At 51.4% G+C, this 55,573-nt stretch carries 61 protein-coding genes; 37 read left to right on the forward strand and 24 right to left on the reverse strand.

Features of this window, described 5'->3' with window-relative positions; genetic code table 11:
• The 13 genes from JRI46_00945 to JRI46_01005 all read right to left on the reverse strand — a co-directional run.
• Positions 1-168: 3-phosphoshikimate 1-carboxyvinyltransferase (locus JRI46_00945; protein ID MBW2038156.1), on the reverse strand; the 168-nt coding region annotated here is incomplete at its 3' end.
• A gap of 16 nt (positions 169-184) precedes the next feature.
• Positions 185-964 carry an IclR family transcriptional regulator gene (locus JRI46_00950; GenBank protein MBW2038157.1) on the reverse strand — a complete coding sequence of 260 codons (780 nt, stop codon included), beginning with the start codon at positions 962-964 and terminating at the stop codon, positions 185-187.
• Between the two features lie 470 nt (positions 965-1,434).
• Entirely contained in the window at positions 1,435-1,611 is a 177-nt protein-coding gene (locus JRI46_00955; protein ID MBW2038158.1) for a hypothetical protein, read from the reverse strand.
• 1 nt (position 1,612) lies between these two features.
• Positions 1,613-2,956 (reverse strand): phenylacetate--CoA ligase family protein, encoded by a 1,344-nt coding sequence (locus JRI46_00960; GenBank protein ID MBW2038159.1) that lies wholly within the window; start codon positions 2,954-2,956, stop codon positions 1,613-1,615.
• A 1-nt stretch (position 2,957) separates the two neighbouring features.
• Positions 2,958-3,542, reverse strand: a complete 585-nt coding sequence (locus JRI46_00965; protein MBW2038160.1) for a UbiX family flavin prenyltransferase — start codon at positions 3,540-3,542, stop codon at positions 2,958-2,960.
• Positions 3,539-3,919, reverse strand: a complete 381-nt coding sequence (locus JRI46_00970) for a hypothetical protein (protein MBW2038161.1) — start codon at positions 3,917-3,919, stop codon at positions 3,539-3,541. The genes JRI46_00965 and JRI46_00970 overlap by 4 nt, the downstream gene beginning before the upstream one ends.
• Positions 3,919-4,473 (reverse strand): NUDIX hydrolase, encoded by a 555-nt coding sequence (locus tag JRI46_00975; GenBank protein MBW2038162.1) that lies wholly within the window; start codon positions 4,471-4,473, stop codon positions 3,919-3,921. Before JRI46_00975 ends, JRI46_00970 begins: the two co-directional genes overlap by 1 nt.
• Positions 4,474-4,621: 148 nt before the next feature.
• Positions 4,622-5,839 (reverse strand): Tm-1-like ATP-binding domain-containing protein, encoded by a 1,218-nt coding sequence (locus JRI46_00980; protein ID MBW2038163.1) that lies wholly within the window; start codon positions 5,837-5,839, stop codon positions 4,622-4,624.
• Between the two features lie 13 nt (positions 5,840-5,852).
• A complete protein-coding gene (locus JRI46_00985; GenBank protein ID MBW2038164.1) occupies positions 5,853-7,124 on the reverse strand; it encodes a Tm-1-like ATP-binding domain-containing protein in 1,272 nt (423 codons plus the stop codon).
• Positions 7,125-7,248: 124 nt separating this feature from the next.
• On the reverse strand, positions 7,249-8,652 hold the full coding sequence (ppcB, locus tag JRI46_00990) for a phenylphosphate carboxylase subunit beta (GenBank protein ID MBW2038165.1): 1,404 nt from the start codon (positions 8,650-8,652) through the stop codon (positions 7,249-7,251).
• Positions 8,653-8,772: 120 nt separating this feature from the next.
• A complete protein-coding gene (locus tag JRI46_00995; protein MBW2038166.1) occupies positions 8,773-9,849 on the reverse strand; it encodes a PEP/pyruvate-binding domain-containing protein in 1,077 nt (358 codons plus the stop codon).
• Between the two features lie 58 nt (positions 9,850-9,907).
• Entirely contained in the window at positions 9,908-11,767 is a 1,860-nt protein-coding gene (locus JRI46_01000; protein MBW2038167.1) for a PEP-utilizing enzyme, mobile region, read from the reverse strand.
• Between the two features lie 129 nt (positions 11,768-11,896).
• The gene (locus JRI46_01005; protein MBW2038168.1) at positions 11,897-13,000 is read right to left on the reverse strand and encodes a hypothetical protein; all 1,104 of its coding nucleotides are present in this window, start codon (positions 12,998-13,000) and stop codon (positions 11,897-11,899) included.
• 197 nt (positions 13,001-13,197) lie between these two features.
• Here JRI46_01005 and JRI46_01010 point away from each other — a divergent pair, with 197 nt between their 5' ends.
• Complete coding sequence (locus JRI46_01010) at positions 13,198-14,085, forward strand: LysR family transcriptional regulator (protein MBW2038169.1); 888 nt, start codon at positions 13,198-13,200, stop codon at positions 14,083-14,085.
• Positions 14,086-14,176: 91 nt separating this feature from the next.
• Here JRI46_01010 and JRI46_01015 read toward each other — a convergent pair whose 3' ends face one another.
• Positions 14,177-15,760: an AMP-binding protein gene (locus JRI46_01015; protein ID MBW2038170.1), complete on the reverse strand. Its 1,584-nt coding sequence runs from the start codon at positions 15,758-15,760 to the stop codon at positions 14,177-14,179.
• A 64-nt stretch (positions 15,761-15,824) separates the two neighbouring features.
• Entirely contained in the window at positions 15,825-17,213 is a 1,389-nt protein-coding gene (locus tag JRI46_01020; protein ID MBW2038171.1) for an FAD-binding protein, read from the reverse strand.
• A gap of 233 nt (positions 17,214-17,446) precedes the next feature.
• Between JRI46_01020 and trxB the strand changes: the two genes are divergently transcribed.
• From trxB to JRI46_01140, 24 genes are all read left to right on the forward strand, one after another.
• Complete coding sequence (gene trxB, locus JRI46_01025) at positions 17,447-18,373, forward strand: thioredoxin-disulfide reductase (GenBank protein ID MBW2038172.1); 927 nt, start codon at positions 17,447-17,449, stop codon at positions 18,371-18,373.
• A 13-nt stretch (positions 18,374-18,386) separates the two neighbouring features.
• Positions 18,387-19,700: a sigma 54-interacting transcriptional regulator gene (locus JRI46_01030; GenBank protein ID MBW2038173.1), complete on the forward strand. Its 1,314-nt coding sequence runs from the start codon at positions 18,387-18,389 to the stop codon at positions 19,698-19,700.
• Between the two features lie 189 nt (positions 19,701-19,889).
• Positions 19,890-20,255 (forward strand): hypothetical protein, encoded by a 366-nt coding sequence (locus JRI46_01035; GenBank protein ID MBW2038174.1) that lies wholly within the window; start codon positions 19,890-19,892, stop codon positions 20,253-20,255.
• Between the two features lie 18 nt (positions 20,256-20,273).
• A complete protein-coding gene (locus JRI46_01040; GenBank protein MBW2038175.1) occupies positions 20,274-20,540 on the forward strand; it encodes a DUF5320 domain-containing protein in 267 nt (88 codons plus the stop codon).
• 98 nt (positions 20,541-20,638) lie between these two features.
• Positions 20,639-20,830, forward strand: coding sequence for a DUF5320 domain-containing protein (locus tag JRI46_01045; protein ID MBW2038176.1), 192 nt, complete (start codon positions 20,639-20,641; stop codon positions 20,828-20,830).
• Between the two features lie 40 nt (positions 20,831-20,870).
• The gene (locus JRI46_01050; protein ID MBW2038177.1) at positions 20,871-21,233 is read left to right on the forward strand and encodes a DUF5320 domain-containing protein; all 363 of its coding nucleotides are present in this window, start codon (positions 20,871-20,873) and stop codon (positions 21,231-21,233) included.
• 68 nt (positions 21,234-21,301) lie between these two features.
• Entirely contained in the window at positions 21,302-21,592 is a 291-nt protein-coding gene (locus JRI46_01055) for a DUF5320 domain-containing protein (protein MBW2038178.1), read from the forward strand.
• A 40-nt stretch (positions 21,593-21,632) separates the two neighbouring features.
• A complete protein-coding gene (locus JRI46_01060; GenBank protein ID MBW2038179.1) occupies positions 21,633-22,253 on the forward strand; it encodes a DUF5320 family protein in 621 nt (206 codons plus the stop codon).
• Positions 22,254-22,388: 135 nt separating this feature from the next.
• Positions 22,389-22,784 (forward strand): iron-sulfur cluster assembly scaffold protein, encoded by a 396-nt coding sequence (locus JRI46_01065; GenBank protein MBW2038180.1) that lies wholly within the window; start codon positions 22,389-22,391, stop codon positions 22,782-22,784.
• A gap of 82 nt (positions 22,785-22,866) precedes the next feature.
• On the forward strand, positions 22,867-23,289 hold the full coding sequence (locus JRI46_01070) for a J domain-containing protein (GenBank protein MBW2038181.1): 423 nt from the start codon (positions 22,867-22,869) through the stop codon (positions 23,287-23,289).
• 50 nt (positions 23,290-23,339) lie between these two features.
• Positions 23,340-23,711: a DUF5320 domain-containing protein gene (locus tag JRI46_01075; GenBank protein ID MBW2038182.1), complete on the forward strand. Its 372-nt coding sequence runs from the start codon at positions 23,340-23,342 to the stop codon at positions 23,709-23,711.
• A gap of 89 nt (positions 23,712-23,800) precedes the next feature.
• Positions 23,801-24,688, forward strand: a complete 888-nt coding sequence (locus JRI46_01080) for an Mrp/NBP35 family ATP-binding protein (GenBank protein MBW2038183.1) — start codon at positions 23,801-23,803, stop codon at positions 24,686-24,688.
• 46 nt (positions 24,689-24,734) lie between these two features.
• On the forward strand, positions 24,735-25,100 hold the full coding sequence (locus tag JRI46_01085; protein MBW2038184.1) for a NifB/NifX family molybdenum-iron cluster-binding protein: 366 nt from the start codon (positions 24,735-24,737) through the stop codon (positions 25,098-25,100).
• Between the two features lie 22 nt (positions 25,101-25,122).
• Positions 25,123-25,533, forward strand: a complete 411-nt coding sequence (locus tag JRI46_01090; GenBank protein MBW2038185.1) for a NifB/NifX family molybdenum-iron cluster-binding protein — start codon at positions 25,123-25,125, stop codon at positions 25,531-25,533.
• A 194-nt stretch (positions 25,534-25,727) separates the two neighbouring features.
• Positions 25,728-25,961: a zinc ribbon domain-containing protein gene (locus JRI46_01095; protein MBW2038186.1), complete on the forward strand. Its 234-nt coding sequence runs from the start codon at positions 25,728-25,730 to the stop codon at positions 25,959-25,961.
• Positions 25,962-25,995: 34 nt separating this feature from the next.
• Complete coding sequence (locus JRI46_01100; GenBank protein MBW2038187.1) at positions 25,996-26,175, forward strand: hypothetical protein; 180 nt, start codon at positions 25,996-25,998, stop codon at positions 26,173-26,175.
• A 97-nt stretch (positions 26,176-26,272) separates the two neighbouring features.
• Positions 26,273-26,887: a DUF169 domain-containing protein gene (locus JRI46_01105; GenBank protein MBW2038188.1), complete on the forward strand. Its 615-nt coding sequence runs from the start codon at positions 26,273-26,275 to the stop codon at positions 26,885-26,887.
• Positions 26,884-27,732, forward strand: coding sequence for an ATP-binding protein (locus JRI46_01110; GenBank protein ID MBW2038189.1), 849 nt, complete (start codon positions 26,884-26,886; stop codon positions 27,730-27,732). The genes JRI46_01105 and JRI46_01110 overlap by 4 nt, the downstream gene beginning before the upstream one ends.
• 2 nt (positions 27,733-27,734) lie before the next feature.
• Positions 27,735-28,175, forward strand: coding sequence for an iron-sulfur cluster assembly scaffold protein (locus JRI46_01115; GenBank protein MBW2038190.1), 441 nt, complete (start codon positions 27,735-27,737; stop codon positions 28,173-28,175).
• Complete coding sequence (locus JRI46_01120; protein MBW2038191.1) at positions 28,172-29,071, forward strand: ATP-binding protein; 900 nt, start codon at positions 28,172-28,174, stop codon at positions 29,069-29,071. The genes JRI46_01115 and JRI46_01120 overlap by 4 nt, the downstream gene beginning before the upstream one ends.
• Entirely contained in the window at positions 29,043-29,303 is a 261-nt protein-coding gene (locus tag JRI46_01125) for a hypothetical protein (protein MBW2038192.1), read from the forward strand. Before JRI46_01120 ends, JRI46_01125 begins: the two co-directional genes overlap by 29 nt.
• Complete coding sequence (locus JRI46_01130) at positions 29,300-30,025, forward strand: hypothetical protein (protein ID MBW2038193.1); 726 nt, start codon at positions 29,300-29,302, stop codon at positions 30,023-30,025. Before JRI46_01125 ends, JRI46_01130 begins: the two co-directional genes overlap by 4 nt.
• A complete protein-coding gene (locus JRI46_01135; protein MBW2038194.1) occupies positions 30,022-31,206 on the forward strand; it encodes a cation diffusion facilitator family transporter in 1,185 nt (394 codons plus the stop codon). The genes JRI46_01130 and JRI46_01135 overlap by 4 nt, the downstream gene beginning before the upstream one ends.
• The gene (locus tag JRI46_01140; GenBank protein ID MBW2038195.1) at positions 31,178-32,071 is read left to right on the forward strand and encodes a phosphotransferase; all 894 of its coding nucleotides are present in this window, start codon (positions 31,178-31,180) and stop codon (positions 32,069-32,071) included. The genes JRI46_01135 and JRI46_01140 overlap by 29 nt, the downstream gene beginning before the upstream one ends.
• Positions 32,072-32,120: 49 nt before the next feature.
• Here JRI46_01140 and JRI46_01145 read toward each other — a convergent pair whose 3' ends face one another.
• The 4 genes from JRI46_01145 to JRI46_01160 all read right to left on the reverse strand — a co-directional run bounded on the left by JRI46_01145 (position 32,121) and on the right by JRI46_01160 (position 36,085).
• Positions 32,121-32,864, reverse strand: coding sequence for an HAD-IIIA family hydrolase (locus JRI46_01145; GenBank protein MBW2038196.1), 744 nt, complete (start codon positions 32,862-32,864; stop codon positions 32,121-32,123).
• Positions 32,855-33,817, reverse strand: a complete 963-nt coding sequence (locus JRI46_01150; GenBank protein ID MBW2038197.1) for an ADP-ribosylglycohydrolase family protein — start codon at positions 33,815-33,817, stop codon at positions 32,855-32,857. The genes JRI46_01145 and JRI46_01150 overlap by 10 nt, the downstream gene beginning before the upstream one ends.
• Before the next feature lie 340 nt (positions 33,818-34,157).
• Positions 34,158-34,763 (reverse strand): plasmid pRiA4b ORF-3 family protein, encoded by a 606-nt coding sequence (locus JRI46_01155; GenBank protein MBW2038198.1) that lies wholly within the window; start codon positions 34,761-34,763, stop codon positions 34,158-34,160.
• 275 nt (positions 34,764-35,038) lie between these two features.
• Entirely contained in the window at positions 35,039-36,085 is a 1,047-nt protein-coding gene (locus JRI46_01160) for a hypothetical protein (GenBank protein ID MBW2038199.1), read from the reverse strand.
• A gap of 318 nt (positions 36,086-36,403) precedes the next feature.
• Here JRI46_01160 and JRI46_01165 point away from each other — a divergent pair, with 318 nt between their 5' ends.
• Positions 36,404-36,754, forward strand: coding sequence for a peptide chain release factor-like protein (locus JRI46_01165; protein ID MBW2038200.1), 351 nt, complete (start codon positions 36,404-36,406; stop codon positions 36,752-36,754).
• A gap of 4 nt (positions 36,755-36,758) precedes the next feature.
• Here JRI46_01165 and JRI46_01170 read toward each other — a convergent pair whose 3' ends face one another.
• Both JRI46_01170 and larB read right to left on the reverse strand, forming a co-directional pair.
• On the reverse strand, positions 36,759-37,412 hold the full coding sequence (locus tag JRI46_01170; protein MBW2038201.1) for a hypothetical protein: 654 nt from the start codon (positions 37,410-37,412) through the stop codon (positions 36,759-36,761).
• Positions 37,413-37,434: 22 nt separating this feature from the next.
• Positions 37,435-38,181 carry a nickel pincer cofactor biosynthesis protein LarB gene (gene larB, locus JRI46_01175; GenBank protein ID MBW2038202.1) on the reverse strand — a complete coding sequence of 249 codons (747 nt, stop codon included), beginning with the start codon at positions 38,179-38,181 and terminating at the stop codon, positions 37,435-37,437.
• A gap of 129 nt (positions 38,182-38,310) precedes the next feature.
• On the opposite strand from larB, the gene JRI46_01180 reads away from it, so the two are divergent.
• The gene (locus tag JRI46_01180; GenBank protein MBW2038203.1) at positions 38,311-41,340 is read left to right on the forward strand and encodes a hypothetical protein; all 3,030 of its coding nucleotides are present in this window, start codon (positions 38,311-38,313) and stop codon (positions 41,338-41,340) included.
• A 4-nt stretch (positions 41,341-41,344) separates the two neighbouring features.
• Here JRI46_01180 and JRI46_01185 read toward each other — a convergent pair whose 3' ends face one another.
• From JRI46_01185 to JRI46_01195, 3 genes are all read right to left on the reverse strand, one after another.
• Positions 41,345-41,548: a DUF4177 domain-containing protein gene (locus JRI46_01185; GenBank protein ID MBW2038204.1), complete on the reverse strand. Its 204-nt coding sequence runs from the start codon at positions 41,546-41,548 to the stop codon at positions 41,345-41,347.
• A 134-nt stretch (positions 41,549-41,682) separates the two neighbouring features.
• Positions 41,683-42,144, reverse strand: coding sequence for a D-glycero-beta-D-manno-heptose 1-phosphate adenylyltransferase (gene rfaE2, locus JRI46_01190; protein MBW2038205.1), 462 nt, complete (start codon positions 42,142-42,144; stop codon positions 41,683-41,685).
• A 21-nt stretch (positions 42,145-42,165) separates the two neighbouring features.
• Positions 42,166-43,584 (reverse strand): aminopeptidase, encoded by a 1,419-nt coding sequence (locus tag JRI46_01195; protein ID MBW2038206.1) that lies wholly within the window; start codon positions 43,582-43,584, stop codon positions 42,166-42,168.
• A gap of 199 nt (positions 43,585-43,783) precedes the next feature.
• Here JRI46_01195 and JRI46_01200 point away from each other — a divergent pair, with 199 nt between their 5' ends.
• The 10 genes from JRI46_01200 (at position 43,784) to JRI46_01245 (ending at position 55,241) form a co-directional block, all read left to right on the forward strand.
• Entirely contained in the window at positions 43,784-44,509 is a 726-nt protein-coding gene (locus JRI46_01200; protein MBW2038207.1) for a DUF72 domain-containing protein, read from the forward strand.
• A gap of 220 nt (positions 44,510-44,729) precedes the next feature.
• On the forward strand, positions 44,730-45,620 hold the full coding sequence (locus JRI46_01205) for a hypothetical protein (protein MBW2038208.1): 891 nt from the start codon (positions 44,730-44,732) through the stop codon (positions 45,618-45,620).
• 193 nt (positions 45,621-45,813) lie between these two features.
• Positions 45,814-46,794, forward strand: coding sequence for a 50S ribosome-binding GTPase (locus tag JRI46_01210; GenBank protein ID MBW2038209.1), 981 nt, complete (start codon positions 45,814-45,816; stop codon positions 46,792-46,794).
• 329 nt (positions 46,795-47,123) lie between these two features.
• Entirely contained in the window at positions 47,124-48,191 is a 1,068-nt protein-coding gene (locus JRI46_01215) for a glycosyltransferase family 9 protein (GenBank protein ID MBW2038210.1), read from the forward strand.
• A gap of 56 nt (positions 48,192-48,247) precedes the next feature.
• A complete protein-coding gene (locus tag JRI46_01220) occupies positions 48,248-48,505 on the forward strand; it encodes a translation elongation factor-like protein (protein ID MBW2038211.1) in 258 nt (85 codons plus the stop codon).
• A gap of 3 nt (positions 48,506-48,508) precedes the next feature.
• Positions 48,509-49,609 carry a DUF763 domain-containing protein gene (locus JRI46_01225; protein ID MBW2038212.1) on the forward strand — a complete coding sequence of 367 codons (1,101 nt, stop codon included), beginning with the start codon at positions 48,509-48,511 and terminating at the stop codon, positions 49,607-49,609.
• Positions 49,593-50,918 (forward strand): replication-associated recombination protein A, encoded by a 1,326-nt coding sequence (locus tag JRI46_01230; GenBank protein ID MBW2038213.1) that lies wholly within the window; start codon positions 49,593-49,595, stop codon positions 50,916-50,918. The genes JRI46_01225 and JRI46_01230 overlap by 17 nt, the downstream gene beginning before the upstream one ends.
• Positions 50,915-51,391, forward strand: a complete 477-nt coding sequence (locus tag JRI46_01235) for a hypothetical protein (protein MBW2038214.1) — start codon at positions 50,915-50,917, stop codon at positions 51,389-51,391. Before JRI46_01230 ends, JRI46_01235 begins: the two co-directional genes overlap by 4 nt.
• A gap of 59 nt (positions 51,392-51,450) precedes the next feature.
• Complete coding sequence (locus tag JRI46_01240) at positions 51,451-52,644, forward strand: DNA helicase UvrD (GenBank protein ID MBW2038215.1); 1,194 nt, start codon at positions 51,451-51,453, stop codon at positions 52,642-52,644.
• A 1,310-nt stretch (positions 52,645-53,954) separates the two neighbouring features.
• Complete coding sequence (locus JRI46_01245) at positions 53,955-55,241, forward strand: IS110 family transposase (protein ID MBW2038216.1); 1,287 nt, start codon at positions 53,955-53,957, stop codon at positions 55,239-55,241.
• Positions 55,242-55,573: the final 332 nt, after the last annotated feature.

Below are 55,573 nucleotides of genomic sequence, written 5' to 3' on the forward strand. Positions count from 1 at the left end.
TCTACAGACTCTAACCGTAGAAAAACAATCTGCACTTGGCAATGGATTGCGAATTATTGTTTTTCCTTCGGCCAATGTAGCAATAAAGACAGCTCGTGTTGTGTTAGATTTAGATCCAGGGATGGTAATAGTTCCTTTTAAATTTGATGGTGAAACAATGAATTTCATATCCCTCCTCCTTTAATCATCGTGATGCACCTTGTTTGTTTAAGGCGCCTATATCGGTGCGATCTTTGCTGTACCCCCTGGCCATGGAAATATCTTCTGCTGTCTTGACAAGCAACGGAACGTATTTTTCAACCAGCTCTTTTCGAGTAATCATATTGCTAAAAACCGGCATATTGATTGCTGCCTCAGCCATCCCCTTTTTATTTAAGACCGGAGCAGCGGCTGCCCTCAGACCTCTAAAATACTCCTGGTCATTTATCGCGTATCCTTTGTGCCGAACATCTTCGATGATCTCCATCAAGCGCTCACCATTTTGCCCAATGTACTTTACGGCCTGGCCGTTCTTCAATATGTCATTTAATAGCACATTAAATTCTTCATGATCCATAAAGGCTAAAATTGCCCTGCCCATGGAGCTTAGATATATGTTTAATCGACTACCGATATGAAAATCTGAGCTAACTACCCGCCGTTTTTTAACACGTTCGATATAGACCACTTCGGTATTATCAAGGATGCCAAGGTTTACAGTTTGTTTAGTTATCCTTGACAATTCCTCAAGATAAGGACGGGCGATGTCCCTCAAGTCCAGACTCGATAAGACTGCAAACCCCAAGGACATAACTCTTGCGCCAGGAGAGTATGTTTTTGATTCCGGATCGAACCGAATATAATTAAGAGTAACCAGAGTACGGAGAAACCGAAAAACAGTGGCCTTTGGCAACCCAGTTTTTTGTGCGATCTCTTGAAATCTCAGCCTTGGGGACTCTGCGGTAAATATTTCGAGAATGGCCATGCCTCGTTGAAGGGAATTAACAAGCTTACGTCCCGCTTTGTTCCGCTTTGTGGAACTAAGTTCCATAATATAGATATTATACACGCCTCAGGAACATTGTCAAGTCAAAAAATTTTTCCAGGACTTTCCCCAAAAATTATTCTTAAGATTCCCAAAAATCTTTAATAACAACTAGATAACTGATTTAGGAACTGGAAAAGTGGGGTTCCCCCTTCTTCGGGGTAGCTAGGATTAAATTCTGGGGGAGCTTTATGCAATAAAATAGGCCTCCCTGTAACTATTAAGGTTGTTTGGAGGAATCAGCTAACTTAAGGAAAAAAGGCAGATCTAAAGATGAGGTTACATTAAGTTGCCCAGAGATTGCGAGTACTTTTTCACAGATTTTCGGAGAAACTTTTGGTGGGTGAGATCAAGCGAATCTACACAAAAAGTAGAATACTATCTTTCTTCTATGATTTATCCTTTCATTCTTAGACCAATTCTTTCACATCACTGATGTTGAGCTCCAGCATCTTTATATTGGCCAAGATGCGATCCAGGTTCCTCTCCACCGCCTGAATTCCCCCGGCCTTTCCTTTCAACTCCTCAGCTATTTTGTGCAATTGCTGAATCTTTTCATCCATCTCCTCAATCTTCCAGTCCTCCATATCAACCTCCCTTTTTTCTCAGGTCTTTGAACCTCTTGGCCTTCACCTCGTACCTGGGCAAGGAGCCGTAGGGATGGATCTCTATCCGGTAGCCCAGGTTGGTCTTCACCCGTAGTTGATCCTTCAGACGGGAGAGGACGGACTCCTGTTCTCCCTCTTTGCCAGGGAGGATCTCCACCTTTAAGAGGATGTCATCCACATCCCCCCTCTTGCTCACGATCACCTCGTACTCATCCCCCAGTTCGGGGACACTCCTGACCACCTCCTCAATGGCCGTGGGGGCTAGAAGGACCCCCTTCACCTTGGTGATGTCATCGGCGCGCCCTACCACCCCTCCATCAATGATTCGAAAGGTCCTGCCACAGTCGCACTGATGATCAGTCCAGCGGATCACGTCCTTGGAATCAAACCTGATGCAGGGTTTGGCGATTCGGTCCAGGGCGGTGATGACCATCTTACCCTCCTTGCCGGGCTCGGTGACGGGCTCCCCTGTCTCCACATCTTCTATCTCCACCAGGAAGAAGGCCTCATTTACGTGCAACCCCCCTGGTTGCTCTGTGCACTCATAGCTCCAGGCACCTATCTCAGTGGCACCGATGTGATCATATACCTTTGCCCCCCAGGCCTCTTCCATCCTTCTCTTGGTGGTGGGGATGCTACCCCCAGGCTCGCCAGCACAGGTGATCTTTTGGATATAGAGGTCCTTGGCCGGATCGATCCCTAACTTGTTCTTGGCCGCATCCGCCATCCCCAGGACATAGGTAGGGGTGGCCATGAATGCATTGCACCGCAGCTCCTGCATCTTGAGGATCCTGGCCTGGGTGTCCAGTACCCCCCCAGGAACAACCTCACAGCCGAGTTTCTCCGCTGCATAGTGCCCGGCCCAGAAGGCTACAAAGATGTTGTAGCCGAAGGGAATGAAGACCCTATCAGTATCTCGATAACCCTGGGCATGGAGGATATAACACCAAGACTCTGACCACCACTCCCAGTCCTGCCAGGTGTCGGCTTGATAGACTGGGGTGCCAGTAGTCCCGCTGGTCTGTCTGAAGGCAGTCACCTGCTCAATGGGGACAGTCAGCATATCCCCATAGGGGAAGGGCTCACGTTGCTGGACCTCTCTCATCATCCCCTTCTCGATCTTGGGCACCTTGCGGATATCCTCAAAACTCTTCACATCTCCTGGCTTAAGCCCCGCCTCCTGATAGAGTTTGCGGTAAAAAGGGGAATTGTTGTAGGCCCAGTCCACAATGCGCCTGAATTTCTTCAGCTGCAAAGCTTGAAGTTTCTCCTGGGGCAGAGTCTCAAGGATAGGGTTCCAATAGATACGGTGGTCTTTGGCCATCTCAGAAATCCTCCTTTTTCCTCTTGGCCACCCCCTCCCACCTCTTATAGAGGGAGTGATCTATTTCCATGAAGTCCAATATCTTACCTATCGTATGATCGATCAAGTCTTCGATCATGCGGGGAGAATAGTAAAAGGCAGGGATAGGGGGCAAGATAATCCCTCCCAGGTCAGCAACCTTATACATCAATTCAAGATGACCCTTATGCAGGGGGGTCTCCCTCACCATCAAGATCAATTTGCGCCTTTCTTTAAGGGTTACATCGGCGGCCCTGATCAGGAGGTTTTCTGTATATGAATGGGCCACCCCGGAAAGGGTCTTTATGGTACAAGGGGCGATCACCATCCCATCGGTCTTAAAGGAACCGCTGGACAGGGGGGCTGCCAACTCCTTTATATCATGGACATTATAAGCCAATTTCTCTACCTTTTCTACGGAAAAAGTGGTCTCTATGCCGATGTTCTCTTTGGCCGCCTCGGTGAGGACCAAATGGGTCTCCATCTTTAGGTCCCTCAACACCTCAAGTAACCGTATCCCATATATGACACCGGAGGCACCGGTAATCCCCACGATGATCCGCTTCATCTCTTCTTCATCTCCTCCAGTATCCTCTCCTTGAGTCTTTGGCAAATCTCTATAACCTCCCCTATCTCCTTACCTTTCAGCTCTTCCCAATGCATTCCGGCGACAACCACCACCTTTTTGTTCAACCTGCTTGCCAGCTCTTCGGACATCGCCTTGACCAGCACATCCTCTTTATGTCCCAAAAATGTGAAGACCGAACTGGTAGCACTTATCGTCTTGGGATCTTTTAGGCTAGGTCTGGGCTGGGCCACCCCGATGGCCCCGATATGCGGCCTCGTCCCCCCCCAGAGGATCACCAACAGGTCATCGCCAAGCACCTCCACTTGGGCAAAGACCTCAAGCTCACCTTTCTTCTCCGATACCTTCCAAGAGCGCACTAAAAGAATCCCCTTTCTTTTGCATGAAAAAAGAAGAGCTGGAAGGCCGCCAACACCAATGCATGCCCTATCTCCCCCCTCCTGATCATCCCCTTGATCTCCTGCAGGGGCACCAAGACTACCTCCAGGTCCTCCCCCTCATCCTGGCATGGTGGGGCCACCTTTTCTACATCCCTCCCCAGATAGACAAAAAAGCGGTTGTTGAAGAGGGCGGGTTGGGGAGAGAGTTCTCCCAACAATTCTACTTCCCGGGCCTTATATCCCGTTTCTTCCATAAGCTCACGCCGAGCAGATTCCAAGGGATCATCACCCTGATCCACCAACCCCCCGGGGGTCTCCAAGGTAACCCCCTTTATCCCATGCCTGAACTGCCTCACCATCACCACTTCTAAGGAAGGAGTCAAGGGTATAACGGTTACCCAATCGAGGGTCTCGATCACATAAAAGTCATGAGTCTTGCCAGTGCGAGGCGAAAGGACGGTGTCAATACGAACGCTGAACAGGGAATAATCGGACTCTTTAACACTTTTGATGAGCGGCCAATCTTTGACCATCAACTTCTCCTTTAAACGGGAGGAAATCCATTATCTCCCTCAAAGACACCAAGGTTATTTTTCTTCTCCGATACTCTCCATGATCCATGAGCGCACCTAATAATACCCTTTCGTTCCTCGTGAGGCGACCAGGGGCGTCTGACGTAAATCAAGCCTTTTGTGATCGTATCATGTTATCTAAAACCTCCACTGCCCGTTTGGCAAAGGCAGGTTCGCTTATATGGACATTCATCTCTTCGATGGGGATAGTATGCTTGATTATCTTTTTGAGCTCGTCTACAAAGATATGATCTGTCTGAGGATCAAAAAGCTCCATTCCTGGTTTATCAGCTTCAGACCATCCTTGTTTCGGAATAAGCATATAAGTTGGCCCTTTAGATTCGTTTAGTTTTTCTCCGATGATCCGGGCAAACGCCTTCATCTCTTCAGACTCCATACGAACACAAAACCGTATATCATGAGAATATATCTTTCTTCCTTTTAGTTGATCAGGCATGGGGTAAGAAGGGCTGAAGACCGCGTTATCAAGCCCACCAGGTGCCAGAAGGAGGGGGACTCCAGTCCTGCCTGCTGTCTCAAGCCGCATCGGACCTATGCCTTTGCAATAACCACCAAACATCTCATCAGCTATCTCATGAAGGGTAAAATCAAGCACGCCAGCCACAAGACCCTGTTCAATGAATTCCTCCATAGCCATCCCCCCGCACCCATTGGCGTGAAAGGCGACCATTTCGTATCCTTTTGCTTCCAAGAGGGGTTCAGCCTGAATGGCACAAGAAGAGTTAAGTCCATAAGCGGTCACGGCTATCATCGGTTTTCCCTTAAGAACTTCACTCCCTTTTTCTATCATTCCGCATACTGCATGCGCTGCCTGCCCAAGAATCAGTCGAATAAATTCGTTGAACCCCAAAATATCCGCCACAGAATGGAACATCACGATGTCTTTAGTACCTACATACTCCCGTACATCCCTGGAGGCCACTGTGGAAACCACCACCTTAGGGAGGCCAAAAGGAAGGGAACACATGATTGCGGTGACAATGGCAGTACCCGTGCCTCCCCCCATTCCAAATACTCCATGGAGTTTGCCTTCTTCAAGCAAACGGTTTGCCAGGATAGTGCCACCCTCCTGAACAGCTTTAACAGCACCAGAGCGGTCTTGGTCGTTGATGAATTGATTGAGATTGTACCCTGCAGCGGCTGCGACTTCTTCTCGCGTGATATCAGGTGTGGTTAACGGCCCCCCTAGGGTTCCGATGTCCATGAGAATTGGATTGATATCAAACTCTTGCACACAATCTTTAACGTATGCCGCTTCCCTTCCTTTAGTATCAAGGGTGGCTATAATAAGCACCTGTTTCTTCACTTTTTTATCTTTACTATGGAGTATCCTTCTTCAAGGTCTGCTCGAGGGCTTCTACAACTGTCCGGGCAAACTTTGGGGTATTAATGTGGGCGTCAACCTCTATGATTTCTATCTCCGGGTCCAGGTTCTTCTTCAGTTCATCCATGAAGGTTTGGTCTAAATTCGGGTCATAAAGTGCACCACCCTCGACGCTTAGCGAGGAGAAACCCTTGGTGGGGATCAAGAATTTTACTAACTTCTTGTCCTTGTGCTTATTCAGTTTTTCCGCCACTGCCCGGGTGATAATCTGCATCTCTTCAGCGCTTGTTCTCGCTTGAACTCTCATAGCATCTTGAACCAGGAGCTTCCTCTCAGCCAGCCTTCGGGAGACCCAGAGGGGATCAGCCTTATCTCTCCTCTCAATGGGGCCACAACTTATCATGTCAAACCCGCAAGGGGCAAGGATGTAGGGTATGCCTTGGTTACAGGCTGCCTCCAGCCTGTCCGGCCCAGCGGCGCGATTGCCCCCTAATAGATACTCGCTAAAGCCGGCCGGCACCAGATCGATAAAGGCCCCGAACAATCCCTGGTTGACCAGGTCTTCCGCAGCTCGGTCGCCCAATCCGGTAGCATGAAAGGAGACTATATTATAATTCTTCTCCAGAAGTTCCCTTACATAGTGGGCACCTTTATCGCAAAAACCAAGCTCCGTGAGTGCAATGGTGGGCCTTCCCTCCTTCTCAGGGGGCTCAAATCCTTCAACCATTCCGCATATAGCATTAGCGCCATTGACCATCAGACTTCTCACTAAGGGATTTAGGCCCACGGTGTCAACCACACTGTGCATCACCGTTATGTCCCTGACCCCAAAATATTCCGCAAGCCTCTTGGCATATGCCGGCATGGCTGCTACGCTTGATATCAAAACCTTGGGCACCCCAAAGGGCAAAGCCCTCATTGCGGTGAGGGACAGGGAGGTGCCCGTCATTCCACCAACCGCTATAACCCCCTGAAGTTCCCCAGATTCATATAGTTCAAGCACCTTTTTCTTCAATCCCTCGGCCATCATAGAGGTAGCCTTCTCCCTTTCTTTTGTCAACACCTCCTTGATCTTTTCTACGGTCGTTCCACCGGCATGGGCTATTTCTTCGCATGAAATCTCTGCCCTTAACGAGGGTATAATCCCTCCAGTACCTATGCTAACATCAATAAGTATGGTTTTATGCCCTCGCCGTTCTATATACTCTCTTAACAACCGAAGGCCCTCTTCCCTTTCATCCAGCATACCAATGACGACAATTGCCATCGCTCACCCCCAAGGTGTTAGGATAATTCCCAAACAATACAGCACTACACTCTCTTTGCCCAACCCTCACCCTTTAAAAGGGGAGGATTGGGTAACGATACGAAGAGGATACCCTAGAAGCCAACTATTCTAAACCTAACTCCGACCACCTACTCTCGACCTTCTTGACTACTTCTGAGTCGAGCTCTATCGGTATGGGTTTCTCCTTCCACTCATATGGAATGGTTGCATCCAGTAACAACCTGCCGGTTATCTCCCTTGCGTTTATGGGAAGGGAAGGGTCTAACGGCGTGGATCTACCCCGTTTAATGACCTGGGACCTGTTGGGCTGGAATCTGAAGCTCAACGCGTACATGACCCGGGAGATATCCCAGGGGTCAATATCTTCATCCACTACAATGACGGTTTTGAGGCCATAGGCCCCCATCTCCGTTGAGATGGCGGCAGTGAGTACCTGGTCGGCGTGCCCGGGATACATCTGCTTCACGGAGATTATGGCCAGAAATCTTCCCGACCCCTCGGGCGGGCAGTAGATAGCCTTTATACCGGGTATCTTCATGGCCACAAGCTGCTGCCACAGGGTAGAGCCATAGGTGAGGGCCATGGTCATGTGTGTGTCCGTAACGGCCCGGCCCACAGTTGTGGCCATAAAAACGGGGTTATTCCGGTGGGTGACGCAATTGACCTTTATATAGTTCCGGGGATTGGAGCCTACGCCTGAATAGTAGCCTGTGTATTCGCCAAAAGGACCTTCTTCCATAAACTTATCAGCATCCACTTCTCCTTCCACCACGATTTCTGATGTGGCCGGGACAATCAGGTCATTCGTCTCGCACCTAACAACTTCAATGGGCTCCCCACGGATAGAGCCTGCAAGATCATACTCGGATTCAAAGGCGGACAACCGGGCTGCGCCCATGAGGAACAGGAGAGGATCACACCCCACCACAACTGCTACGGGCATGGGTTTGCCCATGGCCTGGTATTTCTTGAGCATGATATCGGAGTGCTTCCCTTTTATAAACTGGGTTCCCAGTATGTTCTTATCGAGGAGTTGCAGTCTGTAAGTTCCCACATTGACCCAATCCGATTCCGGGTCCTTAGTGACCACAAAGTGGGCTGTTCCGAAAAACCGTCCACCATCCATGGGGAAGAACTTGGGCACGGGGAACTTGAAAAGATCGACCTCGTCGGCCATCATTTTGTTTTCCTTGCAAGGGCCAGTATCAACTAATTTAGGGGGAACCTTGATCTCTCCCTTTTCTACCCAATGCCTCATAAGGTCTACTAAGGTTGAATCCTTTGGCATACCCATGATCAGCGACAGTCTTTCCGTGGTGGTGCAGACACTGGTGAGCACTGGAGAATCATAATCCTTTACATTCTCAAAAAGAAGGGCCGGACCCTGTTTCTCCTCATTGAGCTTGGCAATGTGGGATAATTCGAGATCCCAATCCACCTCTGCCGTGATCTTCTTTAATTCCCCCATCTCTTCACACTCTTTGATGAAGTCTCTCAGGTCTTTCATGATATACCCCCTATGAATGAATAAAATTCCCAAAAGGTTACTATCCCTTTTGAGACGTTGACAAATTTGATTCTGAACCCTGTTGCCACCCCCCCCTTTCGTCCCAGCCCTGTCTGCCATTCATAGTTTAACCTTCGTCGGCGTTAATGCCTTTTCCATTAGCAGCTCGTAACCGCTCTTCTTGCCGAGGAGGGGCTCTTTCTTGCGCTGGCTCCACACTTGCTCTGGCCGGCATTGCAGCATAAATACATTCTCCGGGAAGGGGAGGTCATTATCTATAGCCCATTCCGTATCTTGGGCTATCCCATAGTGGTCCTCTATTTTCTTGCCTATCTTGGCTAGCTCCAATATCTCTTCTCTGCTTAGACAAGGCGCGTTTTGTCGATCAGGTGGGATATCAACAAACATGGTCCTGCCTGTCTTTGTGTCCAATACATATTCCTTGAGCTTTGGTGAAACTATGACCTTGGTAATTTCAAGTATAACCTTATCCACCATCCACTCATCGGGGGTAACCGAGCCGCTGACCACGCTCTCACCTAGGCCCCAGTTCCCGTCTATCACAATCTTAGATGGGTCACCAGTAACCGGGTTTAAGGTAAACATGACACCAGCTGCCCTGGCATTTACCATCTTAAGCACAGCCACACCAACAGGGTCATACTCCAGGGGGAGTCCCAGGCGAGCACGGGCAATAATGGACCGTTGGTTAAATGTGCTCGACCATACCTTGATTATGTTTTCCATTACCTCCGAACCGCCCCTGACATAGAGGTAGGTTTCGTATTGCCCAGGGTGGCTGGCTGGTCCCGCTGAGCGTGTGGCCACGGGAATATCACTAATGCCTGTCATTTGGCAAAGCCCATCGTAATACTGCCTGATAACATCCTCCATATCCTGAGGCATCTCTTTAGATTCCACAATACCTCGTATTACCTCGGACGCCTCCTCATATTTTGACATATCAGCGGGGTTATTGGGGTCGGCACTAAATGTAGTCAGGTACTGTCGAACCTCCTCAATAGCACCAGTCTCTTTCATAAACCTATCATAAGCTTCCAGTGCCAGGGCAAACCCAGGGGGGACTTGAAACCCAGCTCTGGTCATCTCCCCTAGACTGGCACACTTCTTCCCCACTATATCGTTGTGCTCCTTGCCTAACTCATCAAACCGATATATCCACTTGGTAGGGATCATCTTCCTCCTTCCAACGGGCTGGGGGTATGTGCCACAGCACATACCCCCTAGTCAGTTATTACGCCCTCTCTAGTATAGTTACAATTCCGCTATCGCCATCCACTCTTATCTTGTCCCCGGTTTTAATCACTGAGGTAGCGATACCAGTGCCGGTGACTGCTGGTACACCATACTCCCTACATACTATAGCAGCATGGCTTGTCAGCCCACCAATGTCAGTCACCGAAGCCTTAATCTTGGTAAATACGGGAGCCCAGGCAGGATTACTGCTTGGGCAGACCATAATCTCGCCCTCTTGAAGGTTTACGACGTCTTCAAGGGACTTAAGCACCCGGGCTGTCCCCTCAACGACCCCGAATGAAGAGGCAAAGCCTTTAATCTCGGTCACCTCCTCTGGGACTACAGCCATTCCTTTTAGCCACTCTGCTACTTTATCGGTGGTAACGCCCCAGAGCATTATTGTGAATGGCTCAGCCACCTCCTCAGGCGGAACCCCCAGCGCTGGGGTGGGCGACCATTTAGTAGCCGCTTGGAGTATCTCCCGGCGCCTCTGTGCCCTTTCCCCCCACTTCAACATAGGTACTCCTTCACCCAAGGCCCAGGTAGTAACAGCGTCCTCTATCACGGTGGGAACCTCCAACCTGTTAAACATAAATATGTCATCCTCTTCTTTCAGCGCTCCGCACTTGACCAGAACCCTTCCGATTTCTCTCATCTTGTCCCACCATATGGTATGGAACCAGTGCTCTACCCAGAAGAGGTGGTCCTCGGCATACCTATATATGACCCGGCAGTCTTTGTAAGCACTATCAAACGAGCTTCTGTCCTCGTCCGTTTTGATGAGCTTACGATACTCGCTAATCAACTTATCCCTGGCTTCAGCAATTTTAGAAAGCGACCTCTCGATTTTCTCCCCTTTAGCCAGACGCTCGAGATAGCCTTTCAAATAGCCAAACGGCACATCCAGCTTATTAACCCAGCTCCCCTCGTAATAGTACCATCCGCTACCACAGGAGATATAAAGCCAGGGTTCCCTAATCCCTTCAAGCTCGTCGAGCCAGGCCTGGCCTGCATCGAACTTCCTCAGCTCCTCTATCTTCCGCGCTGCTGGAGCCTCTTTCCTCAAAACCTCAGCCACCTTGGGCACTGCATGAGCTTCCCTGGCTAACCGGCAAAGCTCCTCCTCAGGGCGGAACATCGATACCTCAGCCCCAGCCACCATCTTGCCAATCGTGCTCTCACTTATCCCTGGGAAAAGCTTTCTGGCTACATCACCAAACGTCAGGTAATACAGGTAAGAGAGATTCAAGTAGTTGAAGTGGTATTGCCAGCCCTTGTACATACAATCGTTAGCTCTATCAAAGGCCTCTATCAGCTCATAACCAGGGCTATAGCCACGGTAAGGATTGGGGGCAACCTCTTCAGCCGGCATGTACTTGGGTAACTCCTGAGGTACCTTTATCCCCTCCATCTCCCTGCCTAGTGCCTGCATTCTGCCAAGCCACTCATCCCAAAGCTCATCATAGTGCTCAATAGGATAATGCGCCCGCACACCAAACAGCTCAGCCTTCTCCTTTATCACCTCCTCAGGAGGTGGTTCAATAGCACAGATATATTGATAGCAGCCAATCATACGATGTGCTATCCCCTGGGCTGGGGGAATGCAAAACACCCTGGTGGTATGCTGGGACAGTGATATTTGCCATGCCTGCTGGAATATCTGGTCAAGGGGAGGCATGGGTTCCGGGGCATGTATCTTATCCAGATACCAGAACTGCTTCTTTTCCCATTCCTCCCTTTCCTTGCCGAACAAAAAGTGTGGTGGGTACATCTCCTCCCAGCCCTCAAGTTCCGGCGGTACCTCCTTTTCCACGTATTCATGGGGGTCAGGAAACCTGGCTACTTTTTTCTCTGCCATCTTTCTCCCTCCTTCCAAAGAAGATTTTAGACTTTAAGAACAATTACCCCCTAAATCCCTCTATAGATTTTTATTTTTTTACTTTCACCTCCTCCGATCAAAATTTCAGCCCTCTTCTCACTCGCTTCATCATCCCCCCGCCTGATCAGGAGGGGGAGTCCCTGGCGGTGTTGGTAATGTCAGTGGCCATCTCAACCAGAAGGCGTTGTGGGCAATCAAGGCTGGCGCGACGATGCACAAATTGAGATATATGATGAAGATGTTTACATCAGCAGGAAGTTTGAGCTCCGCCGCTGTCCCGGCGATGGGGCCAAGGATCGCCCTGAGGATGAAGATCCAAACGGCGATGATAACGCATTGGAGAATGAAACCATAAATCCCCCTCTTGGGTTGGGTGTATTTGGCCACCCCCCAAAACCCGAGATGCCATGAATGGACCAGGGGCCAAAAGATGAGGGAAGACCCTATAGCGGCGAAAGAAAAAGTGAGGCTGAGACCAAGGGATAGACTCAACTTCCATGATAGATATCCTAAGATGTGTGCAAGGATCGTCTGACCAATGGCCGCTCCCGGATGACCCCATTTCCTGAAGGGGGAACCTTGAGTGGTGAAGACAGGGCTAAAGACAAAAAACCAACCGATGGACCATACCAAAAAGCCGGTCAGCCAATCGACATTAAGAGGCCCTTTATGATTCATAGGGGTATCGGCTAGGGGAGTCCCATCCAGGTTGGTAAGAAAATTCCAGATCAAGATTGATAGGCCAAAGACGATGATGAAACTGATAAACATCGTCACCCACGGGTGCAAACGCCCCTTAAAGGGCCACCCACCCCAGTTGATCCCATAAAGCAAGGTGAGCCAAAAGCCGACTACACCAAACCAGAGGTAAAGGGGACCTATCGGCCATTTGGGATAGATAAATATCATGAAGAGCAAGATGGCGAAGGTGAAAATGGCCCAAATAACGGTCATCCCCAGGCCGGCGACAAAACGGGACTTTTCTGGCCTCCAACTTCCAGCAGGAGGTGATAATGGCCAATTATCCCCCAATAATACCAGATGGCCAATGGCAATAAGCATGATGAGGGTTGCAGGAAGTATCTTCAGGATGATGAGATCTACAGGTAGAAAATAGACGAAAATAACGATCCCCACCACTATCCAAGCAATGACCTGGATGAGCCCACCTATCCTCCCTGAAGGACCTATACCTATCTTCTCCTCTTTCATAAAGACCTCCTTTCTCTTGTTGACTTAATTGTTCTAAGCCATAGTTATGCAAGTCAAAAATGGACCCTTTATTAAAGTATTTAAAAAGAGATCCTTTCCTTTTGCAAGGAAAATAAATTTATGCTACTATAAAACCATCTTATGAATATTCTTTTAATAATAAAATAAAGTTTTATTTTTTGGATGAGGAACCTCTCTTGAACCCCAAAAAGTTAGAGGTATTCTATCTCACCGCTAAATATGGGAGTTGCTCCCGTGCAGCCGACAAGCTATTGGTCACCCAGCCAGCGGTTAGCATGCAGATCAGAGAGCTGGAGAAATTTTACCACGTCAGACTCTTCGCAAGGGTGGGGAACCGACTACAACTGACAGATGCAGGAAGGACCCTTTATTCGTATGCCGAGAAGATATTTGAGCTGGCTGCCGAAGCGGAGGATCATCTCTTAGATCTGGGGAAGGTGAAAAAGGGGGTTTTGAGGGTTGGAACCACAAGGACCTATGCGAAATATGTCCTGCCCCCCTTTGTGTCCACTTTCCAAAAGGGAAATCCCCAAGTCAAAATGGTGATTGGGGAGGGGAGCTCCATCCAAATGACCGAGAGCGTGGTCAAGATGGAAAATGAGTTGGCCCTGGTGGCCGATACGAGATACGGGAAAAGTTTGCCATCGATCCCCTTTCACAAGGAGGAGGTCTTCCTGGTAGTCTCCAACAAACATAAGTGGTTTGATAAGAGAGACGAGGTAGATATCGAAGAGTTGAAAAAGGAGCGTATCATCCTGAGGGAAGAAGGCTCGGCCACAAGATACGCCATCTTTAAGCTATTCAAAAAATATCATTTTGACCCAGATATATTTTTGGAAGGAGGTAGTTTCGATTTTATCAAAGAAATAGTAAAGGAAGGGAAGGGAGTCTCTTTCTTCGTTCTCTTATCTATAAGAGACGAGATCGAAAAAGGGGTCTTTAGACCCTTGCGCCTCTCCTCAGGAAAGATATCTTTGGATGTTCGGGTCTTTTTTCTGGAAAAAGAATCGCTTTCTCCCCCGGCCAAAGAATTCCTTCAAATACTTAAAGAGGGAGCAATATAAATTAAGGGTAAAAATGGACCTCTGAGATGAAGGGACCCTGCCACAAGGGCAGGGCCCCTTCAAATTCCTTATTCTCTTTCTGTCCCTCTATCTACTGCTCATCACTCCACTTCCCATACTGCTCGCGCAGAATCCGGTGTAGGATCTTGCCGGTACCGGTGCGGGGCATCTCCTCATCTTTGATAAAGTCCACAGTCTTAGGTCGCTTATAGCCGGCGATCTTCCCCCTGCAGAAATCCATAATCTCCTTTGCCAACTCATCACTCGGCTCATACTTGTCGTGAAGGACCACCACTGCCTTGATCGCTTCACCCCATTTTGCGTCAGGCACACCAATGACCGCTACATCCTTGACAGCTTGATGGGCGCCCACTACGTTCTCCACCTCAGAGGGAAACACGTTCTCCCCACCAGTGATGATCATGTTCGCCTTTCTATCTACTAAATAGTAATATCCCTCCTCGTCTCTTTTGCACATATCACCAGCAGTAAACCACTCTCCCTGGAAGACCTCCTTGGTCTTCTCAGGATCTTTCCAGTATTCCTTGAAGACCTGTGGCGTCCTGGAATAGAGCTCACCAACCTCTCCCTCCGGTACTGGATTGCCCTCTTCGTCCAGAATCTTTATCCGATCTGTGCCAAAGACCTCTTTTCCTATGGAACCCAGTTTCTTAAATTGATCCTCTGGACGCAACAGCGTTACCAATCCTGCCTCTGTCGATCCATAGGCCTCCCAGAGCTCTGCGTTCTTGAAGTGGTCCATGATGGCCAATTTGAGGTCTTTCCTGGCCGGTGCCGAGGAGATCAACAACTGCCTGATGCAGCTTACATCATACTTGTTCTTCACCTCATCAGGCAAGGCCAACATCATGATGTAGTGGGTGGGCACCAGGGAGGTAAAGGTGATCTGATACTCGGACATGGTCCTCAACATATCCTCTGGATCAAAACTGACCATATTATAGACCATCACCGGTGCACTCACAAGGGTATAGGGGAAGGAATAGAAGATGGAATTGACGTGGCACATAGGCATTACCAGCATCACCTTATCCGTTGGCCTGACCCCTGTGTTGATGTTGTTAAGCATATATTGGGCGACGTAGCTCTCATGGGTCCTGACCACCCCTTTGGGTCTGCCCGTGGTCCCGGAGGTATACATAAAGGTCCAGGTATCCTCCCCATCCACCACTATATCGGGCTCCTCTGGAGAACCACCTGCCAAAAAATCCTCGTAGTTGACGTAGCCATCCGGGGTCTTCCCTTCACCCATATAGATGTAGTTCTCTTTGGGAATGGGGAGCTTATCACGGATGCTGTTGACCGCCTCAACAAAAGGTTCCTCCACGATGAATGCCTTGCTCTCGGAGTGATTAATGATGTACTCGAAATCAGGAGGTGCGAGACGGAACATAATGGGGACCATTATCTGCCCACCTTTGGCGCAGGATGCATAGATGTCCAACCACTCTACGCGGTTATAGGCCAGGATTGCAAAGCGATCCTGATACCCAACTCCGATCTTTGTCAGGGCATCAGACAACCTACAGGCCCTCTCGTTCCATTCCTTGAAGGTGAAGCTCTTATTTTTATCCTGACATCCGAGTTTGTCGGGATAATTGATAGCATTCATCTTCAAAATAGTCCCAGCGTGCATCCATTTACTTACCGTCATGATATACCTCCTTTTTCATATTTAGAATACTATCAGGCCCTTTGCACAAACGAGGCCGAAATACTTAGGCCTCAGCTTCCTCCCAAATCTTGCCCGGGTTGAGGATATTGTTGGGATCTACAAGCTTCTTGATGCCCTTCATCAGATCAATGGCCACCGGGTCCATAGCCTCCTTTAAAAAACGCTGCTTCTCCAAGCCAATGCCATGCTCTCCAGAAAGCACCCCACCTAACTCCATGGCCGCTCTAAATATCTCAGCCATGGTATCTTGAGCTCTGGCAAACTCCTCTTTATTCCTCATATCAGTGAATATAGATGGATGGAGATTCCCATCCCCGGCATGACCCAGGAATTGGATGAAGAAACCGGATTTCTCAGAAATCTCACCCAATCTTCGTATGAACTCAGCAAGCTTATCTCGGGGCACAGCTACATCCTCAGCCAGAACCGTGTGAGCAGCACCAAAAACAGCGGCAAAGCCGGCACTCCTCATCTTCCAGTACATAGCCGCTTCATTGGCATCCTTGGCTACTTTGACCTCTTTAGCTCCACTCTTTTTCAAGATGTCAACAATCTGCTCAGAGTCTGCCTCTACGGCAGCCGAGGAGCCATCAGCCTGCAACAGAAGCAGGGCATTCGCCTCTACAGGCAGACCCATAGGCGTCATTTCCTCAATCCGCCTGATAACAAAGTTATCAACAAACTCAATTTTCGCTGGTATCACCCCACTAGCCAGAATATCGGATACTGCCTGACCACCCACCGCCATATCATCAAAAACAGCCATCATAGTTTTATTTGCCGGCGGCAGAGGCAACAATCTCAGGGTCATTTTGGTTATTACCCCCAAGGTTCCCTCAGAGCCGGTGAACAGCATTATCAGCTCATAGCCTGTGCGATTCTTAACCGTCACCCCACCAAGCTTCATAATATAGCCATTGGCCAGAACCACCTCTAGCCCGAGAAGATACTGTTTAGTCACGCCATACTTCACACAGTAGGGACCACCAGCATTCTCAGCTACAGTACCACCCATAGTGCAGCCAAGAAAGCTTTGCGGGTCAGGAGGGTAGAACAGACCCTGTTTAGCCAAGGCCATGTTTAGGTCCTGGAGGACTACACCAGGCTCGACAGTAACTGTCAGGTTAGTCTTATTTATGTCCAGGATTTTATTCATCTTGGTGGTACACAGGACAATCCCTCCCTTTATCGGTATTGAGCCACCGCTTACATTGGTGCCTGCCCCGCGTGGGGTAACAGGGACCCGCTCCTTGTTGGCCAGCTTCAATACCTCCGATATCTCCTGAGCCGAGCTGGGAAAAACCACCACATCAGGCTCATGAGCCCAAGTGGCCGTCCCATCGAAAGCATAGGAGGCGAGGTCTTCCTTCTCTGTGAGGACATCGTCCTTTCCCACTATCTTTATTAACGCATCGACAACCCTTTTTTCAATCATTCCCTTCTCCCTCCCTTTTTGGAAACTTTACTAATAATAATCTTATACCATAAATCTCCTTTACCTGTCAAGATCAAACTGGGAGGCGAAACGGAGGAATAATAATTCCCCTTGAAGAGAAGGTGCAAAATGATTACATTCTCTTGAAGATATATATAATAACTTTGACAAGCCTTTGTTAAAATTCCATAATAGAGGGGTCTCAGAGGATTCGGGAGGTCTAAGTTGCCATGGAAGATTATGAAGTGATCATTATTGGTGGTGGCCCAGCAGGGTTGACCGCGGGTCTGTATACCTCCAGGGCACATCTACGGACCATCCTTCTGGAGGCCATGGTTCCCAGTGGTCAAGCCTTTAACTCAGAGAACATAGAAAATTACCCTGGTTTCCCCGACGGCATCTCCGGACAGAAACTTATTGACAGTTTCACCAAACAGGCAACAAAATTTGGCCTCGAGATCGTTCAGTTCACCAAGGTGAATAAGATAGTGTTGCAGGGAGAGGAAAGGATTGTCATTGCAGGGGACAAAAGGTTCTCAGCTTCAGCCATTATCATTGCCAGCGGGGCCCAATGGAATAAATTGGGGGTGGCCGGCGAGGATGAGTTTGCCGGCAAAGGGATCTCCTATTGTGCCACCTGTGACGGCGCATTCTTTAAGGATCAAGAGGTGGCTGTGGTGGGTGGGGGTGACACGGCGGTGGAAGATGCCATCTACCTTACCAGAATCGCCCACAAGGTATTCATAATTCACCGTCGAGATACATTAAGGGCTCAAAAGGTCCTGCAGAGCAGGGCCCTAGAAAATCCTAAGATCGAATTTGTCTGGAACACGGTGGTCCGAGAGATTAAGGGAGGGGGGACCTTAAAGACGTTGGTCCTAGAAGATGTCCACACATCTAGTCGCAAGGAACTGGCTGTCGATGGGCTCTTTATCGCTATAGGCCAGAGGCCCAATACAGGATTTGTTCGTGGTGTGGTCGAACTGGACGAAAAAGGCTGCATCATCACCGATGACAAATGCACCACCTCTGTGGCCGGAATATTCGCTGCCGGAGATGTAAGAAGCAAGGACTTGAGACAGATCGCCACCGCTGTAGGGGACGGCGCCATCGCCGCCTTCGCGGCAGAGCGATATATAGAGAACATCAGGAGGTGAAGTAAGGCACCCTATGGAGGAAAAAGAAAACTATATCAATATCATCCTCGACAGCATCCCTGATGGTGTCTTGACCGTGGACAACGAGTGGCGAATAACCTCCTTTAACAAATCGGCGGAGAGGATAACCGGTTTCTCAAAGCAAGAGGCCATCGGCCAATATTGCTATGAAATATTTCGAACTAATGTCTGCATGGACAGTTGCGCCCTGCGGGAGACGATGCAGACAGGGCAGAACATCGTCAATAAAGAAATCAACATCCTCGACAAATCAAACCAAGAGATACCGGTCAGCATCAGTACGGCCGTCCTCCAGAACGAAAAGGGTGAGATCATCGGAGGAGTGGAGACCTTCCGCGACCTGTCTTTGATCAAGGAAATGGACAAAGAGATCCACGAAAAGTACTCCTTTCACGACATCATCAGCAAACATCCCTCCATCGTGAACATATTTCGCATCCTCCCCGATATTGCACGCAGCGAGGCCACCGTCCTCATCCAGGGGGAAAGCGGTACGGGCAAGGAGCTCTTCGCCCAGGCCATCCACAACCTCAGCCTCAGGAGCGAGGGCCCACTGGTGAAGGTGAACTGTGGTGCCCTCCCTGAGACCCTTTTAGAATCAGAGCTCTTTGGCTATCTAAAGGGGGCCTTTACAGATGCCAAGCGCGACAAACCGGGCAGGTTTAAGCTGGCCGAGGAAGGGACCATCTTTCTGGATGAGATCGGTGATATCCCTCCTGGGATCCAGGCGAAACTCCTGCGGGTACTGGAAAGCAAAGAATACGAACCCCTGGGAGGGACCTCAACCATAAAGGCAGACGTCCGGGTAGTGGCCGCCACCAATAAGGACCTCCAAAGACTGGTCAGGCTGGGGCAGTTTAGAGAGGATCTTTACTATAGGCTCAATGTGGTTAAAATAGAGCTGCCCAGCCTGAAGGAGCGCAGAACGGATATCCCCCTCCTCACCGAACATTTCATCAAAAAGTTTAACAAGAAGACCGGAAAGGAGATCCACGGCGTCTCTGATGAGGTCATGAACGTCCTCATGAATTATTCCTATCCAGGCAACATCAGGGAGTTGGAGAATATCATTGAACATGCCTTTATCCTCTGTAAGGGGTCTCAGATCCAATGGGAACACCTACCCAGCTATCTGCGGGACCAAAAGGTCCCAGTGGCGAAAAAGAGGTCCATTAAGGAAATGGAAGAGGAGCACATCCTCCATGCCCTACAAAAATGCGGTGGCAACATGACCAAGACCGCCAGGGAATTGGGGATACATCGGACCACTTTGTGGCGCAAGCTGAGGAATATGAGCGCTGATTAGTTGCATATTGCAATACTGTTGCAATTTGTATTTTGAGAAAGAGTGCTTATATTATGATAAGGTTAGAAAAGATTCTGTTGCATTATGAAACAAAATTAGAGGGCCACCTTTTTGTCATTAAAATATTTAATAAATTCACATAGTTAAAAAGGCATAAATTTGGCACAAAAAATGCTGTAATTTTAAGAGATGAAGGTCGCCATCCCCATAAACGGAGATCGCATCGCCCCTAGGTTGTCTCTGGCAAAAGAGATCATGGTAGCAGAGCTGCAGGGCAGAAGGAAGATAGGGATAGAAAAGGTGGATATCACACATCTGCACCCGATGGAGGTTCCAGACTTCCTCGCCTCGAAGGGGGTTACCAAGGTCATCGCCGGAGGGGTGGATTGGTATCAGCAGGAGATCTTCAGGTTGCACCACATAGATGTCACCTGGGGGATTATGGGGAATGTGGACGAAGTCCTGGCCTTCTACCTAAGTAAGGGGCTCCAACTGGGGATGGGTCCATGCCCTCCCAGGAGGAGACGGAGGCGTTTTCGAGGGTTTCACTTCTAAACGAAAGGAGGTGTTAATATGCCTTGGGGAGATGGAACAGGTCCAGCCGGTTTTGGTCCAATGACCGGCCGAGCCGCAGGTTACTGTGCCGGATACCCAGTTCCTGGCTATGCCAATCCCTATGTCCCCAGATGGGGAGGTAGAGGAAGGGGCTGGTGGGGCCGCGGATTCCGGGGTCGAGGCCGGGGATTCTGGGGTTGGGGGCGTGGATTCCGTTGGGGGTATTCCCCTTATGGATATGCCCCCTACTATGGCTATACACCCTATGGCTATCCACCCTATTAACGATTACGCCGTGGGCTCGGCTGGCGCTGGTTTACACCATACTGGTACCCCTAGTGGTAAAACCATGAGCTAAATCTTTTTCGAAGGAGGTGAAAGACATGTGGCCGTGGTATGGATACTGGAATCCTTGGAGAGGGGGGTGGCCTGGATACTGGGGGGCAACACCTTATGCCTGGCCGTGGGGGCCTATGCCCAAGGAGCAGGAGATAGCCATGCTGGAAGACCAGGCCCGGATGCTTGAAAGTGAACTGGAAAGCATCAGAAAGAGGCTGGAAGAGCTTAAGAAATAAGAGGTGAAATATGTCTAATGGATTTGGTGGAGGCAGAGGTATGGGACGCGGTTTTAGGGGAGGTATGGGGTTTGGCTTCCGTGGCAACTCTCCTCCCTGGCCTTACGTGGGTATAGGTAGAGGAGGATTGCCAAGATGCGGCTACTTCCTCAGTGGTGCTGCTGGTGCACCAGCAGCATGGCCGTACCAACAAGCTCCCTATCCAGCTAGCCAGGGATTTGGTGTCGGGCAGGGCTCATATCCTCCCTATGCAGCAGCGTCACCCACTTTTGGTAACACTCCCTTCGCCCCGCAGGTAACCCCGGAGCAGGAGCTTGATTTTCTAAAGAACCAAGCGGAGGCAATAAAGGGACAGCTGGAGCAGATTGAGGCCAGGATGCGCGAGCTGGAGGGTGAAGAGTAAGATATCATCATGTATAGCCGATGATGGATAACCAGCACTCCTCATTGGCACAGTAAAGGAGGTACGTTATGCCAGGATTCGATGGTACCGGCCCTCGTGGGCTGGGTCCAATGACTGGTTGGGGTAGAGGATTTTGTGTTGTCCCATTATCACCCACTTCGCCGACATATATAGGAAGAAGCTATCCCCCATACGGCGTACCCTTTGGAGCGAGATCGAGTACTGCAGGTGCAGTTCCGTTTGCTCCTCAGATGACCCGTGAGCAGGAGCTTGATTTTCTGAACAACCAGGCCCAGGCCTTAAGAGGGCAACTGGAGCAGATAGAGACCAGGATTCAGCAACTGGAAAGTGAGTCTTAAGCATTGATTTTGGCGATTAACAACTATTAAGGAGTGAATTATGAGGATTGCTATTTCCGCTACAGGCCCGACCCTGGATGCTGAGGTAGATCCACGTTTTGGCCGATGTCAGTACTTCATTGTCGTTGACCCGGATACAATGGAGTTTGAAGCCCTGGAGAACTCTAACGCCATGGCTGCTGGTGGGGCAGGAATTTCCACCGGCCAGATGATTGCCGGTAAAGGGGTAGAGGCAGTGCTCACCGGCAACTGCGGCCCTAATGCCTACCAGGTGCTGTCGGCCGCTGGAATTCAGGTGATAACCGGAGTTTCGGGAAAGGTGCATGATGCTGTCCAAGCCTACAAACCTGGACAATTTCAAGCTACTTCACAACCTACTGTAGATGCTCACTACGGTATGAGCTATGGTGGAGGTGGTGGCATGGGTGGAGGCATGGGCAAAGGCATGGGCATGGGCAGAGGCATGGGCAGAGGCATGGGCAGAGGCATGGGCATGGGTGGAGGCACAGGGGCTGGAATGGTGCCACCGGTTAGTCCAGCACCACAGCCGGCGAGTCCGGAGCAGGAACTTGAAGCGCTTAAAAACCAATCACAGATGCTAGCGCAACAACTAGCTGAGATTCAACGTCACATCGAGGAGTTAGAAAAGAAAAAGAAGTAAGAAAGCTCACCGCTTTACCTATTGCAGCGATAGCGGGATATTGCTGGTTATATCAAGGCAGCCTAAGGCAGGAGGAATGCAATGACTTCATCATGGGAGCAGTTTGAAGAACTCATCAAAGCCCAGATGAGAAAAATATATTCTGAGACAGCTATTGAGCATTCCATGAACCCAAGAAACTTAGGCGATATGGAGGATGCCGATGGCTTTGCCAGGGTGACTGGCACCTGTGGTGATACCATGGAGATATGGATCAGGGCAAAGAACGGCAGTGTTGTCGATGCCACCTTTATGACTGACGGCTGTGGAACCAGCATTGCCTCAGGCAGCATGGTCACCGAGATGGTAAAGGGAAAAAGTATCAGCGAGGCTCGAAAGATTAGTCAGCAGGATGTTTTGAGTGCCTTAGGCGGACTGCCAGAGGAGAGCCAACACTGTGCCCTTCTGGCAGCAGATACGCTGAAAGAGGCGATAAGAGATTACCTGGCAATGAAAAAAGACCCCTGGAAAAGGGGTTACCGCAAACATTAGGGAAAGGAATTGAGGATGGCTCCCGAAGTTTCGGTTACAGATAGGGTAGAATCCTCCAGATTCTTTTGAAGAAGGGATAAGCATGACCTTGAAAGATTACTATCAGATACTTGGTGTAAGTAAAGATTCCACTAGCGATGATATCAGGAAGGCCTTCCGACAGCTGGCCTTGCGCTATCACCCTGATCACAACCCCGAAAATTCGAAAGATGCTGAGGAAAAATTTAAAGAAATAAATGAGGCCTATGAAGTGCTCGGTGATGATCAAAAAAAGCGGGAGTACGACCACTTGATAAGCTGGCCAAGCTACAGGCAGAAAACAGTTGTGGTTGAAGACATCTTCGAGGATACCTTCACAGATAGCATAGACCTAAACTTGATAAGAGAAATACTGCAGACGTTCGCTGAGCTAGATCCCAGTTGCAGGGTCTTTAGCCGCCGGCGGTCATGGACTTGCCAACGTCAGCGGGGATGGCGGTGTCGCGGACGATGGTGGCAAGACTAAGGCGTGGAAGATCCAGAGGATTTCACTTTTAACTGAAAGGAGGTGTTATTATGCCTTGGGGAGATGGAACAGGTCCAGCTGGTTTTGGTCCAATGACCGGTAGGGCGGCAGGCTATTGCGCTGGCTACCCAGTTCCTGGCTATGCCAACCCTTATGGCTTTGGTTGGGGCAGAGGCTGGGGCAGAGGCAGAGGCTGGGGCAGAGGCTGGGGCTGGGGGTATGCACCGTATGGGTATACACCTTATGCCGCTGGCTATTCACCCTATGGGGCTGGGTATTCACCCTATGCTGCCCCATGGGGGCAGCCCCCTACCAAGGAACAGGAGGCTGAGTTCCTGAAGGATCAGCAGGAGGCCCTACAGGGGCAGATGGAGGAGATCAACAAGCGGCTCCAAGAGCTCTCAACTGAGGAGAAAAAGTAGGCTGGGGAGGGGACCCCTCCCCTTCTAGCCCCTCTTGCAAGAGGAAACGAATTTCAGGCAAAAATCATAAGAATGGAGAAAAAGCTAATATGAGCACACAACAACACGTAGATGCGCGCAGCGAAGAACAAAGGAAGGCCGAAGAAGAGGAACGAGACAAACGACTAAGCCAGACGCTCATGAAAATTCGCTACACAATCATGGTAATGAGCGGTAAGGGCGGGGTGGGCAAAAGTACCGTGGCTGTCAACCTGGCAGCTGTCCTGGCCAAAGAGGGTCATTATGTAGGCATGCTCGATGCAGATATCCACGGTCCCGACGTCCCCAAGATGTGGGGGGTCGACTGGAGGCCCTTGGGGGGTGGGGATGATGGGATCCGACCTGTGGAGGTTCTAACAAATGTAAAGCTGATCTCCATGGCCTTCTTGCTCCCCAATCCCGATTCCCCGGTGGTGTGGCGAGGACCCCTTAAACACGTTGCCATCAAGCAGTTTTTGGCAGATGTAAAATGGGGTGAACTCGATTACTTAATCGTTGACTTGCCCCCTGGGACAGGTGATGAACCCTTGAGTGTGGCCCACCTGATTGAGGGGGTGGATGGATCTGTTATCGTCACCACCCCACAAGATGTGGCCCTCTTGGACTCCAGGAAGGCGGTAAACTTCAGCAGGATGTTGAAGGTCCCGGTCATCGGTATCGTGGAGAACATGAGCGGTCTTCGCTGCCCCAAGTGCGGTCATCTTATTCCCCTGTTCAAGATAGGAGGGGGGGAGAAGGCGGCCAAGGACCTGAAGGTCCCCTTCCTCGGTCGAATCCCCATCGACCCAGAGGTGGTACAGGGGTCGGACAGCGGCACACCTCATGTTGTTTCATATCCAGATTCTGAGGTGACAAAGGCCTTTGAAGAGATCGCTGAAAAGTGTAAGGTTTCCGTAGAATCTCACAAGGAGGGGAAAAAAGGAGATAAAGGAGGATAGTGAGGCGGCCAGGATAGCCACAAAGAGAAATTATAAAAAGGAGGAGATGGCAATGAGGATTGCCTTTGCCAGCGAGGACAACCAAGGATTAAAAGGTTCTTTGAGCGCCCACTTCGGCAGATGTCCCTATTATACCTTGGTGGACGTAGACGGGGACAAGGTGTTGGATATCAATGTGGTCACCAACCCATATTTCAACAGCCATGTCCCAGGTGCAGTGCCTGAGTTCATCAAGTCTCAGGGTGCCCAGGTGATTATCACCGGGGGGATGGGACCGCGGGCCATCGGGCTCTTTGAACAGATCGGCATTGAGGCGGTCACCACCGGGGCGCAGGGGACCCTTGAAGACATCCTCTTGGCCTACCTGCGGGGTGAGATCAAAGGGGCCTTTGGCTGCGAACATCACCATTAATAAATCAGGAGAGGAGAAAGATATGAAAATAGCGATCAGTTCTACTGGAAATACCCTGGATTCGCCCATAGATCCCAGGTTTGGCCGCTGTCAGTTCTTCATCTTTGTAGACCCTGAGACCATGGAGTTCGAGGCCGTGGAGAATCAGGCCATGATGGCAGCCGGTGGTGCAGGCCCGCAGGCGACCCAGTTCATCGCCAACAAAGGGGTGGAAGTAATCATTACCGGCAATGTAGGGCCCAATGCCGCCTCCTCGCTCATGGCCGCTGGGCTCAAGATCTATGTAGGGGCCTCGGGCACGGTCAGGGAGACCCTTAACCTGTTCAAAAACAATCAACTGCAAGATGTAAGCGATGCAACAGTAGGATCCCACTTCGGCATGGGTAGAGGCATGGGCGGCGGAATGGGAAGAGGAGGAAGGAGAAGACAATAGATATTTCAAAAAATAAGCGATAATTCGGCCTACTATATTAAACAAATAAGGAGATATTGAAAATCCTCAGAGGACGGTAGTGGGGAGTTTTCCCCTATGCCTCCTTCACCTGTTGGGGAGCTTGGGGTAGAGGAAAGGGAAGATGGTTCTGGGGGCCATGGTGGTTTTAAACTAAAGCAGGAAAGGAGTTGAGGATGCCAATCTATGAATATCGTTGTCTGGCCTGTGGAGAGGTCTTAGAAATCTTTCATGGTGTGGGTGAGAAGGACGACCTGCTCGAGTGCAAGTGTTGTGGCAGCAAAGACCTCGAGAGGGTTCTCTCCCCTACCTCCTTTTCCTTCAAGGGCGAAGTCAGTGAGGGAACAGGCCCAAGGTGTTGCGAGAGGGGGGTATCCTGCGACAATCCTAAGCGTTGTTGCGAAAAATAATCCATTAGGAAGGAGGGACATCTTATGCCTAGAGGTGACGGCACAGGCCCCCCTGGGGGTTCTGGCAGAGGGACGGGGCAAGGCAGAGGGGGTGGAATGGGCAGGGGTAGAATGGGTGGCACTAGGCCAGGGGCTGGACCAGCAGGAGAGTGTGTTTGCCCCCAATGTGGTGCCACGGCCCCTCACCAAGTTGGGGTCCCCTGCTACCAGGTAAATTGCCCTCAGTGTGGCACCCCCATGGTCAGAAAATAAAAGGCTAAAAAATGATCTGCGCCTGAGGTTCTCCCCAGTGCGAGGGCAGGAGGAGTGTAATGGATTTAGTAGAGGAATTTCAACGGCGGTTTGGGGGTAGATGGATTGGGGTTAAATTCTATTATGATGAACTCCCCACTTCAAACGAAAATCCTATAAGGGATGTCCGTTTCTGCGAGGCCATCACAAAGTCCATGATGCGTCCTGTGCTCTTAACCCCCAAAGACCTCAACTGCCGCGGGGCCCGTTATGTGTTTGGCTGGGATAATGGGGTCAAAGAGGAGATGGTGGAGAGGTTTCACCAGCAGGAGGGCTTCAGCGAGATAGGGGCGGAAGAATTGGTGCAAGAAGTCCCGAGGATCAATGGTTCCCTCAAGGGGATCGGCCTAAATGTCAAGAATGGCCCCGATATATTGTTATCCTATCTCCAGCCCGGGCAGGTAATGAAGTTGCTTAGGACCTATCAGGTCCACTTTGGAGAGGAGCTAACCGTTGACCTCTCGAGTATTGTCTCGATATGTGGACATGTGGCCGTGGAGGCCTTTGTCGAGAAACGAATCGCCCTCTCCTTTGGCTGCAGTGATGCCAGGAAATATGGGGGGATAACCAGGGATAGGGTGGCCATCGGCGTACCTACTAGGGTGGCAATGGAGCTATTGGAGGAGAAAAGATGATCATATCCGTGGCCAGCGGCAAGGGAGGGACTGGAAAGACCACCATCGCCACCAATATGGCCCTTGCATTGGAGAGGGTCCAACTCATCGATTGCGATGTAGAAGAACCCAATGCCCACCTCTTCCTCAAGCCCCAGATAGAAAAGAAGATAACTGTCGCCATATCCATCCCCTGCATTGACGAAGAAAAGTGCACCTACTGCGGACGATGCGCCGAGGCCTGTGAGTTCAACGCCCTTGTCGTCTTCCCCCAGAGCGTCCTGGTCTTCGATGAACTCTGCCATGGCTGTGGCGTCTGCTCTTATGTCTGCCCTGAGGAGGCCATAACGGAAGAAGAAAAGGAGATAGGGTTGATAGAAATGGGGAGCAGGGATGGGATTGAATTCATACATGGCCGGCTCAATGTGGGAGAACCCATGGCCACGCCTATCATCAGGATGGAAAAGTCCCTCATAAAAAAAGAGGGGACAATCATCCTGGATGCACCTCCTGGGACATCCTGTCCTGTCATCGAGACGGTAAAGGGGAGCGATTTCTGCCTCCTGGTGACTGAACCCACCCCCTTTGGCCTGAACGACCTGAGGCTGACGGTGGAGATGTTGAAGAAGTTGGATATACCCATGGGTATCCTCATCAATCGGGCCGATGTAGGGAACACAGGGGTAGCAGAATACTGCCAGCAGGAGGGGATCCCCATCTTCCTCGAGATCCCCATGGATCGCAGAATCGCCAAGCTCTATTCTGAAGGAACCCCCCTGATAGGGGAACTTCCGGAGTACCGGGATAAATTCATCGACCTCTTTGCGCGGATAAAGGAGATGGTAAACGGAGAAGGGGGGAAATAAGGATGGATCGGAAAGACCTTTACCGTCAGGACCTGGGGCCAGAGGAACCGATTGGTTATATCGTCTACAACAAGGTCATCCTCGACCACTTCAAAAATCCCCGCCACGCAGGCGAGATAGAGGACCCCGACGGTGTGGCCCTGGTGGGTGATCCCGATTGTGGCGACCATATACAGCTCTATATAAAGATAGAAGATGACAAAATCGCCGATATCAAGTATAAGGTCTTCGGCTGTGCCGCAGCCATCGCCACCACCAGCATCCTGAGTGAATTGGCCATGGGAAAAGATCTGGATGATGCATTACAGATTACCGATGACGACGTCATTGAAGCAGCAGGAGGGGTACCAGCGAAAAAGACCCACTGCTCCCTGCTGGGAGTGGTGGGGCTCCACGCGGCCATTGCAGACTACCTGATGAGAGCGGAAAAGGGGGGGCGATGAAACAACTGGCCATTTTAAGCGGAAAGGGGGGGACAGGGAAGACCACCTTGGTGGGTGCCTTTTCATCCTTGGTCGAGAATAAGGTATTGGCAGACTGCGACGTAGATGCCGCTGACCTATTTCTCATCCTCGAGCCCGAGACCATTGAGAAGAATGACTTCTATTCAGGACGTAAGCCGAGGGTGGACAAGGAAAAATGCACGGAATGCGGCATATGCACCGAGTTGTGCCGCTATGATGCCATTGAAGATGGCAAAGTAGATCTCCTCGAGTGTGAGCGATGTGGTCTCTGTGCACTGGGATGCCCGGAGGAGGCCATCACTATGGAGGATGCCTTCTCTGGAGAGTGGTTCATCTCTGAGACGCGGTATGGGCCCATGATCCATGCCCGGCTGGGTATCGGGGAGGAAAATTCGGGCAAGTTGGTGGCAGAGGTGAGAAAAGTAGCCCAATCGATAGCGAAGGAGAGGAAGATAGAACTCATCATCATAGACGGGCCACCGGGGATCGGGTGCCCTGTAATCTCTTCCCTCGCAGGGGCAAATCTTGCCCTGGTCGTAACGGAGCCTACTGTTGCCGGCATCCATGACCTAGAGAGGCTGGTCAAGCTGGCCCAACACTTTGACATCCCCCCCATGATCTGTATCAACAAGTACGACATAAACCCAGCCCAGACCCTTCAGATCGAGGACTATTGTCGGCGCGAGGACCTCACATTGGTCGGAAAAGTACCCTTTGACATAGCCGTAGTTAAGGCCATGGTGGAGAAAAAGACGGTGATGGAATATCCTTGTCCGGCAATCCAGGATGCCATCAGGGATACCTGGCGAAGGGTGGAAGAGGTCCTTAACGAGAAGAGGACTCCCCATGACCCAAAGGGAGGAGGATCTGATTAAGGAGGGATGGCAGAGGCGATTCATCGCCTCTGAGCCCAGGTTGAGCGAGATGGTGGAGATGTATGAGGAAACAGGTTTTGAGGTGCATCTGGAGCCCATCTCCGCCGTGGAAAAACCAGATGAGGAGAGCGAGGAATGCCAAAAGTGCCAGATCTGTTTCGAGGGAGTCGAGGATCAGTATAGGGTGATCTTTACCAGGCCCAAACACGGGGACGAGTGGCAGGTGGAATGAAGATCCTCGAAGACCTCCTTGATCATTTCTCCCCTCAAGATATACTGGTGAGAGATGTGAGAATTGGGGCACATTGGACGGCTGTCTTGACTTGCGGTTGTGGTCTTGCATCCACTATGGCAGAACCCCCTCCGCACGCAGGCCCGAGTGTGCGGGAGGCAGGGAAATTAATTGAAAAAGACGCCGCCGAACTCATGAAACTGGCCTGCTCAGAGCACCTCATGGAGGCATCAATAGGTATGGCGACCATGAATTCGCTCATAGAGATCGAGGAAGATAAGTGGTCAGAAGCCAATGCCTCGGAGATCCTCGCTGCCCATGGGTCTGGGAAAGATGTGGCCATTGTCGGCCACTTTCCGTTTGTGCCCAAACTGAAGGAGACCGCCCGAAACCTCTGGATCATTGAGAAGAGGCCACAACCAGGGGATCTCGAAGCAGATAGGGCTTTGGATATCCTTCCCCGCTGTCAGGTAGTAGGGATAACGAGCACCGCCTTTATTAACCATACCCTGGAATCTCTGCTTCAACTGTGCCAGGGTGCCTTTGTCATGCTCCTTGGCCCCACAACGCCTCTCACCCCTCTCTTGTTCGATTATGGGATAGATGCCATCTCCGGGTCCAAGGTGGTGGATGAAGAGCAGGTATTGCGTTATGTAAGTCAGGGGGCCACCTTTCAGCAACTTCACCACGCCGGGATAAAACTCCTCACCATGACGAGATGAGTCTCGAACAGAGTGAAAAGGTAGCGTTCCTCTCCATCATCTTCAACGCCCTTCTTACCGTAATGAAGTATGTGCTGGCCCTTCTGTCAGGAAGCGTCGCCCTGATGGCAGATGCCATTCATTCCCTCACCGATGTGGTCTCCTCAGCCTCGGTTTTGATGGGGATCAAACTTTCCAAAAGGCGTTCCAAAACGTTCCCCTACGGTCTCTATAAAGTAGAAAATTTGGTCTCGTTGGTCATGTCCCTGCTCATCTTCGTTGCTGGTTATGAAATCTTCCGAGAGGCCTTTGCCCCTCATGAGCCCTTGCATGTGGAACTCATCCCCTGGGCCATCGCAGGTGTTACCGTGGCTATCTTGGCCACGTATTTGTTTTCTCGGTACCAATTGCGAATAGGCCGGCAAATTAATTCACCGAGCGTCATCGCCGACGCCCAGCACATCAAGACCGATATGTTCTCATCCATTATCATTATGGTAGGTCTGGTAGGGGGGCTCTTCCGGATTCCTTATCTCGACAAAGGGGCCGCTCTGGTGATCGTTTTCTTCATCGCCAGAACAGGGTACCGGATCTTGGTGGATGCCATACGGGTCCTCCTGGACGCCTCCCTGGACTTTGAGACCTTGGATAGGGTCAAGACCCTCATCCTCTCCGAGCCACAGGTGAAGGGAATAAAGGGACTCTGGGGGAGGAATTCAGGACGATATAGGTTTATCGAGGCCGACCTTACCCTCAAGGTGAGGGACCTGGAGAAGGCCCATTTTGTCAGCGATAAGATCGCAGAGCGGATCAAAACAGAGATACCCTATGTGGACCATGTCCTCATCCACTATGAACCTGTCCCCAAAGAGACAATCACTTTTGTCGTCCCCCTGGATAGGGATAAAGAGACCATCTCGGAACACTTCGGTGAAGCCCCCTACTTCTATCTGATCACCCTTCAGAACAAAGACGGAGGTGTGTTGGAGGAGGGATTCCTCAACAACCCTCACTTGCAGGAGGAGGAAGGGAAGGGTATAAAGGTAAGTGAATGGTTGGTTCAGAAGGGGGTGGACACGGTCTTCACCAAGAAGAGCTTCGAGGGGAAAGGCCCCTTTTACGTCTTCTCCAATGCAGAGGTGGAGATGATCCTCACCCCAGAGAAGAGGCTTCGTGATCTGGAGTTCAGCATCAAAAACTAAGACCAACCCCCCTCCAGGTTATCACCTTCTGCGGGAGGGCAGGAGGGAGATCATGGTGCGGGATGGATATGAAGATCGCCTCCGCCACCAGGGTCTCTTGGACCCCGTAGGACTCTGGGCGAAAACCTCTCCCCCTGCCCAGATGATGGGAAGGGGTGAAATACTCCTTATTAAGGAGCAAGATGAGGTGGCCGTCAGGAGGTATCGGCATGGGGGGCTTTTGCGCCGCCTCACCGGGGACCTCTTTTTCTTCGGTTCCCGCCCCTTTAATGAGGTAGAAGTCACCGAGGAGATAAAATCTGCCGGCATCCCAAGCTTAAAGATCCTCGCAGCCATTGTAGAGAGGGAATGGGGAAGGTGGTACAGGGGGTATCTCATCACCAGATACCTACCTGAGGCAATGGATTTGATCCGCTACCTCGCCCAAGAACCGCAGGGCAAAAGGAGACGAGAGGCCATCGAGAAGGCCGGGGATGCGGTGAGGAAGATGCACCAACAGGGAATATATCACGCTGACCTTCACCTCAAGAACTTTTTGGTAGAGGAAGAGAAAAAGTTAAAGGTATATCTGATAGATTTTGACAAATCCAAGATCTACGCCCACCTGCACCCCTCCCAGAGGATGAAAAACCTGAAGAGGTTGGACAGGTCAGCGGAAAAGCTCAGGGGAGAGGGGCTCCCCCTCACAAAAAAGGATAAGGGGATATTCTGTCGTGCCTATGCCCTGGGGGATAAAGAGATCCGTCCCTTCATAAGGGCCTACCTGGAGAGGTACAGGTGGTATAGGTTCCTCTATCGATGGGGATGGTGGATCGCCAAGGTCTTTTATCCCCGTCAGAGACCCTGGAGGAAATCTATCACTTGAGCCGCTAATGGATGTTCGAGCCCCCACCAGAAGTGATCCGCTCCCTCCTTCAACCCTTTTTCTCCTCGTAGGGGAGGGCCTCTTCGATGAGCATCACCGGGATGTCCTCCTTGATGGGGTAGATGAGCTTGCAGGCCTTGCAGATGAGCCCATCTCCCTTTTCCGTCAGCACGATTGCACCCTTGCATTTGGGACAGGCCAAGATCTCCAACAATTCCTTGCTGATTGCCATATTCTGCCTCCTTTTTACACCTTCCTGTAAGATTATCCAATAGACCGCCTCTAAGAGGTCCTGGGCGACAAAATCCGGAGGTCTCCCCGGCCAATTCTCCTGCTGCCCCCCATATCCCGTCAAGACCAAGATCCCTTTCCCCCCCACCCGATGAATCGCCTCTATATCCTCAGCCCTGTCCCCTGCCATATAGGAGGAAGGGAGGTCTATCCCCAACTCCTCGGCAGCCCTCTTCAACAGGCCAGGTTCGGGCTTGCGACAAGGGCAACCATCCTCCGGATGGTGAGGACAATAATATATCCCATCCAAACAGGCCCCCTCTTGGGCCAAAAGGAGTTTCAACCTCCTGTTGGCCTCCTCCACTGTGGACAGAGGGAAATAACCCCTCGCCACCCCCGACTGATTGCTCACCACCACTGCCCGCAGGCCGAGGCAGTTGATCAAACGGATGGCCCGAGCAGCCCCGGGGAGAAGCTCCATGGCCTCGGGGGCGCTCAGATAGCCCACCTCCTGGTTGATGGTACCATCCCGATCTAGAAAGACCCCTTCCCTCAGATCCATCCCTCCCCTCTCGCCTTGATTCGAGCCAGCTCCTCGGCAAGTGTTGCCACGTAGTCCCTCCCCTTCTCTCCATTCTCCAGAGGCGAGAGCCACTCTGAGGGAATAGAGGAAAATCCGTAATATGCCCCTGCTATAGCCCCGGCCATGGCCCCGATGGTATCGGTATCTCCGCCGCAGTTAACCGCCGTTACCACCGTGTCTCGAAAATCCTCGTTGAGGAGAAAGGAGGCGAGGGCCGCTGGCACGGCCCCGAGGGCGCTCACATCCCGGGAGAAGGTGAAGGCAACCTGCCCGATCTTGTCCTTCAGATCGCCACCCATCTCTATCTCCTTGATCCGTTCGATCTCTGCTGCCATGTGGGGGTCCACCTCTTGCACACCCTGGGCGATCTCCTCGAGAAAGGCCGTGTGATCTATAGCTTCCCCGCTCAGCCCCTTCTCAGTGGCCATCCCCACTGCCTGGGCCTGGGTCTGGGCCCCGGCCAGCCCCTGGGAATGTCTATGGGTGATCTGGGTGCAGAGGAGCGCAACTTCTTTCAATTTCTCCCTATCGTCATAAAAGAAGAATCCGATGGGGGCAATGCGCATGGCACCTCCATTACCCCAGCTATCAGTTCCCACCTGATCCCAGGGGGTCCCTTGGCGCAACCGGGCCATGACCCCATAGATGCGGGAGCCGTAACCCCGAAAGGGGTGGAAGTTCTCCAGAAACCTCCTGGCGGTAAGGGCCGGATCAAAGCGGAGGTTCTCCTGGAGGGATTCCATAATCCCGATCATCATCTCGGTATCATCGGTGTAGATCCCCTCCCCTACCCCCTGCAGGATCCCATATCGGGCCCTGATCATCTCCCAGGACCACCCCTCCACCTCCCTTCCCATGGCGTCCCCTACAAATGCCCCTAGGGCCGAGCCCTTAAACCTATCGATGAGGCTGGTCAAGAGATCCTCTGACATTTACTCTTCCCTCAGCCCCCCACGTCAACTCTAGCATTACCCAAAATTCAAGTCTCCCTTTTTCAAAGGGGATCTAATCCCCCCTACCCCCCTTTTTTTTGAAAAAGGAGGGGGTAAAGATATTCAGAACAAGGTAATTACCCATGATGGCTTCGTCACTCACGAACGATGAAAATCCGCTCTACTCCCCTCTCCCGCTGGCGGGAAAGGGCATGCGGCGAGCTCAGCCGAGCGGCTGGGGTGAGGGTGGGTATGATTTTCCCCTCACCTTAATCCTCTCCCCTTGGGGAGAGGAGATAACAAAAAGAAGATAAGAGAGCAACATTTATTTTCTAAGATTCTACTCGTAGGCGAATTTCCAACGTTCCTCAGGATCATCGAAGAAAATCTCCTCAGGGTCGAAATGTTCAGGATCAAATTCACCCCCCAGCCACTCCATCATCTCATCATACTCATCGTTGTCGGGGTCGCTTATTATCTCGAGGAGCCTTTCATATCCATAGTCACCGCCACAATCTTCAGGTGGACAGGCCCTCCTCCCGGCGATACATCTCGGATAGTTAACCCCCTCCTCTTTGGGCAATATCTTCTCCAGCTCTACCTTGTGCACCCAGTTGTCTCCAAAGTCATAGACGTAGTCGGCAGATCTGTTTTCCAGAGAGAACCAATCGGCGATCCTCTCCTCCCGGCCAAAGAGAGGCTCGGTAATGGAGTCAAAATCCTCATCGGGTATTTCTATCGTGGTCTCCAAACCTGTTTGAGGATCGGCCATCCTGAACATGTGGAGATGGGTATCAGTCCAACCCATTGCATCCTGAATGGCCACGTGCAGGTCCCAGAAGGTATAGATCTCCGGAACCTGAATGCGTCGCCAGATAGGCGGCCTTATACCCCTCAGCGTGATCTTAAATTGATATACCTGTTTGAACTCTGTTTTTCTTCTCACCTCTCTCCTCCTTTAATTTCGTTCATCTCGACAACCCCTTTTTCCACCTCCGGATAGAGGGCATCAATTTTCTCCGGTTAAGCGCCCCTTGGGCACGGGTGCGGGCGGCAAAGAGGCCATAGGCGATGGTATGGGCATATAGGTCAACAGAATCCTTTATGGTTAAGCATCCTAAATTTTAATCGCCCGACAAAATCTATTTTATTTTACAAAATTTCCCCTAAATGTCAATTTTTTCTCCCATAGTTCCTTGGAAAGGAGATCATGAGTATCTTTCAATCACCGCTATTTTCGGGGAAATACCCTCTTACTTCCTGGGCAGCATCTTCCGGGACAATAAAGGTAAACGATTCCCCATGAAGCCTGTCAAAATAGTTGCTATCGGATACCTCAAGGGGAGGAAGACTGATCCTGGGCACTATTGAGATCATGTTCCTCAGGCCTCTTGACCCTGGTTTATAAAAGGAGTACCAGCACATATTAAAGGCCTGAATCCCCTTTTGCTCAAAAAACCTCAAAATGGCGTTGATCCCCAATGCCAAATCTGAATTGTCCCTTTCTTCCATCTCCAATATATCCGAATCACGGCTGAATATCGCCCAGAACTCGTATATACCACGAGGGGCAAAGGCCGCTAACCAATGCCAGTAACCAATTTGAGACATATACCTTTGCTGATCCTCCTGCTCTTTTGCCACTAGATCATCAAAGATGGAACCACCTCCCTCGTCCTCGTATCGCTGCTGGCTCTCTATGACCAACCGATGGTAAAAGGTAGGTTCAATCATGGCCAATAGTTGAATATGGGGGTGGACAAGCCCTGACCCGGCCAGCGGCATATAGTTCCAGTTGATCAAGGCCTGTCTTACCGTGGGTGAAACACCTTTAACCCTCTGAAAGTATATCTGGCATGCCTGCAGTGCCTGTCCAAGGAGAAGGGGACTGAACTGGCCTGGTGTCAGAAAATGCTCCTTCGTAATAACAGCCACAGCGCTATATTCCTCATAAGGGAAGGCGTTAGGAAAGATAACCGTATCCTTAAAGCTGATCCTCTCTCTGCCCGGACCCAAAACCTTTGAAAATCGGGCTGTCTTGGATTCAATAAACTCCGGACAGAAGGGACATCCCATCTTTTTTGACCTTTCAATCAATAAATTCAGATCGTATTTAACAAATTCTTTGATACGAAACGGTAACAGGCGTGTAACATGACCGCTGAGTGGACAGATCCTCGTTTCTCCCGAGATCTTCACCGTATTAAAATTATCAAAGGGGCTCTCAAACTCAGAGGTAATAACCCTTCTTTTAAAATCTAATGCCATCTCCCCCTCCTTATTCTTTTTGAGCATAACACAACCGTAGGTTTACACTGGCCTAAAGGGACAAAGCAAGCTATAATTATACCGTGAAAATATCAGGGTGTGATGAAAGGTTCAAGGGTCTTACACCCCGCACGGGTTTTTCGGCCTTACTTCAGGGGGCTACGCCCCCTGAAACCCCCATAAGGTTTTTTGTTCCTCTTTAGGGGGAGTTTGAGGGGGGGGGTACCCCCTCAATGGGGGGCCGATTATGAGGATCGTGGTATTTTCATGAGCGGGGATGAGTTAAACCCGCAAAAGGGTTCAGTTAAAAGTAGTACCATGAATGTGAGACAGAAAAGATCCTTCTTCCACCCCCACGAGATCCGGGTCGAGACCTTTAAGGCCCCTGGTCCTGGCGGGCAGCATAGAAATAAAAGGGAGACGGCCGTGCGGGTCCGTCACCTCCCGTCGGGGATCACCGCTATATCAACAGAGCACAGGTCCCAGGCCAGAAACAAAGAATTGGCCTTGAGGCGCCTGGAGCTGAAGTTGCGTGCCATGAGGGAAAAGAGGAAACCTCGTATCCCCACCTCCATTCCCCGTACATATAAGGAAAATATACTGGCGGCTAAGCGCCATCGGGCCCAGATAAAGAGGTGGAGGAAAAATGTAAGCCCCTATGAGATATAAGGTCTTAATTCCCCCTCTTCCCCCCTTCCAAAGGGTCGAACTCCTCATAGAGTAAGGGATCGTCTCTGTCCAAGTCGGCAAATAAGGTCTCCAGGGCAGGGTTTATTTGATTGGAGGAGGTGCCGTACACATCCTCTTTCTGTATGCGCAGTAGGGCGAACCCTACCACCACCAGGAAGTAGAGGGGTAGGTCCTGAAAAAGACCGGAAAAAAACCCCGAGGGGAGCCCGGTGATCAGCAGCCCGGCAACACCCTCTCTCAAGGTATTAAGGACCAAGAGGATGCTCCCAAGAAGTAGGCCTCTTTTCATCTCGCGGTAGTTCACCTCGAAGAGGTCTATTTTTTGCGCATGATATTCCTCAAAGTTGTGCCAGCTCCGTGAGATGGACCTAAGGATCTCATCGCAGGTACCCTGATCAGTTTTGGCCCCGCGCAGGAGACTATGTTTTTTCCCCCGAAAGACCATATACCTCCTCAAGAGGTCTTCAGTTTCCATTCGCAACAGCTCATACCTCCTGTGTCCCCTGATGAGAAAAAAGGCGAGAAGGCCTAAAATGCAGGCGGAGATCAGGGGATTAAAAGGCAGGGTACCCCTTAAATAGGGGGTAAAGGGGGCCAAAAACACCAGCATCTTCTCCCAAAAAGGACCAAATTCCATGACGCCTCCTACTTCTTCCAATCTACCGGTTTATCAAACTGGCGATATATCCCGCCCCAAACCCATTATCTATGTTCACCACGGCCACATTGGAGGCACAGGAGTTGAGCATGGCCAGAAGGGGAGCCAAGCCGGCAAATGAGGTTCCGTAACCCACACTGGTGGGGACGGCGATAACAGGCCTGGCCACCAACCCCCCCACTACGCTGGGCAAGGCCCCTTCCATCCCGGCCACCACGATCAAGACATTGGCCTCCATCAACTTCTCCCTATAGTTGAGGAGCCTGTGCACCCCTGACACCCCTACATCATAAAGGGTCTCCACCCTATTGCCCATCATGTTGGCGGTCACCACCGCCTCCTCGGCTACCGGGATGTCCGAGGTCCCCGCTGAGATCACCAGGATAGTCCCCCTGCCCACCTCCTCTGCCTCGCTGACCTGCAAAGTGATGGCCCGCACCCGGGGGTGATAACTGGCTTTGGGGAACCTTTGTAAAACAGTCCTCGCCTTCGCCTCCTCTATCCTCGTCACCAAGATGTTCTCCTCCGCCTCCACCATCCCCTCCATGATCTTGACCACCTGTTCCGGGTCCTTTCCTTCACCGAAGATCACCTCAGGAAAGCCCTTTCGCAGGGTACGATGATGGTCTATCATGGCCTCCCCTATATCTTCGAAGGGAAGGTCTTTTAATATCCTTATCCCTTCCGGTACAGAGACTTTCCCCCTCTGAATAGAACGCAACAGCTCTTCCAGCTTCCTCAGATCCATATCTCCCCCTTGGCAATCACATTCTATGCACCTTCTCTTGGGGAAGTCAAGGAAGAAGGAATAAATTGATTGCATTACGTACGATAAAATGCTATAAAGGCGTGGAAAAACCTAGGAGGGAATGAGGGCTTGCAGGAAAGAGAATCGAAGTCCATAACCTCTAGGTTAGAACTTCTCGCCGGGATCTCGCATTACTGCCAACAAAAGAGGATTGATCCCCCAAAATACCTGCGTTTAAAGATAGAGAGATTACCTTTTAACATCGGGGAGGGAAAGAGGAAAGTCCCCTATCTCTTTGATGGAGAGGTAGCAGAAACCATCTCCTCCTCTTTGCAGAAATTGGTGGGTTTGATCAAGAAGAGACACGAAAGGGAGTCAAGGTCGCCCTTTCACACCTATCTATCCTTATCCACCCCTAAGACAGAGAAGGATGTCCTGGAAAGACACGTGTGCATACGAGATCTGGACGCAAGACCCTTGGAGAAACGGATCGCAGAAGATGTGATCTACCACAATCCCTACCTCGACGCCGGGATAGTAGGGGGGTGGTTTTTGCAACCCAAGGAGGTGGGAAGGTTCATCGGAACCGTAAAAAACCTATATCTGAAGGCGATAGCAGAAGAGATAAAAAGGGGGGGAGGGACAGATATCACTTACCTCACTCACCTTTGCCTGGTGGCCTACCTAAAAAAGGCCAAAGAAACGCTTAAGAAGGTGAACATCAAGGGATTCTCCTATGAAAAGTTGGAACAGACTGTCTCGCAGATCCTCTACTCCACAATAAAGCAGATCCAAGCCAAGGTCTTCGACGAGATTCGCTACAAGGATCTCAGCTTCGATGTCACGAGGCTGGAATACCTCATCAAAGGGAGCACCAACCCCCTCATATTTGTCGCCATAAGACCTACCCTATTCAAAAATGACCTCAACCCTTACCACCTCGACCAGGAGGGGTTTGAATTTCTCCAGACCCTTTTCCAAAAGGTGGATATGGACCTCCAGGATATAGAGGGAAGTCTCCGAAATCTGGTAGAGGGCGCCAAGAAGGACAAGAGGGTGAGGGAGAAACTCATCGAACTTTGGTCGATAAATAGATTCCGTGAGGCGGTTTTCCACTACCTTAAGGATTATGAAGAATACAGTAGGGATACGGACCTCCAGCTCTTTCACTTGTTTCAGAGCAACAAATTGATCAAAAGCACCCTCACCGAGGAGGAAGCTGGAAAGAGGTTAGAAGAAGATCTGGCCAAGCTCATATCTGAGGATACTAGCTCCTTGGATAAAGAGAGGATACAAAGGGTTATGGCCATCGAGAACTCCTTTAAATCCCACAAGAAGGGGAGGATATTAAAGAAGCTCTTCTTCGGCTCGAGGGAGGAAGAGCAGCTAAAAGAAGTAATCGAGGGCTTCCTCCTCTATCAACTCGATGATAGGTGGACCAGATGGATTGAAGAGTCCCTTCAGCGCCTGGAGGACCGCGAAGGCCTGAAGCGCAGGGATGAGCTAGAGGAGGAGTATGAGAGGGGGCGCATCTACCGCTTCGCCGTAGATGCACGTCCCATCCTACAGGATCTAACGGTAAGGAAAGAAGGTCACCTCTTTATGGACCTGCGTGGCTTCACACAAAGGATGTCCAGGTCTAAAGAGATCACCATGGCCGATTTTATGTTGAAGGGGTTCTTCCTCCCTGTTCTGCTGGTTGCCAAGAAATATTATACCAACGAGGGGGTGAGATTGAACAACCTCTTAGGAGACGCCTTGTCCTTCTCCGGAAAGATAGAATCCCTCGTCTCCCTCGCCCAGAACTTAAGGGAGATATTCGACAAATATACCAAAAAGATGAAGGAAAGAGGGGGGTTACTCGGCGAAGAAGATGAGGTCAGGGCCATTGAAGAGAGGTATCGGAGGGAGAAGATGGCCATCATCCAAGAAAGAAAGGCCATCGAGGAGAGCATCCGTGGGATCGAGAGGGAACTGAAGGTAAAAGAATTCCTCAACCCTGTTTACCTCCTCAAGGTCCAGGAGGAAGAATTTGATTCCAAGCTCTTCCACTATCAGCGGGAGATCATCAGCTTAACGAAAAAGATGGAGATAGAGGAGGATCCTCACCGAAGGAGGATACTCATGGACCTAAAAAAGGGCTTGTTGGCCCTTAGGGAGGGGATAAGCGAGCATAAAAAGGAGTTGACAGAAAACATCAGCTTGATCGGGGGGGGGGAGCTAAAGGAGGTATTCCGTTTGGTCTGCTCTGAGGAGAGGGAAGAGTTGGAAAGGTTAAGGAAACTGCTCAAGGAATCTTACGACAAAGAACTGAAGTTGATTAGGGCCTATGAAAAGGAGATCGCCTCTTTGAAGGACGAGGAGGTAGAATACGGCCTCTTTATATCCTATGGTAATGCCGCTGAGACCATCGCCTTCGAAGATGAGTTTTGGGGGAAGGTGAACGTGGCCATCGCCGATAAGCTCAACGAAGCGGCCAGGGGGGCGGAGAGAAACCCCGCCACCAGGAGGAAACTGGATTTGCTCCTCAGAAATGCCCGTTGGGCCAGGGGAAACCCCTCCCTGGAATATCCCTTCTATGTATTCATTGACAAAAGTTATGGGTTGTCCCTCCGATCGGACTTATCCACTAAAGTGGAAATAGCCCTGCGGGGTGAGGATGTGGAGACGGCGAGGGAGGTGGTGGAGGCCACCTCTTCCTCATTAATGCACGATATTGAGAGGGGGATGAGGGGATATGGTGAGGATGACTGGGAGGTCCTAACCCCTCTCAACGATATATATAACCTAGGGGAGGCAATGAGCGAGGAGGCCCTTCAAGCCTATCTTAGGGAGACAAGCCCGTATAGATACCATTTTGAAAAAGAGGTGAATACCAGCGAGATCCATCCAGAGATTCAGAAACGCTGCTTCTTCCCCTCTGCGGAGCTGAAACTCCTTATCAGCGTGGAGAGGAACGGTGATAGATTAAGATTTGACCTCTTTAGATATGTGGGGGAGTTGGTATTTAAGGGGTTTGAAACCCATAAGGCAACTGCGGTCTACGAGATAGTAAGAAAGGATTCCTCTTTGTATCACCTCTTGGAAAGATATCACTTGATGGCCTGGTATAAGGAAGCCCGAGAGAAGATGAGGGGGATGCGGACCGCCGAAGGATAAATCTCTAAACTCCCTCTTGATCCCCGGGGAGGGGATGGTCCTGCTCCCGGACAAAAAAGAGAAAGGCCATCGATGGCCTCTTAGAGGATTCTTTAACCACAAAGTGGATCCCGTCGAAGTTCCACCCCTTTCCCACCCACTCGTTGAGGATCTTCTCCAAGACATCATCGGTCACGATGCTCGTTTCTACCACCTTACAGGTCAGCATCTCTATCCTCCAGCAAGAATATCAAAATCGGGGTTCAAGGATTCAAGGGGTCGAGGGGTTTGTCTTTCACTAGGACCCTGGAACCCTATGATGTGGACTCTCGAATCCTTTATAGGCGGGAGGGCAGACCCTCATTAGGGTTTAGAATATCTTTGTATAATGGTCTCAATAATCCCGGAGGTCGAGGCCCCCTCTACATAGGGCAAGACAATGGTCTGTTCCACCAATTCCCTGCCCACCACCTCCTGCTCGTCCCAATCCCCCCCTTTGACTAAGATATGGGGGCGCAGATAAGAGACGAGCTCGAAGGGATCGGGTTCATCGAAGGAAACCACGTAGTCAACAACCTCTAGGGCGGCGAGGACCGCCATCCTCACTTCTTGGGGAACAATGGGCCTCTTTTCCCCCTTGACCTGTCTCACCGAGGAGTCTGAGTTCACCCCCACAATCAAGCAATCTCCCCTCCGACGGGCCTCTTCTAGATAGATCACGTGACCCCGGTGCAAGATATCAAAGCAACCATTGGTGAAGACGGTGCGCCTCCCCTCCTCTTTCAATCCCTTGATGATCTCCTTTAACTCCTCCCTCTCCTTTATCTTGTCTCGGAAGGACCTCAACTATTCTCCCTCTAGGAAGATCCGATAGGCCCGAAAGGTCTCATAGATGTCACCTTTGCTGGCCACCTCAAAGGGGGAGTGCATCCCCAACAACGGGGTGCCGCAGTCGATGATGTCCATGCCATATATGGCGAGGTACTTGGCCACAGTCCCTCCACCCCCTTCATCGACCTTGCCGAGTTCACCCATCTGCCAGGTGATCCCCTTGCGGTTGAACAGTTCCCTGATCTCACTCACATATTCGGCACTGGCGTCGCTGGAATAATATTTTCCCCCGGTGCCGGTAAACTTGCTCAGACATACCCCATAGCCTATCTTGGCATTGTTCTGGGGTTCATGGACGTCTTTGTAATTGGGATCCATACCCGCTGTCACATCAGCGGAGAGGGCCTTGGAGTTGAAGAGGATCTCCCTGATGAGGGCATCGCCATGGTCCTTTCCGGTAATTCTCAGGATGTCCATCAGGAAAAGTTCTAGGAAGTGCGACTTCGCGCCGGTGTTCCCTTCACTTCCGATCTCCTCCTTGTCCAGAAAGAGGGCCACCGTGGTGTAGGTGGGGGAGATGACCTCCTCCATCGCCTTGAGAGAGGCATAGGCGCAGACCCTGTCATCCTGTCCATAGGAGGCCACAAAGGCCCGGTCAAAGCCGACATCCCTCGCCCTGCTGGCAGGGATCAGCTCGAGCTCAGCGCTCAAGAAGTCCTCCTCTACGATGCCATATTGCTGGTGGAGGAGTTCCAGGATCCTGAGCTTCACCCTCTCCTTGACCTCTTGGTCGGGATAAGGGAGGTGGCCGGCCAAAATGGTCAGCTTTTCTCCCTCGATGGCCTCCTTCAGTTTCTTCTCTTCCTGGACCTTTCTGGACAGGTGAGGCAACAAATCACAGATGGTAAATACCGGCTCATTCTCTTCCTCACCTATTCTGACCCTCACCTTCTCCCCGTTTGCCTTGACGATGACCCCATGCAGGGCAAGGGGATGGGCCACCCATTGATATTTCTTTATCCCCCCATAATAGTGGGTTCTGAATAGGACCATGTCGAGGTCTTCATAAAGGGGGTTATGTTTCAGGTCGAGCCTGGGCGAGTCGATGTGGGAGACGATGATCCTAAGCCCCTCTTCAATGGACCTTTCCCCTAAGGTAGCCAGGCCGATGCTTTTGTCCTTATTTAGGCGGTATATCTTCTTATTATTCCTTTCCCCCTCTGAGACGGGGCAGAAGCCCACCCCTTGGGCCGACTTTAAGATCTCCTCCACCGCCTCCCTCTCGGTCTTCGCCTCGTTCAGAAACCCTCTATACCCCTCCGCAAAAGAAAAGGCCTCCTTTATCTGGTCCTCCTCATATCTGTCCCAGACCAATTTTCCCTTGAGCTTGATCTTTTCCTCTAACTCCCTCGTCGCCTCCTTTATCTCCCCCATCTACTCTCCTCCTCTGCTAAGCCTTAAAATAGGCTAACAAATTTTATGGTGGGAGTCAAGAAAGGGGGGTCCCAACCTGAGCCATATCGTCGGGAATGCCCCTTTATGTACCCCTATCCTAAAAATTTCTACCCGACAACTTAGAGTAACAGGACCAAGTCTTGACCCATTAGAGACTTTCAGCTACTATTTTTTTGATATGTCAACGGTGAAGATAGGTTGTTGTGGCTTCCCTATAGGGAGAAAGAACTATTATCGCCACTTCCCCTGTGTGGAGGTCCAACAGACCTTTTACCACCCCCCAGGCCTGGAGACCCTTGCTCGTTGGCGTCAGGAAGCCCCCGAGGGGTTTGAGTTCACCATCAAGGCCTGGCAGTTGATCACCCACTCCCCCAAAAGCCCCACCTATCGCAGGTTGCGGATGGAAATACCCGATGGCAAGTCAGATCGATATGGAAATTTCCGCCCTACGGAAGACGTCTTTTTGGCCTGGCAGACCACACGCAGGGCAGCTGAGGCATTGGGGGCGCGGATCGTCATCTTCCAGACTCCCCGTAGCTTTCGCTGTAGTGCAGAGAATAAGGCAGATATGGAGGGGTTTTTCCAAAAGATAGATAGAGACGAATTTATCCTCGGTTGGGAACCGAGAGGTTGGGAGGAGGGAGAGATAGAGGAGTTGTGTCGGAAACTTGATCTCCTCCACATAGTCAACCCCTTTCAGGGCAAAACCCTTTGGGGGGAGGTAACCTATTGGCGTCTACACGGCATAGGAGGATACCGTTATCGGCACTCTGATGAAGACCTAGACCAACTGAGACAATGGCTGCCAAAAGAAAGGATCGCTTATGTGATGTTTAACAATACCTCCATGTTCCAGGACGGCCTCAGATTCAAGGAAATTTTCCATGAAAATTCCTCTGTATAATGATAGGCTCAAGGGTATTCTGGCCTTCAATGGTATTTCGGCCTTACTTCATGGGACATTGCCCCCTGAAACCCCCCGAAAAGAAAGGGTTCTAGGGGTCAAGGATTCAAGTGGTTTTCCCTTTGTTAAAATCCTAGATTCCTCGAATCCTTGAATCCTGTATTTTACATTAGCGAGGGTGAGGGGCAAACCCTTATGAGGGTTTGGGGGAGAGAGGAGAATGCGGGTTTCTGAGTTCCATGTCCCTGAAGATTGGCTTCGGGTCTTTCGAGAGCTAACTGCCTCCCCTGGCATCGTCCTCGTTCTTGGTGCCCCTGATACAGGCAAGAGCACCTTGGCCCATTTCTTAGTCTATAAATCCATGCAGGAGGGTTTGAAGACCTCTTATATAGATGGAGACCTCGGCCAAACGATTTTAGGTCCCCCCACCACTTTGGGGATGACCTTTCCCTCTGAGCAGCCGGCCGATATGGAGGGACTGGAGTGGGACTGGCTCTATTTCATAGGCGCTACCTCTCCGGCTGGTCACCTCCTGGCCGCCGCTGCTGGGGTAAAGAGATTGGCACAGAAGGCCAAGAAGAAGGGGGCTGAGATGGTAGTGGTAGATACCACAGGCCTGGTAGCGGGAGAGATGGGGTTTCAACTGAAGTTTTACAAGATAGAGCTTTTGAACCCCCGACACATCATCGCCATCCAGAAGGAAGGGGAGGTAGAACACATCCTGAGGGGATTTAGGGGAAGGAAGGGGATGAAGCTCCACCGTCTTTCCCCCAGCCAAAGGGTGCGCTCAAGGTCTCCAGAGTTCAGGCGGGCATATAGGCAGAGGAGGTTTCAGGATTATTTCCAGCGCTGCGCCCGCAGGACCATCTCCTTGGGCGCCGTGGAGTTCATCCACCCAGAGTTTCCCCTCCTTACAGAGGAGGGGATAGACGAGAGGTTTAAGGGGAGGTTGCTGGGTCTCAATGACGAGGAGTATTTTACCATAGGATTGGGGATATGGGAGGGGTTTGATCGGGATAGCAACGAGGTCTCCATCTTGACCCCTTTGGAAGACTTAAAAGGTGTTAGGTATTTACACCTGGGGCATATATCCCTAAAAATCTCCATCTGAATTTTGGCTTTTATCTAATTCAGAGAGGGAGTTTGTGAATAATATAATTTGATGAATTTAAAGGGCTTTTTCATGCCTACACCTTAGGCAAAGTGCTGTTGGCCAAGTAAAAAGGCCTATCAGAAGGGGGTAGGAAAGGGATTCCCCACAGGTTTTCCACAAATTTTGTGGAGATCTGAGAGGAGGGATTGATATGCCGGCTAATCTGCCGCCCCAATATTTCGAGGCCGAAAAGAGGTTTCGGGAGGCAAAGACGCAACCAGAAAAGATAGCTGCTCTGGAGGCCATGCTTGCAATCATGCCCCACCACAAGGGGACTGACAAGCTGCGGGCCTCCTTGCGCAGGAGGCTCTCCAAGCTGAGGGATGAGCAGGAGAGGAGGAAGGGGGGGGGCAGGGCTGACCTTTATAGCGTGAAGCGGGAGGGGGCAGGACAGGTGGCCCTGGTGGGCACCCCTAATGCTGGCAAATCTCAACTATTGGCCGCCCTCACCAATGCTGAGCCTGTGGTAGCCGATTACCCCTTCACCACTCAGAGGCCTCAGGCCGGGATGGTGGCCTTTGAGAATGTCCAGATCCAATTGGTAGATCTCCCACCCCTTATTGAGGAGCACACTGAGCCGTGGGTCTTCAACATCATGCGCAGTGCTGACGCCCTCCTGCTGGTCCTCGACCTGATCCAAGACCCCCTAGCGGAGCTGGAGATCACCTTGAAGGTATTGCAGGGGCAGAGGATCATCCTCATGGGCGGGGAAGAGGGGGATGTCGAGCCCGGTGCCTTCACCAAGAGGTCATTGGTGGTAGGGAATAAAGGTGACCTAGCAGGAGCAGGGGAGAACTTTGCGATCTTAAAGGAGTTCTATGGGGAGAAGGTTACCATGACCATAATCTCCGCCAAAGAGGGACTAAATCTGGAGCAGTTGCGGGGCCAGCTATACACGCTCCTCGATGTCCTGCGGATTTACCCCAAGCGCCCTGGCCACGAGCCCGATCTAAGCGCCCCGGTGATCCTCAAGCAGGGGAGCACGGTCCTCAACCTCGCCAGGGAGATACACAAGGATTTCATCACCAATCTCCGCTACGCCAGGATCTGGGGATCGGGAAAGTTTGACGGACAGAGGGTGCAGCGGGACTACATCTTACAAGACGGCGACATCATCGAACTGCATATCTGAGTCTGCCAAGAGATATTGGACCTTTTCACCTGATTTACCTGTTCCATTGACATATATCAATAGATTATTTATAACTTTATTGAAGAAGTTAGACATTTTACCGTGAAAATATCACGGTATGATAAGATGCTCAAGGGTGTTTGGCCTTGGATAATATCTGCGGCGTTACTTCAGGGGGTTCTGTCCCCTGAACCCCGAATAAGGAATTTCCTCTTTGGGGAGCTTGAGGGGTGTAACCCCTCAATAGAAGGCTGGGAAGAGGAACGTGATATTTCCATTGGCGGTAGGGGCAGGTAAACCCTCATGAGTGTTTTGAGAGAGGGATCTCCATGTCCTTAGAGGAGTTGCGCGGAGGCAGAATCCTCATCGTCCACCAAGGGGCGCTGGGCGATTTCATCCTCGCCTTGCCTGCTGTAAAGACCCTGCGTGAGTTTCTACAACCTGCTTGGCTGGAGATCATGGGACATCCCTGGACCCTGCAACTGGTCGAAGGTCGCTACTATGCCGATGGCATCAACGACGTGAACAGGGCTGAGATGGCCCCTTTTTTTCAGGAGGGTGCGCAGCTGCCCAAAGGGGCGTGCAGATATCTCAGTAGGTTCGATGCAGCCTTTGTCTTCGGAAAGGGAGCTACTTTTGCACAGAACCTCCGGCGGACTGGGATAAAATGGGTGTTCCTCCTTCCCCCCTTCCCCAAAGAGAGGAGGCACCTGGTAGACCACCACCTCTCATCCTTGATGGCCCTGGGGATTCCCTCTGCCCCTGTCTCACCAAAGATATTCCTGCGGGAGGAAGATGAGGGGTGGGCAGTGGAATTTTTTAGACAAAGGAGATGGGGCCTAGGGGGGATAATAGCCATGCACCCAGGTGCAGGGAGCCGCAAGAAGGTCTGGCCCCTTCATCGTTTTGCCGATCTGGGCAGGATATTAGCCCAAGGTGGCAGGGGTCTTCTCATCGTCCAGGGCCCTGCCGATGAGGAGATAGTGGGAGAGACGTTTGGGGGTTTGAATGGAGTTCCCCATTTGGTATTATGCAACCTCCCATTGATCAAGTTAGGGGCCTTGCTGAGCCATGCCTCCCTCTTTATCGGCAACGACTCCGGCATCTCCCACCTGGCGGCGGCCTTAGGGGTACCTACGGTTTCCATCTTCGGCCCTACAGACCCCCTTGTCTGGGCCCCCCGCGGCGAGAGGGCCTTTTGGATTCAGGGAGGGGTCGATTGTTCCCCATGTAGTTGGCAACAACAACAGGAGTGCGAGAGGCAGAGGTGTCTGGAGGGGATCGAGGTGGAGGACCTGGTGAAATTTCTCACCAGGAGGATGAAGGACCCCCACAAAGGGGTGTTTAAACATGGGAGAGCTATCCCCGAGAAAGGGTTGTCACACCATATCGTGTGACAAGAGGGGATACCTTTGCCGCAATATTATCAATAGAAGAAAAGGAGGACAAAGAGATGGAGGAGAAGAGAATCGGCACGGTAATGGATTACTTCGCCAAGATCGGGGTGGTGGCCATCCACTTGGAGGAGGATGGCCTGAAAGTGGGGGACACCATCCACATCATGGGTCACACCACGGACCTTACCGAGGAGGTAACCTCCATGCAGATAGAACACGATCCTGTGCAGGAGGCGAAAGTAGGCGACGATGTGGGGATCAAGGTGAAGGACAGGGCAAGGAAGAAGGATGCGGTCTACAAGGTGATAGGTTAAGGGATGCGCCGTGGAATAGCCCATCTACCTCTCCACTACGGCAAGACTCCTCCCTGGCTGTTCAAGAGGATGACGTTGTTGGCCCGGGAGATCACCCGGGTGCTGGTGGCCGAGTTTGGCCCTGAGGAGGTCCTGCGTCGCCTCTCAAACCCCTTCTGGTTTCAGGCCTTCGGGTGTCTGTTGGGCTTTGACTGGCACAGCAGCGGGTTGACCACTACGGTATGCGGGGCCCTGAAGGAAGGACTGCGGGGCCTAGAGCAGGAGACGGAGATCTTCGTGGCCGGGGGAAAAGGGAGGACTTCGCGGGACACGCCTCAGGAGATAGAGAGACACTGTGACCGCATCTCCTTGGAGCCCTCCTGCCTCATATACGCCAGTCGGATGTCGGCTAAGGTGGACAGCAGTGCCCTACAGGATGGCTATCAGCTCTACCATCACACCTTCTTATTCACCCTTCAGGGGGAGTGGTGTGTGATCCAGCAGGGAATGAACCCCGCCACCCGCTATGCCAGGAGATATCATTGGCTGGAGGAGGGGGTGAAGAACTTTGTCTGCGAGCCCCATCAGGCCATATGTTGCGACGCCCGGGGGGCGGTATTAAACATGGTGGCCCAGGAGAGCCAGGGTGCCAGGGGTGCGGTGGCGGCCTTGAGCATGGAGGACCCGGATAGGGTCTTCGCTGAAGTGAGGCGGATCGAGAGGTTGGACCTCCCTTCCCACCACCCCATCCAGTTTGGAGACCTGAACGCCAAGAGGCTGTATCAGGTCTTCATTAAGACCTATGAGCGGGGGACAAAGAATTTCGAGGAGGTCCTGGGGACACCGGGAGTGGGCCCCAAGACCATCAGGGCCCTGAGCCTTATCGCCGAACTCATCTATGGTGAACAGCCGAGCTTCCGGGACCCGGCCAGGTTCAGTTTTGCTCATGGGGGAAAGGATGGACATCCTTATCCCGTGGACCGAGAGACCTACGATCGCTCCATCGATTTCTTGAAGAGGGGACTGTGGGCCGCCAAAGTCGGCCGCAGCGAAAAGCTCAAGGCGATGAGGAGATTGAATGCCTTCTTCTCCCCCCAAGTTGGAAGAGATGGAACTGTTCGCTGAAACGTCCAAGGAGTTTGGTGCCAGCACCGCCCCCTTGGCCGATAGGATGAGGTCGAGGGGGCTGGATGAGTTCGTGGGCCAGGAGCACATCCTGGGAGAAGGGAGGGTCTTGAGAAAGGCCATCGAGAAAGGAGAGTTGTTTTCCTTCATCCTCTGGGGCCCCCCTGGCTCGGGCAAGACCACCTTGGCCCAGATCACCGCCCGCAGAACAGAGGCCCATTTCGTTTCCTTCAGCGCAGTGCTCTCAGGAGTGAAGGAAATACGAGAAGTGATCAAGGAGGCCGAGGGGCAGCAGAAGTACCACCAGAGGAAGACCATCCTCTTTGTGGACGAGATCCACAGGTTCAACAAGACCCAACAAGATGCCTTCCTACCCCATGTGGAGAAGGGGACCATCATCCTCATCGGCGCCACCACCCAAAACCCATCCTTTGAGGTGATCTCGCCACTGCTTTCCCGCTGCCAGGTCTTCACTCTCAAGCCCCTGGGTGTGGAGGAACTGATGCTGATCATGCGCCGTGCCCTCTCCGATCCCGACAGAGGTCTGGGAAGATATAAGGTAAAAATAGACCCATCCGTCCTGAGGCTCCTTGCCACGCTTGCTGACGGAGATGCCAGAGCGGCGTTGAACGGTCTGGAGCTAGTGGTGATGACCACCCCCCCGGAAAAGGATGGGATCAGGAGGATCACCCGCGAGACGGCCCAAGAGGCGATGCAGAAGAGGATCCTCTACGACAAGGATGGGGAGGAACATTACAACCTCATCTCCGCCCTGCACAAAAGCATGAGGGGGAGCGACCCCGACGCAACCCTTTACTGGTTGGGGAGGATGTTGGAAGGGGGAGAGGATCCTCTATACATAGCACGTCGCCTGGTAAGATTTGCCTCTGAGGACGTGGGTAACGCCGACCCACAGGCCCTCTCAGTGGCGGTAGCGGCCATGCATGCCTTTCACTTCATCGGCCAGCCAGAAGGTGAGCTGGCCCTGGCTCAAGCCGCTGTCTATCTGGCTACCGCCTCCAAGAGCAACGCCCTTTATGCTGCCTATGAAAAGGTCCGCACGGAAATAACGAAGACAGGGGCCCTTCCCGTCCCCATGCACCTGCGTAATGCCCCTACCCGTCTGATGGAGGAGATGGGCTATGGTAAGGGGTATCGCTACCCCCACCACTTCCCCGAAGGTTTTGTCGAGGAAGACTATTTCCCAGAATCCCTGAAAGGACGCAGATATTACCGCCCCACGGAAAGGGGGTATGAGCAGGAGATTCGCGAACGGCTGAAAAGATGGTGGAAGGGGAAGAAGGGATGATGAGGGGGCGAAAAAGGCTCATCCTTTTAGTCATCCTAGCGGCCATCTGTGTCTTTGTTCTCTTCAAGTACATTCTGGTCTCCGACGAAGAAAGGATCAGAAAGGCCCTCTACCAGGGGAAGGCGGCCATCGAAAAAGAGGACCTCCAGGGGGTCATGGCTCAAGTCTCCCGTTACTATCGGGATGAATATGGTTTCAACTATCTCGGGGTAAGGGCCCTCTTCAACTGGGTATTTGAGGAGTTTGACGATATAGCCATCCATGTGGAGGGGATGGAGGTGGAGATCTCAGAAAAAGGAGGGGGGAAGGCAACCCTCCGTACTTGGGCCACGGCCCGAGGACGGGATAAGACGGGATATATTGTGGGTGGATCACAGCAGCCGTGCCGGGTCGTCATTACCCTGAAAAAGGACAGGGGGAGCTGGCGGGTCATAAAGGCCCAGGGGGTGGTGCCAGGGGAGGTATTCCTGTGACGCGGTTTATCGCTGACCTGCATATCCACTCCAAGTACAGCAGGGCCACCAGCCGCAACATGGATTTGGAGACGCTGGCCAAGTGGGGGAGGTGGAAGGGGATCCAACTAATGGCAACAGGTGACTTTACCCACCCCACCTACTTTGCCGAGATCAAGACCAAGCTAGAGCCAGCCGCAGAGGGGATCTATCGCCTCAAGGAGGGGGAGAAGTGGACAAAGTTCATCCTGATCACGGAGGTGAGCAACATCTTCACCCAGGGGGGTAAGGGCCGCAGAATCCATACGCTGATCTTCGCCCCCAGCATAGAGGTGGCTGAGAGGATCAACCACACCCTTGCGAGATTGGGGAAGTTAGGGTCCGACGGCCGCCCCATCTTTACCTTTCCGGTAAAGGACCTAGTGAATATGATCCTCAACATCTCCGAGGATTGTCTCCTGGTCCCTGCCCATGCCTGGACTCCCTGGTACGGATTCCTTGGGGCTAAATCCGGTTTCGACTCCCTGGAGGAGTGTTTTGAAGAGGAGACCAAAAACATCTACGCCATCGAGACCGGGTTATCCTCCGACCCCCAGATGAACTGGCGTTTGAGCGCCCTCGATGGGATCACCCTCATCTCCAATTCCGACGCCCACTCCCCTAACAAGATCGGCCGAGAGGCCAATGCCTTTGTCTGCCCCCTGGAGTACCATGAGATCACCCGGGTCATCAAGGAGAAGGACCCACTGGGTTTGCTCTTCACCATCGAGTTTTTCCCTGAAGAGGGCAAATATCACTACGATGGGCACCGCAACTGCCATGTCCGCCTCTCCCCCAAGGAAACCAAGAAGCATGAGTATACCTGTCCTGTCTGCGGCCAGAGGCTGACAGTAGGGGTGATGCACCGGGTAGAGGAGCTGGCTGACAGGGAGGAGGGGTTTATCCCTCCAAAGGCAATCCCTGCCATCCACCTTATCCCTCTCGATGAGATCATCGCCGAGGCCCTGGGGACAGGTACTGGGACCAAAGGGGTGGAGAGGGAGTACATGAGACTGGTTGAGGCGGGGGGGTCAGAGTTCGCCATCCTCCTCGATCTGCCCTCAGAGGAGATAAAAAAGATCGCCCCTCCCAAGGTCTATGAAGGGATTATGCACGTACGAAGGGGTGAACTGCAAATCATCCCAGGCTACGACGGGGTCTTTGGCCAGATCAACATCTTCCCCGAGGAGGCAAAGGAGCCGGAGGAAGGCGAAGAACAGATGAGCTTGTTTTGAACAGGAGGACCTGTTTGCTTTCCATATCATCAAGAGAGATGATCTATAAATGGAAAAAACGAGGGGATAATTTCCGTCTTTTGGATAATAATGTAAAAATAACTGGAAAATATTACATACTAAAGGTAATATATAGAAAAGTTTCTATCTATTAACAAGTTAGGTAACTGCTGGAGATTATGAGGGTTTGAGATGAGATATGACACGATAGTCATTGACCCGCGGTTTTGCGGACCCCCGGATTCCGGAAACGGGGGTTATGTTTGCGGCCGCCTTGCGAAGTTCATTGATGGCCCAGCGGCAGTTCGGCTCCGGGTTCCTACGCCTTTAGGTATCGAGCTCCGAGTCCAGCGAACCGAAGCCGGCGTCTCGCTATTACACGGAGGCACAATTATCGCTGAGGGATGGCCCGCAGACGTTCAGGTTGAGGTTCCCGACGCACCTCCCCCTTCGGAAGCTGAGGCTGCCTCCCGCGAATATCGAGGCTTTACTTCCCACTGGTTTCCCTCATGTTTTGTGTGCGGTCCGAAGCGCGGTGTAGGCGACGGCCTCAGGATCTTTCCCGGAAAGATCGCAGGCCGCGAACTCGTTGCGAGTCCCTGGGTACCAGACAAGTCGCTATGCGATGGCCGCGGTAGGGTTTTGCCTGAGTTCATGTGGGCGGCTCTCGATTGCCCGGGTTCCTTCGCTTTTCCTAAGACACCGCAGAGCATAATTCTCCTTGGCGAGCTTGCAGTGGCGTTGTCCGGGTTTGTATCTGTCGGCGAGCGTTGCCTAGTCATCGGTTGGGAGATCACCCGGGAAGGTAGGAAGCATCATACCGGCACAGCCCTCTTCGCAGAGTCCGGAGCGTGTTGCGGTGTAGGTCGTGGCATCTTCTTCGAGGTTGAGAGCTCTGCGATAGAGGGCGCCACCTAACAACGCCTTGAACTAGGACTAGCTATTCGCTGCGCTCCATAGAGGCAGGTGATCTCCATTGTTAAGCAGCAGCCAGTCGTGTGCAGCCAGACCCTTGGGAGGAAAAGGGAATGAGTGGAACCAAAGGCCGTCAGGCAGTGGCTAGAACTATGGAGGCCGCGATTCTGCTTGCGCTACCAATACTGTTTCACTATCTGTTCCCGGGGGATAAAAGGGGGGAACGTAGGTCCTAAAACAACTTATCGGATGTTGTTAGTGGCTCCTCTCAATTGGTTGGTAAAGTCGTCTGAGAACCAACGTTATATATCAGAGTATTAGAGGGGTATAGGAGTAATAATAGCACAGAAAAAATTTATTTACTATCTAGCCAAAAAGAAACCTCCTGGTAAGATGTGAGTGGAAGAAGCTATATCAGACTGAGGGAGTTTCGTCAATTAAAGAAAGAGATTCGAGGATCGAGGGAACATCTGATTGTGGGGATTGATGTGGCTAAGGAGCGGCACAATGCCTTTTTTGGCACGGCCACGGGAAAGACGCTTTTGAGGCGGTTGGTCTTTGAGAACACCAGGGAGGGGTTTGAGAGAGTGCTTATTCAGGTAGAGGCAATCAAGGTACAGCATGGTCTCAGGAAGGCAGTGTTTGGGTTAGAGCCCACGGCCAACTACCATAAGCCCTTGGGGGAGCATCTCATCAAGGGTGGTCATCAGGTGGTATTAGTTTCTGGCAATGCGGTGAAGCGTAATCGGGAGTTGCTGGATGGTCGCTGGGACAAGCATGATGTAAAGGATTCGGCCAATGTGGCGGATTTGGTCTCTCAGGGCAAGTGTCTCTTTTACGAATATCCATCTATGGCGTTGCGGGATTTGAGGAATTTGTTATCGTTAAAGAGGCGCTTGAAGAGGCAGGAGCATGGGTATCGGGTACGCATCAGGAATCATCTTGTGGCGCAGTATTTTCCGGAGTTAGATGGATGGTATGGTCGCTCATCATCTGAGGGTTTGGCTATTGTGAGGTGGTGTTTAGATCCATCAGTCATTGCTGGGTTAGGGTTTGATGAGTTTGTTCGTCTTGTTACTGTTTATAACAGGGGGATACGACAGCGACGGCGGTTGTGGGCTATTTGGGAAAGTGCGGCTGCCTCAGTTGGCTGTGAGGGAGGCGAGGTGGTGGGGTTTGAGGCGAAGATGATGGTGGAGGGGTTACGACACATCCAGGAGACCATCAGGGCCACTGAGGACAAAATAAAGGGTATCTGTTATCAGTTTCCTGAATACCCGTATCTGCTCACGATTCCTGGCTTTGGTCCTGATGTCTCTTCTAAGGTATTAGGTGCTCTGGGCAATCCCTTTCGGTTTGATAGCGCTCAACAGGTTCTTAAAATGGCTGGATTCGACCTCAGTGCCGATCGCAGTGGGAAGCGCTCAGATGCTGCGGTGCCGGTTATTTCCAAGAAGGGCAAGCCCGATCTCCGCTATGCCTTGTATCAGGCGGCATTGATCGCCTCGGTGAAGAATCGGGATTTTATCATCTATTACACCAATAAGCTGCGAGGTCGTGAGCGGGAGCGAGGTATCAAGACCAAGATGCGGGTAAAATTAGCTGCCAAGCTCTTGGTTATTGCCTGGACACTGATGAAAAAGAAGGAGCCGTTTGATCCTGAGCATCTAAACAAAGAATAAGGGGTTTTTCCTTTCGGCGAGAGAGCCCGAGCAACAACGTTGAGGCCGGTGAGGACCTCGGGAGGGACAATCCTGGGCCTCTCACTGAATCGTGTAACCTGGATAAGGGATGATGGGTGATCCCGCTTTTGCGGGATATGCCGGATACTGATAACGATGAGGTGCAGGATTCATCAGGGGTGAGAGACTCGCCGAAGTGAACCTTAAGATTCTGTTAGAACTGAGAGGTGAGGTGCGCTAAAAATTTGATGCCGTTATCTATCATGTTGATATTAATGAGTTTTATTTATCTCCCACTTTTCTCTTGACAGGAGGCAATATAGGATGTCCCC

Source organism: Deltaproteobacteria bacterium (genome assembly GCA_019308925.1).
GTDB lineage: Bacteria > Desulfobacterota > B13-G15 > B13-G15 > RBG-16-54-18 > JAFDHG01.

Coding starts and splice junctions, on each gene's coding strand:
- JRI46_01170 (MBW2038201.1), bottom strand. CDS start 37,412: ATGGAATTTGGTCCTTTTTGGGAGAAGATGCTGGTGTTTTTGGCCCCC.
- JRI46_00955 (MBW2038158.1), bottom strand. CDS start 1,611: ATGGAGGACTGGAAGATTGAGGAGATGGATGAAAAGATTCAGCAATTG.
- JRI46_01130 (MBW2038193.1), top strand. CDS start 29,300: ATGAAGATCCTCGAAGACCTCCTTGATCATTTCTCCCCTCAAGATATA.
- JRI46_01200 (MBW2038207.1), top strand. CDS start 43,784: ATGTCAACGGTGAAGATAGGTTGTTGTGGCTTCCCTATAGGGAGAAAG.
- JRI46_01090 (MBW2038185.1), top strand. CDS start 25,123: ATGAAAATAGCGATCAGTTCTACTGGAAATACCCTGGATTCGCCCATA.
- JRI46_01005 (MBW2038168.1), bottom strand. CDS start 13,000: ATGAAAGAGGAGAAGATAGGTATAGGTCCTTCAGGGAGGATAGGTGGG.
- JRI46_01110 (MBW2038189.1), top strand. CDS start 26,884: ATGATCATATCCGTGGCCAGCGGCAAGGGAGGGACTGGAAAGACCACC.
- JRI46_01035 (MBW2038174.1), top strand. CDS start 19,890: ATGAAGGTCGCCATCCCCATAAACGGAGATCGCATCGCCCCTAGGTTG.
- JRI46_01125 (MBW2038192.1), top strand. CDS start 29,043: ATGACCCAAAGGGAGGAGGATCTGATTAAGGAGGGATGGCAGAGGCGA.
- JRI46_01050 (MBW2038177.1), top strand. CDS start 20,871: ATGGGACGCGGTTTTAGGGGAGGTATGGGGTTTGGCTTCCGTGGCAAC.
- JRI46_01070 (MBW2038181.1), top strand. CDS start 22,867: ATGACCTTGAAAGATTACTATCAGATACTTGGTGTAAGTAAAGATTCC.
- JRI46_01230 (MBW2038213.1), top strand. CDS start 49,593: ATGGAACTGTTCGCTGAAACGTCCAAGGAGTTTGGTGCCAGCACCGCC.
- JRI46_01165 (MBW2038200.1), top strand. CDS start 36,404: ATGAATGTGAGACAGAAAAGATCCTTCTTCCACCCCCACGAGATCCGG.
- JRI46_01095 (MBW2038186.1), top strand. CDS start 25,728: ATGCCAATCTATGAATATCGTTGTCTGGCCTGTGGAGAGGTCTTAGAA.
- trxB (MBW2038172.1), top strand. CDS start 17,447: ATGGAAGATTATGAAGTGATCATTATTGGTGGTGGCCCAGCAGGGTTG.
- JRI46_00995 (MBW2038166.1), bottom strand. CDS start 9,849: ATGATCCCTACCAAGTGGATATATCGGTTTGATGAGTTAGGCAAGGAG.
- JRI46_01220 (MBW2038211.1), top strand. CDS start 48,248: ATGGAGGAGAAGAGAATCGGCACGGTAATGGATTACTTCGCCAAGATC.
- JRI46_00985 (MBW2038164.1), bottom strand. CDS start 7,124: ATGGCAATTGTCGTCATTGGTATGCTGGATGAAAGGGAAGAGGGCCTT.
- JRI46_01195 (MBW2038206.1), bottom strand. CDS start 43,584: ATGGGGGAGATAAAGGAGGCGACGAGGGAGTTAGAGGAAAAGATCAAG.
- JRI46_01210 (MBW2038209.1), top strand. CDS start 45,814: ATGCCGGCTAATCTGCCGCCCCAATATTTCGAGGCCGAAAAGAGGTTT.
- JRI46_01160 (MBW2038199.1), bottom strand. CDS start 36,085: ATGGCATTAGATTTTAAAAGAAGGGTTATTACCTCTGAGTTTGAGAGC.
- JRI46_01040 (MBW2038175.1), top strand. CDS start 20,274: ATGCCTTGGGGAGATGGAACAGGTCCAGCCGGTTTTGGTCCAATGACC.
- JRI46_00965 (MBW2038160.1), bottom strand. CDS start 3,542: ATGAAGCGGATCATCGTGGGGATTACCGGTGCCTCCGGTGTCATATAT.
- JRI46_01055 (MBW2038178.1), top strand. CDS start 21,302: ATGCCAGGATTCGATGGTACCGGCCCTCGTGGGCTGGGTCCAATGACT.
- larB (MBW2038202.1), bottom strand. CDS start 38,181: ATGGATCTGAGGAAGCTGGAAGAGCTGTTGCGTTCTATTCAGAGGGGG.
- JRI46_01240 (MBW2038215.1), top strand. CDS start 51,451: ATGGATTTGGAGACGCTGGCCAAGTGGGGGAGGTGGAAGGGGATCCAA.
- JRI46_01205 (MBW2038208.1), top strand. CDS start 44,730: ATGCGGGTTTCTGAGTTCCATGTCCCTGAAGATTGGCTTCGGGTCTTT.
- JRI46_01235 (MBW2038214.1), top strand. CDS start 50,915: ATGATGAGGGGGCGAAAAAGGCTCATCCTTTTAGTCATCCTAGCGGCC.
- JRI46_00960 (MBW2038159.1), bottom strand. CDS start 2,956: ATGGCCAAAGACCACCGTATCTATTGGAACCCTATCCTTGAGACTCTG.
- JRI46_01215 (MBW2038210.1), top strand. CDS start 47,124: ATGTCCTTAGAGGAGTTGCGCGGAGGCAGAATCCTCATCGTCCACCAA.
- JRI46_01080 (MBW2038183.1), top strand. CDS start 23,801: ATGAGCACACAACAACACGTAGATGCGCGCAGCGAAGAACAAAGGAAG.
- JRI46_01105 (MBW2038188.1), top strand. CDS start 26,273: ATGGATTTAGTAGAGGAATTTCAACGGCGGTTTGGGGGTAGATGGATT.
- JRI46_01185 (MBW2038204.1), bottom strand. CDS start 41,548: ATGCTGACCTGTAAGGTGGTAGAAACGAGCATCGTGACCGATGATGTC.
- ppcB (MBW2038165.1), bottom strand. CDS start 8,652: ATGAAAGACCTGAGAGACTTCATCAAAGAGTGTGAAGAGATGGGGGAA.
- JRI46_01045 (MBW2038176.1), top strand. CDS start 20,639: ATGTGGCCGTGGTATGGATACTGGAATCCTTGGAGAGGGGGGTGGCCT.
- JRI46_01000 (MBW2038167.1), bottom strand. CDS start 11,767: ATGGCAGAGAAAAAAGTAGCCAGGTTTCCTGACCCCCATGAATACGTG.
- JRI46_01060 (MBW2038179.1), top strand. CDS start 21,633: ATGAGGATTGCTATTTCCGCTACAGGCCCGACCCTGGATGCTGAGGTA.
- JRI46_01150 (MBW2038197.1), bottom strand. CDS start 33,817: ATGTCAGAGGATCTCTTGACCAGCCTCATCGATAGGTTTAAGGGCTCG.
- JRI46_01145 (MBW2038196.1), bottom strand. CDS start 32,864: ATGGATCTGAGGGAAGGGGTCTTTCTAGATCGGGATGGTACCATCAAC.
- JRI46_01015 (MBW2038170.1), bottom strand. CDS start 15,760: ATGACGGTAAGTAAATGGATGCACGCTGGGACTATTTTGAAGATGAAT.
- JRI46_00975 (MBW2038162.1), bottom strand. CDS start 4,473: ATGGTCAAAGATTGGCCGCTCATCAAAAGTGTTAAAGAGTCCGATTAT.
- JRI46_01085 (MBW2038184.1), top strand. CDS start 24,735: ATGGCAATGAGGATTGCCTTTGCCAGCGAGGACAACCAAGGATTAAAA.
- JRI46_01135 (MBW2038194.1), top strand. CDS start 30,022: ATGAGTCTCGAACAGAGTGAAAAGGTAGCGTTCCTCTCCATCATCTTC.
- JRI46_01120 (MBW2038191.1), top strand. CDS start 28,172: ATGAAACAACTGGCCATTTTAAGCGGAAAGGGGGGGACAGGGAAGACC.
- JRI46_01030 (MBW2038173.1), top strand. CDS start 18,387: ATGGAGGAAAAAGAAAACTATATCAATATCATCCTCGACAGCATCCCT.
- JRI46_00950 (MBW2038157.1), bottom strand. CDS start 964: ATGGCCATTCTCGAAATATTTACCGCAGAGTCCCCAAGGCTGAGATTT.
- JRI46_01075 (MBW2038182.1), top strand. CDS start 23,340: ATGCCTTGGGGAGATGGAACAGGTCCAGCTGGTTTTGGTCCAATGACC.
- JRI46_01225 (MBW2038212.1), top strand. CDS start 48,509: ATGCGCCGTGGAATAGCCCATCTACCTCTCCACTACGGCAAGACTCCT.
- JRI46_01115 (MBW2038190.1), top strand. CDS start 27,735: ATGGATCGGAAAGACCTTTACCGTCAGGACCTGGGGCCAGAGGAACCG.